Source organism: Bradyrhizobium sp. WYCCWR 12699, assembly GCF_032144035.1.
Classification (GTDB): Bacteria; Pseudomonadota; Alphaproteobacteria; order Rhizobiales; family Xanthobacteraceae; genus Bradyrhizobium.
This window is the reverse complement of sequence record NZ_JAVTJN010000030.1, coordinates 189517-244610: the sequence shown is the minus strand read 5'-3', so window position 1 is coordinate 244610 and position 55094 is coordinate 189517. Positions and strand designations below refer to the sequence as shown.

Sequence of the window (55094 nt, the reverse complement as noted above, 5' to 3'; positions counted from 1 at the left end):
GATGGCGGCATCGAGATCGGGAAGCCTGACGGCGAGAGTCTCGCCTCGGAGATAGAGCAGCCGGGCGACGACCGTCGGTTCGCCCTCGAGCAATTGTCTGCAGGCGAGTCCGTACAACGCCCGCTGCAGCTCGGATCCGCCGTCTATCACCATGCGTCCCGCGTTTCTGGGCGCCTCGCCGGTCTTGTAGTCCCAGACGCGGACGGCGCCCGAGCTGTTGAGATCCAGCCGATCGATCGAGCCGCCGAGCGTGACGGGCGTCCCGGGTATCGCGACCGGAATGGCCGGATCCCACGGCAGTTGCCGCTCCGTGGCGACTGCGTTCGGTTGGCCGAACGGCACTTCCGTCCAGCTTCGAGTGCCCGCATCCGCTATCTCCTTCCGCAGCAATCCCGCGAGAGCCAACGATGCCGCGAAATCCACGGTATTGCGCCATAGCAGCGCCGGCGGCGTCTGTCCCCGCCGCGGCCACGCGTCTCTGACGGTCGAGGCGGCGTTCGCGAGAGCGGTTTCGATCTCCGTGTCCGACGCGCGTGCATATCCGGGCACCGGCTCGAGCGCATCCACCGCGCGCCGAAGAAGCTCGTGGACCAGTTTGCCGAACTCGTCGGGAGCGATCGTCAGCGGCTGTTCGCGATCGCGAGGCGCATTCCAGCCTAGCGCATAGCGCCACACGAAACCGAGCGGATCCGTCAGCATCCTTCGCAGGGATGTTGCCGACTGCACCCGTTCGATCGATCTCACGACGACCGGATGGTCGGCGTCGAACTTGCCGTCGTGCGGCGTGAACAGTTCGAGATGCCAATCGTGCCAGCAGGCGCCGGCCGATCGGACACGCTCGATCTGAGCCGCGTCTTGCGGGCGGGCCATGATGCGATCGGCTTCGTTCCAGGCGTGCTCCGGAACGCGCGCTCTCGAGAGTTGCTTTTCCGGCCGGCCCTCCAGTAGCGGGCTTCGGCCCACGCGGCTTCCCTGCGCGCTCCGGCGGCTGCGGGAGAGCACGGCTCCGGCCGACGCCGCGTCGACGACGATGCGGAAATGCCGACGGTCGGCTTCGGCGACCGGATCGACATCGACGATCGCGCTCGAAAGGACGTGATCAGGAACAATGGAGTCGTTACCCTGCCGGCGGGGCCAGTGCCGGTCCGTCAGCCCGAGAAGTCGGACATGCGGGCGCGGCGCGGTGGCGAGCTCCCGTGCCGAGCACCATACCACCGAATCGGCCGGGTCGTGATCGGATTCGAAACGCGACGACCGCAAGGAGAGCTCGATGGCTTCCGGAGGGGCGCTGCGCAACGCACCCTGCCATAGTTGCAGCGCCCTACCGTGCAGAACGAAGATTGCGGCTTCGGCCGCCGCCGAGATGCCCCGCGCGAGCATATCCACGATAGGCAATGCGCCCAGCGCGCCCGCCAGCGACGGATCGCTCGCCACGGCCGGCGAGATCGCGCGTCGCCACTCTTCCGGGCGCGACAAGGTCGCGCCACGTGGCAGCGCGGCGAGCCAATTCGCGGGCAGGCCTTCGAATGCGCTGCGCTCGCCTCGGCAAAGGGAAACGAGACGTCGCAAGCGTTGCTGGTTCAGACCGTGTTGGAGCACGTCCGCGAGTGCGGCGCACCGTTGACCGTCGCGGGTCGAAAGCGCGGGAATCCCGTGCGGGAAGGCCAATCGGAATCCGGCGTCCGGCGCGAGGGCGCGGAAGTGATCGTCCCACGGCGTCGTTCCCGCAGACACGATCGCGATTTGGTCAGGCCGAGCGATGCCGGTGGAGATCAAATGGCGCGCCCACCGCAGACTTTCGATCGCCTCGTGGTGCGGATCCGCGCAGGACAGGGCGGCGGGGGCTGGACCGTCGACCTCCGGCGGCCGCAGGATCCTTCCCGCGAACCAAGCGGTTTCCGCGTGCGGCGACGCGATCCATTCGACCGGGACCTCTTTCGCCAAGGCATCGATCAGGGGCCGCCAAAGCGGGGCAATCCAGGAAAGGCGATCTATGGTCAGCGGTCCGATCGTACGGGCCGCGTGCCGTATTCTCGACAGAGCCTCGTCGCGCAGATCGATCGGAAGCGCCGTCGCGAGCGGCAACTCGCGCCGAACGCGGTCCTCCATCAAAGCCAGATCGGCGAGGCGTGCATTCGTCGCGTCCGTCCTATGAACAGAGACGTCGGCATCCCAGACCTTGCGCAGCGCGCGGGAGACCGCCCGCGTCATGCCCGGAAGATGCCGCACCTTCTCGATGTCGCGGAAGCCGCCTGCCGCGAGAGCTTGCTGGATCGCGCGATCCAGATGCTCCGAAGGTACGGGCGCCCTGAAGCCTCCGGCGAGGCGCGCCGCTAAATTGGGAAGCGTGAGGATCTGCAGGCCATTTTCGCGGGATCGGGCTGCGGCCGCACGGCGCATCCGGAACGCCAGCGCGCTGCCGACTATCGAGGTTCGCAGTTGCACCATCGCCTGCCGCGCCGCCTTTCATGATTCGCCGCCGCCGGTCATCGTATCATCCCGCCGCGGACGCGCCGCCGAAATGGCGGCAGAAACTTTTTAATCGCAATCGCATGCCGTTGGGCCTGCTATCCAAGGGCATGGATCCTCTCTGGCTCAACCCGCCGTGATGGCTGTAGCGTGCCGGCGAATCCGTTGACGATCACCGCGCGTTCATGGGCATCGGTCCGAACGCTTGGACCGAATTCGGCGGTATCACGATGAGAGGGTATTCCAACAAGCGGGCAATGTGCCTGTGACTTCGGTTGCGTAATGCGTCCGCGGCGATCGATTAGGTGCGGGTCCGCCGCTGACCCGGCCTGCTTAGAAGCTCCACGACGGTTGTCTTCAAGGCCGCCGCGAGACGCTCGATTGTGAGCAGAGTCGGGTTGGCGCGCTTGAGCTCGATCAGTGCGATCACCGACTGGTCGGAACCGATCGCCTTGGCGAGATCGGCCTGGCTGAGCTCGAGTCCGGTCCGAAACCGTTTGACGTTCCCGCCGAGGATATCGGCGGTCGACAGCCGGCCCTCTTTGAATCTTTCCGCGAACGGCTTGTTGGTCTTCTCGCCGCCCCCGGCCTTCGGCTCCGCGCTGGTCTTCGCGCCCGGTCCGCGGCTGGGTCCTGCCTTGCGCTTGGCGGCCGTCTGGGTCGGCTTCTTCGTCAAGGGTCTGAATCCTTTCGTCCGGGCGCGTCGCGTCCGGACGGAGCGGACTGGCCCGCCGAACTTACCATCCATCGCCAAGGATTCGATATTCACCGAGAAGATTTCCACCGCCGCGCAGGAAAGTAAGGGGGACGGTGGCGCGGACCGCAGCCGCGCCTTCTAGATACTGCGTTCAATTCGGTAATCTGCGAGGGAGAGAGATCCCTGCGAACGAAGGATTCCTCGGAACAACCCTTTCTCCCTAGGGTCAAGTCTCCGCACGCTTCTCCACCGGTCCGCGCACCCTCGGGAGCATGACACTTCAGTGGCGCCGGTGCTCAAAAAGGGCTGCTTTTGCCGGGACATTCGAGTAGAAGCGGGCCATGGCAACTTCAACGGCGCTTGCTGAAGATCTCGCGACGGCCCTGGGAATCCCGGCTCCGACCGTGATGCACGTGATGCGCGGGTTGAGGGCCGCCGGCCTGATCGCCTCACTCGGCCGCGGCGTAAGCGCATCGTCGATGTCCAGGGATGACGCCATCGCTCTTCTGATCGGACTGGCTTCGGGAGCTCCAGCGGCTCATCTGGAGCCGGACGTTCGGATGCTTATGGGAATGAAGCTCCGTCGTGCAGATCGGCCTCCGGGGTTTTCGGGACTGCGCCATGCCGTAGGCAACCGTTTTTTTTCCTTGCGGAAGGATCACACGTTCTTAGACGGCCTGATCGTTCTTTTCGAAAAGGAATGGGGTGGACCGGTATTGGAAGAGGAGGGATATGAAGAGAGGCGGGGTCCTCTCGATAGGCTAGACACCCTAGGCATAACCATCGGCATGGACGGCGGGCGGAGCGGAGGCTTCGCGATCATCCGCGGCGGATCCCCGGACGGCATCATTCGCAACATTTACAGCACCTGGAAGGTCAATCAGACCGAGGGGGAGGGGCTTACGCAGCTGTTCGATACCGATGCCGACGCTTTCCACATGATGTACATCGGCGGCAAGGTTCTGCGCGCGGCGCTCGATTCCATAAAACGGCCGGCAAACCGGGAGCGGGTCCGCACCCGGCGCAACCTGCGCTTCTCACGGACGCCGCAGAAATCCGTGTGAACGTCCGCTCCTCTACCGTCCCGCCCGAAGCGAGATGAAGCCGTCGACATGACTGAACCTGCTGTCTTTGCGGACCAGGCTCAGCAGCGCCTCGCTGAAGCATTGGAAATCCGAGCTCGGCGAAACGGCATCGTAGAGTTCGCGGATGGCGGCGCGGCCGTCCCGCTCGACGATGAGAAGTGCGAGCTGTTCGTCGCTTGCCTTCTTGGTGCCCGCCGCGGCTGGGGTGCAAGCCGATCCGGCCGCCCAGAGGACGCGCGCATCGACGGTCCAGCGTCGGTCAGAACGTTGACGGAGCCTGACAGCGATCTTCGTGAGGGTGCGGTTTATGTGGTCTTTGTCGAACCGCATCTGGAGGATCGGCGGTAATTTGTCGTGGAGCTCGGCTCCAAACATCGCTCGGCGCTCGGAGACGAGAATTCTGACGCATTCCTCGTCCAGCTCGGGGCATTCCAGTCTAACCCCCATAGTTCTGCTCCCGCCGGACGAACAGCGCCGCCGTCGGATCGGCATGCCAAATACCGCCGACGACCTGCAGAGCCGGGTAGAAGTCCGCGGCTCGGCTCAAGATCTCGTCAAGAGCGGTCAGATGGCGAAGGTGGCGCGGCAGCAGCTTTCTGATCTCGGCCGATGTGGAGGGCCCGCGCATTCGCAACACCTCAATGGCCGCGAGCGCGCATTCGTCCTCGATGCTGAGGTGGCGCGGCCGCGTCTCCTTGAGGTTGGAGAGGAACCACAGTCCCGGGCCCTTTCTGCAGATTTGAGGGAAGCGCTCCGCCGCGCGTTCCAGGAAATAAGAGAAGTGAGGACGCAGGCGCGACAAGGTGGTTTGCATGTCGGACGATAGGCGCTGGCGGATCTCCACGGCGGTCATGGGAGCGCCTCTGGCCGTGAAGATCTGGACAACCTCCCTGCCTAGGGCCACGTAGTTGACGCCGCCGAAACGCCGCGGCGAATGCTTGGTCTTCGGCGTCGCAGGGACGTCGTCGCGCTCTGCGTGCCACCAGCGGCCGTCGGGCAGCTTTCGCAGTTCGGGCGGGCTCGCCGATGTCAGGATCGCCGCTGAATTCTCCTTCTTGAAGTCGAAGGCTCGACCCCGCTGCTGGCCGGCGACGTAGATCTCGGCAGGACCTGCGGGACGGTCGGTCGCGGTGATCAGCTCGACCGCAAAGCGACCGAAATCGAGGCGTCGTGCGGCCGCTTTGTCGGCGTTCCGCTGCTGCCGCGTCGGCTCGCCGGTGTCGGTCGTCGACCTCGTCGACTTGCGCGAATGGTAGTGCCGCGGGGGCAGGTAGGATTCGGGCACGGCGACTCCCGGAATCCAGAAGGCTCCGTTCTCAAGCTGTTCGAGCTTCGTGGATTCCCGCAGGACCTCGCGTGCCTGCTTCCTGCAGAACTGCGGCAGGTATTCGTTGTCCAGCGCCGCGTCGAATATTTCGGCGGAGGTCGCCGGCCGGCGCATCTCCCACAGATAGGTGAAGGCGAATCCTTGGAAGGCCTGCCCATCGAGCGCATGGAGTTCGCCGCGCCGCTCGGAGCTGAGCGGCAGCGGCTGCAGACGGATCACGTAGTCCGTCGTCACCGGCGGCACTCGCGATGCCTCTACGGCGCGCAGGGCCGCCTCGCGCAGACGGGCGCCGGTGCTGCGGCTCGCAGCGCGAGCTTCAAACGAGGCGATCGACGACAATGCCGTCGGCGGCTCGACGCCGGACTGACCGCTGACGTTGGTCTCGGCGAGTAGGGTTCTCACCCCCGCCTTCCAGAATTTCACCATGGGCGCGACCCCGTTCTGACCCCGCCCCAGCGCCTTCCTGACCTTGGGAACGGAGACTAAGTCGGGGTTAAAGGCACCTTTGCTGGATGCCAATGCGTGCATCACGACGTGGGCCTGCTTGTCGATTTCCACAGGCTTGTCGTCCGAGGAGTAAAGGCCTTTACTGGCCGCCGTAGTAATGATTTCGAGCGTGAAAAACTGCGGATTCCATCCCGCCATATCCCCGAGAACACTGGGAAAACCGCAGTCGTCTTTTGGGGTCTGATGGCGGGATGGAATCGCGATTTCGTTGCAGATCAATAGGTTAGCGGTATCCGGGAATCGATTCGATTCCTCTCCCGGCGCTTCGCTACCTTCTTGATTCTTCTTGGGCTTTTCGCCTGTCCCGCCAGTCATCTGCAATTCCATCCCGCCATCGTTCGCTAGACCGGTAAAGCCGAAAGATGATTACCGACGCGTCGTGACTCTGCATTTTTACGTATATTTGTCAAAATATAATTTGTACTAAGATAAAATGCCCTTCTTGCCGACACGGGTCGGCGTGCTGAGCGGAGAACGTAGGATGCCCGAAGTCGTTTTGCCTCTTGAAGATCATACGCGAGCCCACTGGTCGGCCCGGCGTCGGCGCTTTTACTACCGTCACGAAATGCGCCGGCCGCCGAAAGGGTTCGTGCTCACCAAGGCCGAGCGTCGGCTCGGCACGAATTACGAAGTGGCGATGCAGCGCGCCCGCGAGATCAACGCCAGGATCGAGCGTTACCGGGCCGAACAAGCCTCGACCGTGATGATCGACGGGCCGGCGGCCGGAACGATTGCGGAGCTCTTCCAGCGTTGGAAGAAGCACCCGACGTACCGGGGGTCGTTGATCACCGACGCCACGCGCGGGTACTACGACGGCATCATGTCCCGGGCGGAGCGCCACGAATTGCGCTGCAGCGGATTCGCCGGCATGAAGTTCGCTGACGTTCCGATCCGGAAAATCGACGTTCTCGCGGTGCGGCAGATCGTGTTCGACTATGCTGACCTGGGATTGAACGTCAGCCGGGCCGACGCTGCCAACAGATTCCGCGATACGATGCGGACCATCTGGAACGCGATGGCCGGCGAGTTTCCCGGCATCGCCGAGCATAATCCCTGGCCCAAGGCTCGGAAGCTGAAGCACGTGAAGAAGAAGACGCGCCGCGCGGATCTGGTCGAACTGGCCTATTTGTACCGCGGCTCGAAGCTCAAGGATTCGAATCTCGGGGTCGCGGCATGGGCCATGCACGAGTTTCAGATCCGCTCCGGAGCGATTCTTTCGTCCTGGCTATGCCAGCACTGGAAGCCGGCTGACCGGCCGTTCCAGGTCTACGTGATCAGGCCCAAAACGGAGAACTCCCGCTGGATCGATCTGCGGGACGAGAACGGCGAGCCGCTGTATCCGGGTCTCGAAGCCGAGATCGATCGCATCAAGGGCACGCGCTCCGAAGGCATCCTCATCCCGCGAGACGGCACGTACGACACGCCTTGGGCGTTGCCGGGAAAGAAGATGCCGGGCGAATTCTACGTGCGGTTCGGGGAGGTCAGGCAGGCGGGCGGCCTCGGCGACGACATCAAGTGGACATCGTACCGGCACGGCGGCATCTCGGAAAGCGCCGAAGCCGGTTGCACCGAGCAGGAGCTGATGGCCATCAGCGGCCATCTCGATCCGCGCACGGCGCAGCGGTATATCCACGAAACGCAACTAATCGTCACCACGTCTCAGAGGAAGCGGCTCGCGCACCGGGCCCGAATCCTGCAGCTCCTGCTGGCCAATGGCCGGCTCGAGTCCTTCCGCGAGGATCCGCAGGTGCAGGTTCTGTTCGCGGCCCTGACGCCGTACCTCACTCAGGAGACCGAGATCTACCGCGGGGCGTGACGACGCGAGGCGAACTCCCGGATCGCGTCCGCGAGCCAAACCGCCTCGGGGCGACCCGAGACGGTGCGGCACGCGGTCGGCGGCGCGGCATCCCCTTTCTGAATCGCCTTGCAGAGCTCCCGCGTCGTCGCATAGTCGAGGAACGCCGCGGCCGTCTCTGCCCTCATCTCGATCGGCCAGATCGGCGGAAACTTGGCCGGCCGATTGGGTACGTGGACGCGCGTGGCCCGCAACGGCGTCCTGACCATCTGCGGTGATTGGGTTGCGACCGTCTCGGATATAGGGGTCCGCGCAGGAGCGCGCGGTCGCCGCACGAAACGCACCCGGTCCGGCGGAAGATCGTTTGCATTGCCGCCAGGCGCCTGAGCGGCGACGTCGCCAGGACTCTGGCCCACGTCAGGCGCTCAAGCCGGGGCATGTCGGGTACATCTCGCCCAGAGCGGAAAAGTCGATCTGGAAATGGTCCGAAATCGCTGACGTGGGAACATCATCAACCTGGTCCGGGTTCGCCGGCCGGTCGATGATCCCGACGACCACGGCGCGAAAGTCCCGGCGGAGGAAGCGCGCGAGATGTTCGCTCAGCATGAAATCGGCTGCCCGGAGGTCCTCCTTGACGCGACGCCGCGCCATCGGCGGCTGCGCGCGTTGGTGACAGAAAGCGTACGAACCGGCCCAGGAGTTCCGCGTATCGAGGACGACTGTTTCGCATGGCCCTTCGACCGCAAGCGAGAGACCGAGCACCCGCTTGACCGAATGTCGCGATTTTTCGGCCACCGAGATCCGCAGATTCGCGGTCGCCTGGTAACTGCCGGATGCCTGAGGCGCGGCGATGACCGCCCGGCGCGCCACATTTTTGTGCCGGCCCGCCGCAGGCGTCGGCCGGCTCCCCCGCGCCCCTGGCAGTAAGAGCAGCTTCGGTGCTTTCTTTCTTGTTACCATTTTCCTTCTCAGTCTCCGTTCGACTTGGGACGCCGGCTCGCGCTCAAGGATCGCGCGGGGGGATTGGACACGGCCGGCCGATCGATCCCGTCAGCAGTTAGCCGCCCTGAAAATCCGAAGGATTCGAGATCGGGAAGAAGATATCGAAGCGGTCGGAGATCTCGCTCGGCGCGATGGTGATATCGTCGCTATCGTCCGGGTCGGCGGCATGGTCGATGATGCCGACGGTCACCGTCTTGACCGGCACGCCGAGCGAGGCGGCGAGATGCGAGCAGAGAAGCAGCTCGGCAGCGCGAAGGTCGGCCGCGATCTTGCGCCGGGCCAGCGTCGAGTGCGCGCCGCGGCCGCAGAACGCGAAGGCTCCGGCCCAGCCGTTTGCAGCGTCGACGACTAGATCGACGGTCACGGTCTCGCGCGCTCCGTCCACGGGGAACGAGGCGGAAACGTAGGCGCCGTTCGCGCGCCGGACGGCCGCGCGCGCGGCGTCCGAAATCGGAATGCGCGCGTTGGCGAAGACCGCATAGCGTCCGGACGCGCGAAGTGCGGCGAGCACGCCGCGGCGCAGGATGTCGTTGCAGCGGCCCGGATGCCGCGCGGAGCCGGTCTTGCGGCGTGCGGGAGGCAAGCGGGGCAGGGATCGTGCCTTCGTCATGGTACATCCTTTCCGGTGAACGTCTTGGAATCTGCGATGCCACCGGCGGGCACGTGCGTGCCGTGCGCGGCGAGGACGGCGGCGACTGCTTTGCCCTCGATGCGGCCGTCGCGGACCAGGCGGGCGGCGATCTCGTCCAGCGCGCCGCGGTTGCCAGCGATCATCTTGGCGCAGGCGTCCTCGGCGCGGGCCAACAAGCCGATCACCTTTGTCCGCACTTCGGGAAAGGACAGCAGACGCTCGGTGCTGCTTGCGGGGCCGAGAAAAATCGGCGGACCGGCCAAACCGAACGATGCCGCCATGGCGCATGCTTCGCTGGTCGCTTGGTGCAGGTCAGATCCCAAGGAACCGCCTCCGCCGTCGCTTGGCGCGCCGTACGTCTCGGTCTCCCCTACGCGACCGGCGAGCAGGACCATGAGCCGGCGGAAGTGGTCGCCGAACGTGCCAGGCGCGTCGGCGTCCTGTAGCCGGAACGCGCCGGCGAGGCGGTCTCCAACGCTCGTCATCGTCGCGTACGCACCCTCGGGGCCGTGCAGCATGACGTCGACGAGGATGTGCGAGCCTTCGTGCACCGCGATGCGTTCGCGGCGCGCGGCGGACAGTTCTCGATCGCCGAACGCGCGCTTGAGATGCTCCAGCTCGAGCGGGACGTTGGCATGGCGCGCCAGACGCCGCGCGTCGTTCACCACGCGCTCGATGTCGGCGCCGGTGAATCCGGCCGCCATCAGCGCGAGATCCGTGAGATCCTCGTCCTCCAGATCGCGGTCGAGCCGCACGCGCATCATAGCTTCGAGTGCATCGGTGTCGGGCAGCGGAATCGTGATCACGCGGTTGAAACGGCCCGACCTCAGCACCGCTGGATCGCAACGACGGTAGTCATTGGTCGCGCCCATCAGCACGATCCGAGGCTTGCGATAGTCGCGGCCGTCGGCGAGTCCGGTATTGCCGTCGGCGCCGCCCAAACCATCGCAGCAGGCGATGAAGCCGTTGATCGTCGCCGTTTCGTACGACCGATGAGAATGGGTGAGCGACGCGCGATCGGAGAAGCTGTCCAATTCATCCACAAACAGTATTACGCATCCACTACCACTTCTGATAGACGCTACTTCTGAGCGTCTTTTCGCTTCCGCAAAATCAGCGGTCATCAGCCTCAAAAAGTGGCCCAAATGCCCGTCGGCATGCGACTGCCAGCGGGTATGTCCGGTGACAAGGAGCTCGCACTTCGTCTCGCGTGCCAGACAGCGAACCAGAGTTGTCTTGCCGACGCCGCTCGCGCCATTCCACACGACTCCGGCATCGGCGAGCCAGGGACCACCGTTCCTGAACGATTCGATATCGCGCACGAATCCGCGGGTCCATTCGATCGCTTCTTTAGGCAATCCGTGGATCTGGTCGAGCGTCAGATCCCGGCTGTCGCTGTCGCGCACCTTCGCCGAGGCGAGGCGGCGCAGCCGCGAGACGCATTCGGCGGCCGAGCGGTCGAACCGCACTGCGATGCCGATCTCGGCGAGACCCGTGCGCGCGGCGACCTCGGGCTCGATCACCGTGCGGACCTTCTCGCCGGTCACGATCCTGATGGTCTCCGCGATTGTGCGCGGCGCAAGCGGTCCGAGCGTCAGCCGCGTCAAGCCGGCGCGCACCAGCGCGTCCGGAAGATGGGTCGCGGCGTCCGGCGAGAGCGCGATGATGGGGCGCGCCGCCGCGAGCGCCGCCAGCGCCTCCTTCTGGCGCGTGCTGCCGTAGGCTATCTTCGGCAATTCCTTGACGACAAGGTGGAAGCCCCGCGGGTCCTGTCGCGGGTAAGGGGTCTTCTTCGATCCCACCGACGCGGTCTTTCCGGCGTCTTCGCCGAAGATCACTTCCTGCCAGCACGCTTCGACCGTCTCAAGCTCGAACGGATCGGCGACGTCGAAGGCAACGACTGGCCCGCCGCAGCGCAGCTCAGAGGCCAAGCCCTCGCTGCCGTCGATCGCGGCCGCGAGCATCAGCCTGGCGGCGACGTCGTGGGCGCCGGCCATAATGCGCCGCCGGTCGAAGCGGTCCTGGTCGCCGTCGAAGGATTTGATGTCGATCGAGAACTCGCGTTCGTCGTCGGAGCGGAACGCCCGCGCCACTGCCGCGCCGAGAGCGCCGTTGCGGAAGCGGCGGCGCAGGGCCGCCCAGCGGTTAGTCTCCGCCTCCCTCTGCGCGCGTTCGAAGGGACCGACGGCATCCTCCAGCGTCTTCGCGGGCGGCGCGTATTTCTTCCCTGACTTCTTCGGCCGACGGGCTTCCCGCACCGTGCGGTCTTTAGCCATGTGACTCCTCCAGATCGAGCCATGAATCAGCGATGCGGACCTCCGCCTCGCCGCCGCCCGGCAGCAGGCGCAAGGACTTAGCCATAACCGTGCGCGCGGCGTCGCTGCCGTCGAACGCGCAGATGGCCAGCGCGGTCATCGCGGCGTCGAATGCCAGACGGTCCGTTTGCGCCTCTCGCATGCCGAAAGCGATGGCGATCGCGGCGGCTGCGTTGCCGGTTGCGGCGTCACGCCAGCCCTTCTCCGCCGGCAGGTCAATCTTGGCTAGATAGCGGCGCATACGGCGGATGGTGGGCAAGTCGTAGTCGTGCGCGAGATGGTGGCGCCAATAGCGCACCGGATGCCGGCGCACGGCGTCTTCCTGCGTCCATCCGATCATCATCGCCGTCTGCTGCCACGAATCCGTGCTGCGATCCGGGAGGCGCCGCTTCACGGCGGCGCCTCCCTCCTCGCCACGCCGGAGCGTGCCATGGCTCGCCGGAGCACACCCCACCCGCGAATCCTTCACGACATCACCTCGACCTCGAACGTGCCGTTGAGCGGACGCCAATCTCCAAGCCCGCACATGAAACCGGCGATACGGTAGAGCTCGACCACCTCGTCGCGGCCGAGCACGGTGGGCAGGTATCGCGCGGTGAAGCGCAGGCTCCAGTCGTCGAAGCGGGGCCTGGTTCTCATGGTTCTCGAGCCCTTGACCCGGACGGCCGTGCGCAGGCGGAACGCCGGGTTCAGCCACAACTGGTCCAGGTCCCGCGGGCCAGGATAGTCGAGCAGCGCGTTCTCGGTGACGACCAGGCCGGCGCGTGCGCGTGCTCCGTCGCCGCGCTTGCGCGTCCGGGCAGCACCCACGAAAGTTGCGATGAGCGCTTCCGCGGGGACGCAGGCACGGCCGCCCTCGAGCCAGAGGCTGCCGTTCCATTCGATGCGGCCGATTTCCAGATGATCGGCTTCCGTCTTGGCACTCTTACCGGTGAGACGTGCCAGCGCCTTGGTCGCGTCCGCCAGCGGATCCGCAAGCTGCCCATTGTGCATAAGCAACCTTTTCGTGCCGGTCAGGCGGAGGTCGATGGTTTCGCAATCCATAGTGATGGGCTCCTGCTCTAGCGGGTGGGGTCGACGAGCGGCCTTCGGAAGTCGTGCACGCGGACGACGTCGCGGCGCAAGGGAACGCGCCTTGCGTAGCGGCGCCGGCGCAGAAAGGTTTCGACGTCGCGGTGGCAGCAGCTGCAGAGCGCGATCAGATCTACACGGCGTTCGCGGCCCAGTCGGCGGTAAGTCGCATGGTGCACCTCGATACGCCAGCCACGCGAGGCCCGCGCCGAGCAGAGCCGGCAGCGTCCCCGCGATGCGGCCAGCTCGGCCAGTCTGGCCGGGTTCGAACGCCAGGCGTCGCTCTCGATATACTTTCGGTACCGCAACCGTCCTCCGCAAAAATTCTGTATATGTGATAAATCACATTAAAAATTACATAGCACGGAACATTTTTGGGGAGGCCGAATCTGATTAAGATTCTTGGATGTCGTGAGAATATAAGGTCGCTGGGATCGGCTGCTCTGTGTCGGGACGCGCAGACGGGCCGAAGCGATCATAGGGCGGACCAGCCTCGGCCCGCCCTGCCGGACAGTAACAAGGACGACGTAGCCTTGACGGCAAAGAAATAAGCTCAGGCTGAGGGCGGCCCAGAGCGGAGATCGACTCAGGAAAACCCAAGAATCGCAAATTGTTTTGCGGGCCCTGAAATCACGTCCCATGTCGGTCGTTACCGCAGTGGCAGTTGTCATCGCCCGGTCGCTCTCCGGGAGTGGCCGTGCCCGGTGACCCCCGCCGCTGCTATCGTATATCACGCTGCGACGTTACACTCGCAGGGCGATTTCAGATTGAAAGGGAACGGCGCGACCGCTTTCCAAGACCCACCCTAGCGAAATCGTCGGCTGAAATTTCGTTGGGGACAATTCCCTATCGGCCCATCTTGAGAGCTTAGCTTCCCACTGCAGTTTGCCCGCCGCCTTTTATCCAGCCATTGTGATGATCGGCCGCCGACCAAATAAACCCGGCGGTCCTGAAATTGGATGTGCTCGCGGGAACAGCATGAAAGCGATCTTGATCGATCCAACTACGAAGTCGATCGCGAGAATCGACATCAGTCCGGAAGCGCGGCTGAGCGACTACTTCGGCGAGAGGCCGCGGGTGGTCGCCAAGTTTCCGAAGGGCGACGTATTGTTCGCGGGAGTCAGGGGGGACACGATGGCTTTCACCATCGGAGGATCTCGGCCGATTGCCGGACCTGGCCTGATCGTGGGCCGGCGCACCGGACCGGGGGAGCGCGGTCCGGCGCACGTTCGCCTCGCCCATGTGGTCACGATGGTTCGTTGGACGACCGTCGATCTGCCTCCCGAGCCGCCCGTCACCGTACGAGCGATCGTGATCGATCCGGAGCAGGGTCTCATTGAGGAAGTTGTGATCGTAGCGAACAGCCTTGCGTTGGTGGGCTTGTTAGGCGGCGAGATCGGCTCGTACATGCGCGTTCCGGGGAATGACCATGTTCTGTCGCCTGCGACCGGCCCGGAAACCTCGTGGTGCTGGCGAAAGGACGATCTGACTTTCGACTCCAGGAGCGTGATAGTCGGTCACGATTCTACGGTCGACCATTTTGCCGACGTCGTGACGTCCGTTGAGAACCTGCGGACCAGCGTCGAATTCCGGGCGCCCAACGAAAGTTGTTGGATGAGCTATGCCGACCGGAAGGCCCAGGCCAATCTGCCGCCCGCAGCGTAGGCCGCGCGGCCCGGCTCAAAGCACTCGCGGGCCCGGGCCCTTTTGGCAATGTAACACAGGGCCAGAGGTCGCCGCTTCACAAGGCGGCCGACAAAGTGAGTGAGGTGGCGACAAGATGTTTGTTGAGCTCAGAGGAGTAATAGATGGGTAAGCCGCGCACGTATTCGTGCTGGGACACATCAGTAAAGATCCAGGACGCAGGTCACGGGCTAGGCGTCTACGGGAACACCTACGAGGTCTTCCCGGGGGGCGGTTACAAGCGCACTGGCAACGCGATCATGATACATATGACGCCGGGCATCCGGTTCCTGATCAAAGAGGTCGATGCAGCGATTGCCGAGGCTGATCGCCGCTTAAACGAGCGGATCTGACGTCCGAATCGGAGCTTGCCGTTATCGCGAACCTAACGAGTGTTTGACGACCGAGCAGCGAAGTCCTGGTAGCAAAGCTGCAAGTTCTCGATGATGCCCGCAACACCTCGTGCATTGTGGGACATGATTCTGACGATGCCTGAGGAAGTCGAGATCTGGATGACCGCGCCCGTAGAGGAAGCATTGAAGCTGCAGCGCCCGCTTCCGGACGGGGCGCTCCGGATCGTCGCCCGTGGCGTGAAGGAAGACCCTGCGCCAGCGACGGCCGAAGTCCGCGCTTCTGGTCACCTGTAGCCCGTCGAAGCGCTTGACTCTTGGGGCGGTACTCGAACAAAAATAGAACAAACGATTCCTGCCGCGAAGGTCCGCTTGGCCAAACTGCCTCAACTGCCGGTCTACTATTATCTCGACCACTTCGGCGAAATGCTCGGGTTCGTGCAGCGGACGTACGCCCCCGTGCTTGGTCCGGAGCATCACGCCTTCATTGCGCGGTTCGAGGGCCTTCCGAGAGATGCGCGATGCCTGCTGGTCCGGATGATCAACAGGCGCGGTGCCATATTCAACCGATCCCTGTTCAGCTACCCCGAGATCGATGACGTCGAGCGGGCGGCATCCGATCTGATCGCGGCCAGTCACGCACGGGAGCTCGGCGAAGCGGACTATGCGGCCTTCGTGTCATGCCTGCCAAAGGACATCCTCGTCACCGGAGCGCAGGCGGCCGGGCGAGGAGACGTCCGCAAATCCTGGTCCAAGCCGAAGTTCATCGATTATTATCTACAGAGCATTCCTTTCTCCGTCGCCGCGCAGCACTGCGGCGCCCGCAACTTCATCGCGCTCGATGGCACGCGGCCGATCGAGTTCCTGCTCTACCTTTATTTCGGCAAGACTGAGGTAGACCTAAAAAACTTCGCGCTACGCGACTTGGGCATTCTCCGCACCAATCGCGAGACCTCGTTCAGCGCACGCTTCACCGATGCCGAGGAGGCGCTCGCATCGTTCCATTACAGCCGGGTGCTGGACAGCCTGGAAGAGGGATCGGAAGCCGTTCACAGACGGGCCGCCGTCGACGTGCTGGCGGGCCCTGCCTGCCCGACCGAGTTCGCCGCCGATCTCCGCAGCCGAGCCGCGCATCAGACGGGCCTTTTCTTCGAGAAAGCAAGCGAGAGCGATCTCGCCCGGCAGCTCTACCGTGCCGGGCCTTCTCCCGACTGCAATGAGCGCTTGGTTCGCCTGCTTTACAACACGGGCGACAAGGCCGATGCCGAAGCGTTGCTGCAGCGGATGATCGATGATCCCGCCAGCGATGAGGAGCACCTCTTCGCCACCGACTTCTACGCCCGAAAGTTCGGCGGACGGCGTACAGGTCTCTGTACTGAACTTCTGCGGTCCGGCCGAACGATCACCGTGGACGACACCCATCGTGGCAATCCCGAGGCAGGCGTCGCTGGCGTGCTCCGGCGCGAGGGCACGAAGGTTTTCTTCACCGAGAACGTGCTGTGGCACACCCTATTCGGCCTGCTGTTCTGGGAGGAGCTCTTCGAGAATACGCGGCTGCCCAGCGGGTTCGATTGGCTACCTCACTGCCTGAAGGATCGCAGCTTCCGTCGGCTTTTTGCCGCGACGATCGAGGAGAAACTGGCGGCCATCGCGTCCGGATCCGCCCTCCCGTTGATCCTCCGCACCGTCGCAGCAAGATGGGGCCGCCCGAACGGGATCTTCAGTTGGGATCACGTGCAAGTGGAGGCGCTGCGAGCCGTGCTCGAAGGAACCGATCCGGTCGGCATCGCGAGCATCGTCCGCAGCATGTGCGACGATTTCCGCGGGATGCGAGACGGCTTCCCCGATCTCATGCTGGTGCAAGCCGGCAAGGCGTCCTTCATGGAGGTCAAGGCGGAAGGCGATGTGATCCGCCGCAACCAACTGACCCGTCTCCGTCAGCTCGGCGAAGCCGGTATCGTGGCCGAGATCGGGCGGGTCGACTACCGCTTCGACCCCGACCAGGATTACGTGGTGGTCGACATTGAGACCACTGGCTCATGGTCGAACGGCGACCGTATCACAGAGATCGGCGCGGTGAAGGTGCGGAACCACCGCGTCGTGGACGAGTGGCACTCTCTCCTCAACCCGCAGCGTGCCATTCCGGCAAAGATCGTCCAGCTGACCGGCATCACGAACGAGATGGTTCGCGGCGCGCCTTTGTTCGCCGAAGTCGCGGATTCCTTCATGCAGTTCATGGCCGACGGCATCTTCGTCGCCCACAACGTCAGCTTCGACTACGGTTTCATCACCCACGAATTCGAGCGGATCGGGCGGCGCTTCAGATTTCCGAAGCTCTGCACGTGCGCCGGGATGCGGCGGCGCTATCCGGGACACAAGTCCTACGGACTAGGAAAGCTCTGCGAGATCTACGGCATATCGCTCGACAATCACCACCGCGCCCTATGCGACGCGCGGGCCTCGGCGCAGTTGTTGAACCTCATCAATCAAAAGCGAAGCGAGGAAGGAGATATCGGTCAAGCCGCGTAGCAGCTTCAGAGTTCCATCAGACCCCGAGAAGCAATTCCTCTAGATCAATTCCGATAATACGAATTTTTGCTTGTGCCGTCGGGCAAAACAGTGGTTCATAAGGCGCTGGTCCTCGCAGATACCGGAGCCGGCCCGATGGCAAATGACGTCGACACCTCCTCGGAACTGTCCAAGATTGCGAAACTGAACGGTGACTTCCGAAGGAACTACGGCACTCTCATCGGAGCGATTTTGTATCTCCGCACCGTGAGCGCCGCCCGCCGAAGCCCTTGGCTTTGGGCCGGCCTGGTTTCGATTGCTTTTTCGGCGATGCTGAACTGGTTGGGTCGGCACGGTTGGTTTTTGCCAGCGTTGCTTTGATGGCCGCGAACAGTGCCCCCCTTTCCCGGTAAAGCGCCCCGCGATGGCGACGAAGGGAGCCTGACGCGAGCCAGACGTAGCGTCCCGACCTCAACGAGGCAGGCAGTAGAGCGTAATCCTCGATCTCGCGATTTGCCGCATCCAACCGCATCACGGCAAGCAGGCCCGATGAAATCTGCCTTCGATAGGCCTTCCATTGCGCAGCGTGATCCTCTCCCCGTCGCGCCAGCCGTCGCGCGACGAGAAACGAAACTACCCGCCGGCCTTCGACATCGACGCCGATCCCGTCCGGAGCGAGCTCCGGCCGAAGTCCAAGGTCGTTTCGCAACACCTCCGCGAGCTCGGTTGCGTGCCTCGCCTGTTCGGAGGCCCAATGCTCTCGGGTGTCGATCCAATCGCAATCCCGCGGCGACTTGTATCCGATCAGCGCGTAGGCTTTCCGCAGCGAGCCGAAATGCTTCACGTACGACGAGACGTGATTGAGACCAAGCGTCGTGTTGATGATGTGCGAATTGAGCTTTCCACGGCGGCGTAGCGTGAGACGAAGGCGCACCAGCATCTCATCTTCTGGAATCTCCACACGCCGTTCGGCCAGCAGTTTCTGGGCTCGAGCGAAGATGCTAGGGTCCACGATAGGCTCGATAGCCGCTGCGCCTCGGACCCATGCGTGATCCGGATTCTTGACGAGCTTCTGTCCCAGACGTCGCGAGGTGCTATTGTAGATGGTCTTGCCGATGTAGTTCTCGTTCGCGAGGATGGTCGGGATCATGCCGTCGGTCCACGGCCGACCGTTGTGATTGGCGATGCCGGCATCGTTCAGTTGGCGCCGGATGTCGCTGTAGGATTTCCGGTCGTTGACGAACTGATCAAAAATGATCCGGACCACGGCTGCCTCCTCACCGGAGCCGGGCTGTAGTCGAACGCGATCCGATTGCAAAGCCTTAAACTGGCCCTTTTCGAGGAAGCCCTTCGGATGCTCGCTCTCGTCGACCATCAGGCGCCGGAGGCCGTAGCCCACGGGAGCGCCGACGCGGTACCCCAGGCTTACGACTCGGCAGTGTCCAGCGTGCACCTTGACCGAGAGTTCCCGGCTCCACTCTGCGGCCATGCCGCGCTTCAGACTCTTGGCGATACCGGAAACGAAGGTGCGGTCGTTTTTGAAGAGCTCCGCGCAGTATTCGACTTGGACGCCGCTCCGCTTGCACAGGAATTCGTAATAGGCACTCTCGTCGACGTCCTGGAAGCGGCCCCAGCGACTGACGTCGTAGACGAGGATGTGGTCGAAGTCGGCTTGTCCCGACTGAACGTCGTCGATCAGCTCGATGAGACCAGGCCGCCCCTTGATCCGGAGACCGCTGCGGCCTTCGTCGGCATAAGTGCGGACGATCGTGAGAGTGTTCGCCTCATAGCTGGCAATGGCTGCGAGCTGGTTCTTGATCGAGTAGCGCTGAAGCTCCCTCGACATTCGGACGTACTGCGCTGCCCGGCGCGTTCGGGTCCGCCTCGCCAGGCTCGTCCCTTTGGGGACAATAAGCCAATTACCCATGCACCTCTCCCACGACTTAGAGGTACCCGTGTCAGCCAATACACCCTCTGCGTTCTGGATGGCAATCCCGGTCCGAACTGCCGAGAGCCGGCACCCTGGGGCAGCCGCTGCACCCGGTTGTGCACAGCGCCGCGGGAACACGCGGACAAATGCCCAGCTCTGCCGATTGCGAATCCCTGACCCGTGCTAACCGCCCGGAACGAGCGGGCGGGCGGAAGGATTCGTACCGGCAGGAGCTATCTCGATGCTGATGACGAAGGAAAGACGGCCGGCGATCCGGACGCTGCGCGGCTGGGCGATCCACGTGCTGCAGGAAGCCGGTGCCATCCATGAATGCGAGGAGCACGGCTGGGCGAAGGAGCGGGCCGACCCGCATGCGCGGGAAATCGCCTTCGACATCGCAAAGCAGGATCCGCCGTTCGGCCTGTCCGCGGACGAAGCGGTCGCAGAGATCAGGGAGGTGCTCGCCTCGGTCGGCGACACTTGCCCGGAATGTCTGCCCGGGGTCGGCTGACCAGCGCGTCGCCGACTACAAGACCCGCATCCGGAACGATCGGGCCGGAGGGCTAACCGCCGGAACTTTTTCGCGGCTCGCCAATTCGCTGGTTTTGGATCCTTGAAAGCCCAATCGGCCAAGTGTCGTCTCGGCCGATGTAGCGCAGGGGAGGGTAGTGCCGTGCAGAAAAGGCGTCGTTTCAAGCAGTCTACATCTTTGCAGGATCGGCTCGCATCTTTCGCCAAACAGGTCAGCGACCAGGCATCAAATCTCCCGCCCGGTCCCGATCGGGAGGTCCTGCTAAGGAAGGCACGTCAGGCCGAAAATGCTTCTCGGCTGGACGGTTTGGTTGCGGCAAGCAATAGCCAAGAGGACCGGGGTCCCGCAGTCGCGCCGCCCAAGGATGGACGGGATGAGCTATGACCCAGATCGACGAGCGAACCATGGCGAATCTTGACGTCGTGCTGGAGGAGATCTGCCGCTCGCTGCCTCATGGCGGCGATCATGAACTGCGGAAGGCCACAGCTCAGAAACTTCTCGACAGCGCGCTGCAGGGAAACAGGACTCTCGGCGAGTTGACCGACGTCGCGAGGGCCGCTCTGGCAGAGATGACAAAGAGGTCCGCTTAGCAGTCGACCCGTGGGCGAACGAGCGTGCGGCAACCCCGACGGCCGCAGGTCTCGGATCGCATCGCATGGAACCATGGAACTCCAATCGCGTTTGGGGAGGGGGCCGGGGGCGTTCATATGCGTGGTTTAAGAATTTCAGGCCATGCGACATCGATCGCATGAAGGGATATTTGCCTAGCTTTGCGGTCCGCCCGCAACGGATCCGAACCTATCTCGGACTGTTCGCGCTTGCGCTGGTCCTGCCGCTGCTCCTCGTCGCGTTCATCGGTTTGAACCGGATGGCCGCAATCGAGCAGGCTCAGATCGAGCGCAGGGTCATGCAAGTCGCCCAAAACCTCCGGTTCGTCGTGGACCGAGAGCTCGATCGCTCGCTCATCACTCTGGAGACCCTGGTGACCTCTTCCGAGCTTCGAAGCGGTGATCTCGACGCGTTCCACCGCCAGGCGGTACTGGCGTTGAAGCCTACGAAAGCCGCGATCGTCCTGATCGACACGTCCTATCGGCAGCTTGTCGACACGCTCAAGGATTACGGGGCGGACCTTCCGCCGACGTCGGATCCAGTGACCGCGCAACGGGTGATCGACAGCGGGAAGGCGCAGATATCGAATTTGTTCAAAGGGTCCGTGAACGGCCTGCCGGTGTTTAATGTGGAAGTCCCGGTCTTCGGCGGCGACAACCGCGTGCGCTACGTCCTCATCATGTCGTTTCAGGCCGCCTACATCGCCGATGTATTGAAAGAGGTTCGGCTCGACCCGGCTTGGCTTGCCGGCGTCACCGACACGAATGGCGTCGTCCTTGCACGTTCGCGGCAGCAGGACGAGTACGTCGGCAAACCACTGCCGCCGGATCTGTTCGAGCAGACCAAACGTGCGGACGGCGTCTACCCCGCAGTAAACATCGCCGGACAAAGTATCTTGCGCGCGACGGTGAGGTCGGAGCGTGCGGGCTGGTTCATATCCGCCACGGTCCCCCGGTCGCATGCAGAGGAGCCCTACGACCGAAGCGCTTTCTTTGCCGCTGTTCTTGTCGGTCTGGCTCTCATTCTCGGAGGAGGGCTCGCCTATCTGTTCGCAAGACTCATGGCGCTTCCCTTGGACCTGGCCACGCGTGCTGCCGCGTCGGTCGGTCGCGGAGAGGACGTACACGCGGCACGGACGTCGCTCCGCGAGGCGAACGTTTTGACGGAAACTCTGTCGAAGGCGTCCAAGGATTTGAACGAGCGCGCACGGCACGCGGATTTCCTGATGCGCGAACTCGCCCACCGCGCGAAGAACCAGCTTGCGGTGGTGAAGGGGATGGCTCTTCAGACCGCACGTCAGAGCGCGACGGTCGACGACTTCATCGGCCAGTTCGACCGCCGTATCCAAGGACTTGCGCAATCGCAGGACCTCCTTCTCCGGCAGAATTGGCGCGGCGCGTGGATGAACGAGCTCGTCCATGCCCATCTGGAAACGTTCGGCGCCGAGGCGCGCGCCCAGATCAGCGGGCCAGCCGCTTTCCTCGACACATCGGCAGTGCAGAACGTGGGATTCGCTCTCCACGAGCTGGCGACAAACGCCTCGAAGTACGGGGCCCTGTCGACAGACCGAGGTCGGATCGTCGTCGCGTGGAGTCTGCTTGCGGACGGCGGGGTTCGACTCGAGTGGAGTGAGCACGATGGTCCGCCGTCCGAGCGGCAGCGCGAAGGATTTGGCCACCGCGTGATCACCGAACTCGTTCCCCGCGCGCTGAACGGAGTTTCCAAGCTCGACTTTACGCCGCACGGCATCCACTGGGAGCTTACGATACCCGCCGCCCATATCGTCCGCAATTCCGGCAAACCGATTCAGGAGTGAATGTGGACGCCAAAAAATTGAAGGTGTTGATCGTCGAGGACGAGTTTTTCATCGCTCTCGACGCGGAGGACCAAGTCAGATCGTTGGGGCACACCGTGGTCGGAACGGCAGTTTCGGCCGAACAGGCGATCCAGATCGCGGGCGAGGCGCGGCCGGACATAGTGCTGATGGACATCAGGCTCCTAGGCGCCGTTGATGGGATCGCCGCGGCGCTCGAGATTCGATCTCGTTACGGCATCGAAGCCATCTTCGTAACGGCGAATACCGATCCATCGACATTGGCGAGAGCCGAAGCCATCCGACCGGTCGCAGTGCTGCAGAAGCCCTTGACCCGAGCCAGGCTTGCCGCGCACCTGGCCAAGCTGCTGACACGATGACCAATCTGGTCCGGAGCGCGCTTGCCGGCGCAATTCCCTTGAACGCCGCAGCGCGTCCTCGAGTTTTCCCTCTCGCTCTCCCACCGCGCCTCCTCGGCCTCCGTCCTCTTGTCGAGATCGAGGCGCGGGTGCGAGCCGTGGCGGATTTCTGCGAAGTCCTCGGTTCGATCGGCGGCGCGTGCCCGGAATTCCGGACTGAGGTTGCTGAACTGCACCGGTCGCTATATCGCGGTTATGCATGGATCGGACGTTCATCCTGACAGCCGAGTTGGACGAAACCAGCTTCGTCTGGTTGGACGGACTTCGCCGCGAGCATTTTCCTCCGGAGCGGAACGTCCTGCCGGCTCACCTCACGCTGTTTCACCGTCTGTCGTCGGCGCAGACAGGGCGCCTGCAGGTCATGGAGCTTCCGGCCGCTCCCGTGCCCATCGTGTTCGACGCTACCTTCCTGCTCGGGTTCGGCGTCGCCGTCCGGATCAAATCTTCGGAGCTCGACCGGTTAAGGGCGAGAGCTCGCGACGTCATGGGCGGCGCATTCTCGCGGCAAGACAGCCAGTCCTGGCGGCCACATGTCACGATACAGAACAAGGTGGCCCCGGATGCTGCGCGCCAGCTGCATCGAGCACTCGAACGCGAGTTTGCTCCGCGCCCGGGTTCGGTCACGGGCCTGCTTATCTGGGAGTATCTCGGTGGCCCATGGAAACCGGTCCGGCGGCTGCCTCTGGCCTGATTGGAACCAGAACGTCCTTCGGGAATTATGACGGCGTTGCAGTACGATCCAATTATATTCCGAGCATCATCTTACCGGTAAATCGCAATGGGGGCGGCTCCTCTCCGACCGATCGGTTTTCCCGACACGCCTCTGGGCGACCATTATCGGGACGCGGTCTGGGCGACATCACCCCTGGGGCCGCCTCACTGCTGGTCCCCGAGCCTCGCGACCACCGTAGCCATGATGCTGGGGGCGGACGCGCAGATCGTCCTGTTCTGGGGTCCGGAATTCGTCGCCCTCTACAACGACGCGTACGCGCCCACCATCGGTGACAAACACCCGAAGGCGCTGGGGCGCCCCGCTCGGGAGAACTGGGCGGAGCTCTGGGACGATCTGGAGCCGCTGCTGCGGGGGGTCCGGGAGACCGGCAAGACCTTTTCGGCCAAGGACCGACCCTTCTACATCGAGCGTCGCGGCTTCGGAGAGACGGTGTATTTCGACGTTTCCTATTCTGCCGTGCCCGAGGCGGATGGCGGCGTCGGGGGCGTGCTCTGCATCGTTTCCGAGACCACCGAGCGCGTGCGCGCGGAAGCAGCCCTGCGCGAACTCAACGGGACCCTCGAGCAGAAAGTCGCCGAACGTACTCGCGAGCTCGAGGTCGTCCACGCAGCCTTACGCCAAGCGCAGAAGATGGAAGCGGTCGGGCGACTGACCGGGGGGATCGCGCACGACTTTAACAATCTCCTGCAAGGCATCACCGGTAGTCTCGATCTCATCAGCCGGAAGCCGGACGACCCTGGCCGCGTGAGCCGCTGGGCAGGCGCAGGCCTGAAGGCCGCAGAGAGGGGAGCCCGGCTCGCAAGCCAGTTGCTCTCCTTCTCGCGGACCCAGAAGCTGGAGATCGCACCGATCGACATCTCGAAGGCGGTCGACGGATTCGTGGACATGCTGCGCCGAAGCATCGGGCCGACCATTCAAATCCGCACCGATCTCAAGACCGATGGACTGCGCGTCGAGGGCGACCAGGTCCAACTCGAAATGGCGGTGCTGAACCTCGCCTTGAACGCCAGAGACGCGATGCCGAACGGCGGTGAAATTCTCATCACCACCAGGCTGCGCCCTCTGCAAGGCGATGCCGAGCTTCCGGACGGTGACTACGTGGAGCTGGCGGTCAAGGACTTCGGCACCGGCATGACGCCCGAAGTCGCCGAGCGGGCCTTCGAACCCTTCTTCACCACCAAGGAGACCGGCAAAGGCACGGGCCTCGGGCTGAGTCAGGTATACGGCACGCTGCACCAGTCCGGCGGCACAGTACGGATCGACAGCACCCCAGGCGCCGGCACGACGGTCCGGCTCTATCTCCGCAGGACCGACGGACGATCCCGCGACGAGCAACAACCGAGACTCCCGGCGGCCGGCGAGGCCCCGCAGGCGACGGTTCTCGTCGTGGACGACGATCCCGACGTCCGCGCCTTCCTGAAGGACTCGCTGGATAGTCTGGGGTACGAACCGATCGTCGCCGATGACGGCGCTGCCGCGCTCCGGACATTGGAGAGGGTCATTCCCGATGTCTTGATCCTGGACTTTGCGATGCCCGGAATGAACGGAGCGGAAGTGGCCAGGCAGGCCCGCGAGCGTCTGCCTGAACTGCCGATCATCTTCGCGAGCGGCTATTCCGAAAGCGCCGCCGTCAGTTCGGTCCAGGGGGAGCGGTCGCGGATCCTACACAAGCCGTTCAGAGTGGCCGACCTGCAGGCGGCCATCGCCGAACTCTTGAAGAGTGCCGCCGGACGGTCATAATGCTTTGCCGTGAGCCGCCGCAAACCACGCTAGACCGCCATGCAGGATATCCAGCTGCATCTCGAAAAGCTTCGAATCCAGCTTGTGGAGTGCGAGATGATCCGGGATCTCGCCACTGCCCCAAGAAGCGCGAGCTCTTTGGCCGTCTCGCCCAGCACTTCAAGGTACTGATAGGAGAGCTGGAGAAAGCCATGGCTTCAAATCCGCCAACCGACTAGCGTCCTCCCGGACCTCGGGTCGGCGGCAAAATTCAGAATTGCTCCATCTGCCGCTCGATCCCGGTACCAGTATTCCGCTGACGAGATTGTTCGGCTCTGCAAGTGAACTCGAAGACCACGCGTTTGCCGTCGCGGACTGTCCCTGCACCAGGTGCCTCCCGGCCAGAGCGAATGCTCGATGCTCAGGGTCTGCGATAACGCCTCCTGGCAGGCCGCAGCGTCGTCGGTCGGCTGCTCGCCCACCTCGTCCCGGACGAGGCGCCCTGATCGATCGGTCGCATCGAAAAAGAAGCGGGGCATGGCGCGCGGCGCATACGGTCAAGGCGGCGTTCATCGGTTCGTCAAACCTGTAGCGCGGCTGTGACAGGCCGGCGTTTGAACCGACGTTCGACCTGCACGCCGGAGGCGGTGCGCGACCGCAGCGGAGCCCGCATCGCCTTCCACTCTGCGACCTGCCGTTGTAGTTCGCGTGCGACATCCGGCTCGATGGCTTCAGGCTTGTCTTGCGACAGATCCGTCATCTGCATTTTCTCCCCTGTCTTAGGCAGCAGCGCGGTCGACCGGCCTCAGGCGCATAGGCTTGCCGCCGGGCGGATTGCGAGGACTACCGTCTAACGCACAAAGCGCCTCCAAGATCTCGTCGATCGTAACGGGGGCCCTCAAACCCTCGGGCGCCCGCAGCGACGGGCAGGACGCGATGGCGGAGGCGTCGGAGGCCCACGATGCCAGGATAGCCCTCTTCTCGGAGAAAGTGAGCGTGGGATGCGAGACCACGTCCCGCGGATGTTCGAATACCGTGCCTGGATGCAGGACGGCGTTGAGATCGATGACGTTGTCGTCGCGTGCGGTCGTCGGCCGCATGGCTGGCTCCATTTCTGAAGACGAGTTAGGAGGAGGCCGCGCGGGACAAACCGCGCGGCCGGCGACTCCAAGCGCCTGTGTCCGGTCAGGCGGCTTTAGATTCGATCTGAGTCACGTTGCTCGGCACGGCGCCGCCGATTGCGATGCGGCGGGGCTTCTTCGCTTCGGGAATCTCCCGCTGCAGGTCGATGACCAGCAGGCCGTTCTCGAACGCTGCGCCCTTGACCTCGACGTGGTCGGCGAGCGTGAACTGGCGCTTGAAGTTGCGGGCCGAGATGCCGCGATGCAGGAAGGTACGCTCTTCCCTGTCGTTCTTGCGGCTCTCCAGCGTAAGGATGTTCTGCTCGACCGTCAGATCGACTTCATCCGGTTTGAAACCGGCGAGCGCGACGGAGATCTGGAAGCGGTTCTCGTCGAGGCGTTCGATGTTGTAGGGGGGATAGCTTTCCTCGCCCACGCGCTGGGCGGCTTCGGCGAGATCGAAAAGACGGTCGAAGCCGATGGCCGACCGGAACAAGGGCGAAAAATCTACAGTGCGCATAGCCAGATCCTCCAAGGAGCAAAATGGTTGAGCGGCACCGGACACGACCGGTGCCCGTCTCGAGTGGCGGGACCCTGACGGCATCCCGGTCGCCATGATGGCGACGACGAAAAAATTACGAATCTCGAAAAAAGTTTCAAGGGGCCGACGCAAAAAATTCGCCCCAGGATTCGGGACGGTTAATGGGGAATTGCCGGCCTATTCCCGGGCGCGGTGCAGGGCGTCCCTGAGCTTCTCCCTTTCACCTTCCCATCGCGCATCCTCGGCCTCGACGCGCTTCTCGACGTCGCACCGCTCCGCTTCCAGATGTTCCGATCGTTCGTCGTGCTCCCGCTGCGCGGCGTCCAGCGCAGCCTGCGCCTTCGCGATCGCCTTCTCGCGCCTAGCCGCTCCTGCTCCCGGGCCGCCTCTTCCTTGCGGCGCTCAGCATCGCGCCGCCTCTGCTCCCGCTCGAACTGCGCGGCCGCCTTGCGCGGATCCTTGACGCTGATGTTGGGAGCGGTTCGTCGCCTCGGCTCCGGACGACGGCTTTTCTTCGGCTTGGTCGGTCCGGCAGGTCGGCGTGCTCGGCAAACGGCCCGCTCGATCCGGCCGGCCGCTTCAACACCACGCCGGGCTTCGCCATGGCCGCCGCGACGACGTCCGGATCGTCGGTCTCCTTGGCAAAGCCTTGGTGGAAAGAGATTGCTGCCGGCGCCCCACGCTTCCAGCGCGGCCTTCATGGACGGCGCCGCGATCGCGAGATCTAGAACCCGAGCGAGGTCTGGTAGGTCTTCAGCTTGCGCGCCATGGGCGTCTACTTTGCGAGGAGCGAACCCGCGAAGCAGGCCAGCAATGTTGCCGGCCCGGGGCGGACTTCGGCGCAACCGGCCTGCCACAGCGCTGCTTCGGTAAACCCGCCGCAAAGCACGCCGATCGTCCGGATGCCGGCTTTGCCCGCCGCCTCGGCATCGTAGGGGGTGTCGCCGACCGCGACGGCATCTGCGCCTCCGATCCCGAGCTTGCCCAGAGCGACCTCGAAGATGTCGGGGGCCGGCTTGGATCCCTTTGCATCATCCGAACTGGTGGTGACATCGACCAGGTCGGCGATGCCGGCGATCTCCAGGTACTTTTCGAGCTCGTCCTTCTTGGCGGAGGACGCGACGGCGATGCGGAGCCCGGCATCGTGCACGCGCCGCAGCAGATCCGGTACCGCGGAGAAGGGACGCACCAGCGGCAGGTATTCGCTCTTGAAGCGCTTGCCGCGCCATTCCTCCATCTCGCTGCCGTGGTCGCGCTGCGCCTCGGCCGTGAGGAAATGCGGAATCAGCTTATCGCCGCCCTGGCCGATCTGGCTTCTCGCCTGCTCGAAGCTGACGTCGTGACCGAACTTCACCATGGCTTCGTGCCAGGCGAGAGCGTGGAGATCGACGGAGTCGAGAAGGGTCCCGTCCACGTCGAAGATGGCGGCTCTGGGCATTCAGGATCCTCCCGGGCGGGACCGCCCTGTCTTCGCGTACCAGTCGGCGTAGATCGTATTCTTCGCCATGTGGCGGTTGAGGTCGGGCGAACCATCGCCCGACCAGACGGGGCCCCGCTCGCCGAGCGCCGTCTTGGCATCGTTCACGGCATGATGGGCGACCGCTTCGGCCTTCGGATCTTGCTGCGCCTTGGCGTCCCGGACAGCCCGCCTGGCTGTCATGAGTCGCTTTGTCAGCTTCGATCTCTGCGCCTCATCAAGGCCCGGGTTGGCCATCCGCCAAAGCCGGCCGCGGACGACGAAGTAGCGGCCGTCCGGTGTCACCGGATACTTCACGCCGACTTTCGCCGGGCCCCTGTGGCCGGCTTCTTCGCGGCCGCTTCCTTCGCGGGCTTCTTGCCCGCGATCGGCATCAGCATTTCTTTCTGGCCAGCCGCCGCCTTCTTCGATTTCTTGGCCGGTTTCTTCGAAGCCGGCGGCGAGGCTGCAGCACCACCGACGCTCTTGCGCAGCGCGTCCATCAGGTCGACGACGTTCTCGCCGCGCGGACGTTCCTTCGGCGTAATCGGTTTGCCTGCGCGCTTCTGGTTGATGAGATCGACCAGGGCGGTTTCGTACTGATCCTCGAATTTGTCAGGTTCGAAATTGCCGGCCTTCTGCTCGACGATGTGCCGAGCGAGATCGAGCATGTCCTTGGTGACTTTGACGTCATCGATCTCGTCGAAATACTGCTTCGGGTCGCGCACTTCGTAGGGGTAGCGCAGCAGCGTCCCCATCAGGCCTTTCTCCAGGGGCTCAAGCGCGATGATGTGCTCGCGGTTGGTCAGGACGACCCGTCCGATCGCGACCTTGTCCATCTCCCGAATGGTCTCGCGGATCACCGCGAAGGCGTCGTGACCGACCTTGCCGTCCGGACGCAGATAGTAGGGGCGGATGAGGTAGCGCGGATCGATGTCGGTCTTGTCGACGAACTCGTCGATCTCGATGGTGCGAGTGGATTCCAGGGCGACGTTTTCGAGTTCTTCTTTGGTGACCTCGATGAAGGTGTCGGTGTCGACCTTGTAGCCCTTCACGATGTCCTCGTTCGGGACCTCGTCGCCGGTGTCGGCGTCCACTTTGAGATACTTGATCCGGTGGCCGGTCGCGCGGTTTAGCTGGTTGAACGAGATCTTCTCGCTCTCCGAGGTCGCCGGATACAGCGCCACCGGGCAAGTGACGAGCGAGAGGCGCAGGAAGCCTTTCCAATTGGCGCGGGGGGCCATGAACGCGATACTCCGGAGGGACGGTGCTGGATTCAAGACGAACGGAGCCTACCGGTTCCGACATGCTCGGGGTTCGCCAACAGGAAAATTGGCCATCTGCCCGCAGCGCCCCCGGGCACGTTCGAAAACGTCGTGAATCGCTTGTTTTCCAGGTACCTCGTGGAGCTTTTGGCCGGTATTGTGCACCCATGGACGCCCTGACCCAGCCCCTCAGATGCGGGCAAACTCTGAACCCGGCGGACTTGGCCGCAATGGCCGACGCGTTGGCTCAATCGACCGATTACAGGGTCCTTCGACGCCTGATCCCCCGGTCTCCCTACACGCCGGACGCCGGGCAGGAGGTCAGGACCGGCATTCTGCTCGATACGGAGACAACCGGCCTCGACCACGTGAAAGACGAGATCATCGAGCTCGGGATGGTCAAGTTCGACTACACGCCGGAGGGGCGGATCGTCGGCGTCAGAGACACGTTCTCCGCTTTCAACGAACCGAGTGCGCCGATCACCGCGGAAGTGACGGCACTGACCGGGATCACCAACGAAGTGGTTGCCGGTCAAAAATTCGACGATGGCGCCGTCACGACCTTCGCCGAAAGCGGGGTCATTACGATCGCGCATAACAGCTCTTTCGACAGAAGGTTCGTCGAGCGCTAATGGCCCGTGTTCGAGCACAAGGCCTGGGGCTGCAGCATGAGCGAGATCGACTGGCGCAAACACGGCTTCGCGGGAGCGCAACTCGGCTATCTGCTGAACGGTGCCGGTTTCTTCCATCAGGCGCACCGGGCAGTCGACGATTGCCACGCCTTGCTGGAGGTTCTCGCTCTCGAATTGCCGCCGACTGGCTCGTCCGCACTGGCGCTCCTGCTGGAGACCGCCCGCAAGCCGACGATGCGGGTCTGGGCGGAGCAGACCGCGTTCGAGCTCAAGGACTCGCTGAAACGCAGGGGCTATCGCTGGAACGACGGCAGCGACGGCAGGGCAAAGTCCTGGTTCAGAGACGTCGACGAGAGCGCGCTCGACGATGAGATCGCGTTCCTCCGGACCGAGATCTACATGCAGGACGTCGAGCCCAACGTGCAAAGGCTGACCGCCTTCACCCGGTTCTCCAGCCGCATCTAACGACCGTTCCGGCTGACGAGAGCTCAGTCCGCCGGTGGCTTCAGCGGGCTATCCACCCACTTGCGAGCGGCAGGGTCGTGCAAAGGATCGTTGTCGCAAACCGGACAGACATAGCGCTCCCTGCCGGGGTCCGCATCGTTCTTGACGACCTTCATGGGCCTTCCGCAGGCCGGACACGCCTTCCGGATCGGGTGCAGCACAGTCATGTCGAATTTTCCTGCCGCCGGCAGCTTAGGCCTGCCTGAGGCGTCGGTACAAGGCGTGTTGGAAAGTTTTCAGACCTCCGCGCCTACGCCGCTTGACTCCCCGAGTGCAGGCCACTCAAATTTGACGAGTGATGTCGTGGGGAGCGCCATGGAGCAGGAATTCTATCGGGGTCTCGCGCACCGGGTCCGGACCATTGCCGAAAGAGCCGACCCATTCACCCGGCGACGCCTCCTCGACCTGGCGAAGCGGTATGATGCGAAGGGCGGCCAGGCATTGCGATCCTCCCCGCCCGAGCGCCCGCTTCCCCTGCCTCGCACGACGCCTCCAACCTCAATCTTCTCCGGGCCCGGCGAGGCCTGACACGCGAACAGCGGAGCGGCCGGTCAGGACCTACCGCCCGAGACGCTTCTCGACCCGCTTGCGGCTGTTGCCGACCTTCTTGACGGCCTTCTTCACGGCCGATGCGGAGCGGCCGGTCTTCTTCGCTTCGTAGCGGACTTCGTAGTCCTGTCCCTTCGCGACGCGTGCCCGGTCCTGCTTGCGTCCACGTGCGGTCTTCTTCTTCGCTGCCGCCATCGGCTCCTCCTCTTGCGAATGTTCGATGAGGTGCAACGCCGCAAGGAATCGCGAGTTCCCAGCCGGCTTCGCTGCGACGCTTCAGTGACTGCAAGGATGGCTCGGAACGATGGGCGCCCACCCGTTAAGCAAAAGGCCGTCCCAGGAAATGACGCCTTCATCCCATTTCGACGCGTGCTCGTGGTACATCGAAGCCCACTGAGCGCTCCATTCGATGATCTGGTCGTTCAGACCATCGCGAACGCGGCACGGCATATCGGGATCGAACGTGTCCATCGGGTTCATGCCGGATGTCCTGGATCGACGTCCCTTCACCGACCGAGATCTTCGCTCTGGACGTCGTCCGGGGATCGTCTCACTCCATCCGAGCCTTGTCTTTCAGATCGCGGATCCGGATTTCGGCTTCTTCCTTCGAAGTCACGATCTCCGATTCGTCCGGCACGCGGGCGATTGCACTGAGCCGCTTGAGCTCGTCGAGTTGTTCTGTTGTGGGCTTTTCCATCTTCGAATCCTTGAGGGCCTGCACGACAGTTTCGTCGTCGAGCACACTGAGCAGCTTGTTTATGGTTTGCTCGCAATCTCTGGGGCCGGGCTCGACATACCGGGCCAAGATGCCTTGTGCGTCTTCCAAGGCCTTCGCAACTCGCCTTTCCGGATCCATGCCGGTACTCCACATACTCCGCAGGAAAACGCGGCTATGATCGGCGCGTTCCTTTGCTCAGCCCTTTGAACGAGCTGGCCCGCAGCAGACCTTCGGTGGTGATGTCGCGGTACTCGATATCGGCATAGAACTTGGGTTCGACCCAAGTGGCCTTCGGCTTTCTGATGGCCTTGGTCAGCTTTTGCTTCGGGCTTACCACGGTGTCGAGCGCCTTGCGGATCTGCGCCGAGGTGGTTCGGCTCCATCCGGTCCCGACCTTTCCCATGTAGACCAGATCCTTGCCTTCCTTCTTGCCCAAATAAAGCGCGGCCACACCGGATGGGTCCTTGATGAAGCCGACTACGGGAAACTTGCCCTTCTGAATGACTTTGATCTTCTGCCAAGCCTCGACCCGATCCGATCGGTATGGTGCGTCCACCCGCTTGGAGACGATGCCTTCGTAATTCAGCTTGGTCGCTGCGGCGAACAGTGCCTGGCCGTCCCCTTCGTGGTGCTCGCTATAGAGGACGGGCTCTCTGAGGTCGTGCTCCTCGATCAGATCCTTGAGCAGCCTCTTCCGCTCGATCTGCGGCTCCTTGCGCAGATCTCTGCCATCCAGCCACAGCAAATCGAAAGCGAAGTAGACCAGTCGATCCTGATCGCCTCTGCCGAGGTCTGCCTGCAGCTCGGAGAAGTTCGTGCGCCCATCATGGATAACGACAACCTCGCCGTCGACGATGGCCTGTCCTTCGATATCGAAGGCACCCGCAATCCTTGAGAACTTGCTGATCCAGTTGTAGCCGTTACGGGTGTAGGCCCGCCGGTCGTCACCGTCGATCCGGAGCTGGATCCGGTAGCCGTCGTATTTGACTTCGTGAATCCATTGGGATCCCGAAGGTGCCTTGATCTTCAGGGTCGCCAACTGGGGTCCGATGAACCCCGGCATGGGAGGGACCTCCGGCACTTCGGCCCGAGGCGCCTTTGTACGCTTTGCCACGCTACTCAACTCACAAAAAACCCGCCGCCGGGTTGGGGCCGACGGCGGGCAGTCTACCTACCTCAATCAACGAGTCTCGCAACTTCGAAGGCGGCGAGGAGTTCCAGGGACAGCACTTTTCGCGTGTTTGCGCAAAGCTGCGACGGGCGATCAAGTCCTCGCAGCGTCCATCGAACTCCCGGCGAGAGCCCGCGTTTACTGACATCATGTCAGACGCATTCGACTATTTCCGCGCCTACGCCGTCCGGGCTCTCTGCAGAGCGAGATCCATGCCGCGGGGCAAGATGAAGCATCTGCAACTGGTGGCCGGCCGGATCTACAATCTCCTCAAGAAGGAGGCTGCCTACGGCCCCAATGTCCAACACCTTGATGACTTTCGTGCAGCCCAGAAGCTCGAGGCCTCTCTCGATCGGCGGCCAAGTGGCCGCTCCGGCGGCCGTCCAGCTCCGGCGGCATCGCAAAGCCCCGGTCGGGAGGCTGGCTGAATGCCTCCGCTCGATGCGCGCGGGGTGGCAACTCTTCTGCGGGAGTACGCGCAGCGCACTGCCTTGCGAGGCGGCAATCCCTATCGGGCGAAAGCCTACTCTCGGGCCGCCGACAGCCTCGCGGCCCTGGCCGTTCCTTTGAACGTGCTCGTCGCCGAAGATCGCCTTACCGAGATCCCGGGCGTCGGCGATGCGATTGCCGACATCATCACCAAGGTTCAGAAGACGGGCAGTCATCCTAGCCTCGAAAAGCTACGGAAGGAGATTCCTGCGGGCGTGCTCGAGATGCTCGCTGTGCCCGGCCTTCGTCCGGAGAAGGTGCTGCGCCTATACAAGGATCTCGGCATCGGCTCGCTATCGGAGTTGGAGGCCGCTGCCAAGGATGACCGCATCAAGAAGGCAAAAGGACTCGGCGCCGCCCTGCAGGCCAAGATCCTGCAGAACCTGGCGATCGCCAAAAGCGGAGAAGGCCGCCTCCACCTGCACCGCGCTGCCGCGCTGCTCGCGCATGCGAAGGATTTCATCCGCAAGTCCCGCCCCGAACTCAAGCGGGTGACGATCGCCGGCGATTTCCGCCGCGGCTGCGAACTCATCGGCGACCTCGCGATTGTTGCCGAGGCTGCCAAGCCGGACAAGACATCGACGCCATCGGCCGACGGGCTGCAAATCCGAGTATCCGACCGCAAGCACTTCGGCGCCGCCCTTCTCTTCGCCACCGGGTCCGCCGGCCACATCGAGCAGCTCCAAGCCCGGGCCGCCGAGAAGGGCATGCGGTTTGACGCTGACGGCCTGCACAAGGGCCGCATGCTGATCGCCGGCGAGGAGGCTGAGATCTACCGCGCCCTCGGTCTGCCCTTCATCGACCCTGAGCTCCGGGAGGGGCGCGGCGAGATCGAGGCGGCTCTGAAAGGCAAGCTCCCGAAGCTCGTCACCGACCAGGACCTCCGCGGCATTCTTCACTGCCACACTGATGCCTCCGACGGCACCGAGACACTGGAGACCATGGCCAAGGCCACGCGCCAGCGGGGCTTCGAGTATTTCGGCGTGGCGGACCATTCCAAGTCCGCCCACTATGCCGGCGGTCTCTCCGTTGAGGAGATCGCGCAGCAGCACCGGGAAGCTGATCGACTGAACAAGCGCTACGGAAAGAACTTCCGGATCCTCAAGGGCATCGAGTCCGACATCCTGGCGGACGGGTCGCTCGACTACGACGACGAGGTGCTGGAGCGCTTCGACTTCGTGGTGGCCAGCATCCACGGGCGCTTCAAGCTGAATCGCAAGGCGCAGACGCAGCGCCTGCTTCGGGCTATTTCCGACCCTCACACCACCATCATCGGCCACATGACGGGGCGACAACTCCAGCGGCGGCCGGGCTACGAAATCGACGTCGAGAAGGTGCTGCGGGCCTGCGCCAAGCACGACGTTGTCGTCGAGATCAACGCTCACCCATGGCGGCTCGACCTGGACTGGCGCTGGCACCAGGCTGCGCTCGAGTTCGGCTGCATGCTGAGCATCAATCCGGACGCGCACTCGATTCCCGAGCTCGACCACATGCGCTGGGGCGTCCTGATGGCCCGCAAGGGCAGTGTCCCTGCCGAGCGGGTCCTGAACGCGATGCCGCTCTTAGAAATCACGCGCTACCTACGCCAGAAGCGGCGCTCGCTCGCCCGCGCCGCCTGATGTCGGAGGGGCACGATCTGGCGCTCGAGGGCAGGGTCGTGGCGGTCGCCGCCGATCGCGGGCACCACTTCAGCAAACTAACTCAGGAGCGCATAATCCTGGTGCAAGGCCACGGCGTCGAAGGCGACGCCCACGCCGGCCCTTTCGTCCGGCACCGCTATTTGGCGCGCCGCCGGCCCCGCCTGCCCAATCTCCGGCAAGTCCACTTGATCCCGTCCGAACTCTTCCCGTCCCTCCTAGAAGCTGGCTTCGACGTTGGCGCAGGCGACCTCGGCGAGAACGTCACCACCGCCGGATTGGACCTGGAACGGATGCCGCTCGGGACTCTAATCGAGCTCGGCCCGTCCGCGGTCGTCGAGCTGACGGGCCTCCGGACGCCCTGTGTCCTCATCGACCGCTTCCGGGCCGGCCTGAAGCGACAGGTGCTCTCGTCGGCGGAAACGGGCCCTGCGTTCAAATCTGGAGTGCTGGGCGTGGTCCGGGCCGGGGGACCGGTCGTAGCCGGCGACAGCGCGCGGGTTCGCCTTCCATCCTCCTCGTTTCGGCCTTTGCCGGCCCTGTAGAGAGCCCCTGCCATGGCCCGAAAATCGACCTTGCCTCTTCGCCTGCAGCCCATGCTGGCCACGCTGACGGATGCGCCGTTCGACGATCCCGACTGGGTCTTCGAGGACAAATTCGATGGTTTTCGCATGGTGGCCGAAATCCGGCGTGGTCGGGTCGCGCTCTACAGCCGCAACGGGAAAATCATCAGCCACTCCTATGTCGAGGTTGCGAAATCGCTAGAGGGCGTGAAGGCGGATGCCGTGATCGATGGCGAGCTCGTCGCGATCGGCAAGGACGGCGCATCGCATTTCCAATTGCTCCAGAACGCCCTGCGCCATGAGGCCAAGCTTCTGTACTGCGCGTTCGACCTCATGTTCGCGGACGGAGAGGACCTACGCACGCTGCCGCTGCTCGAGCGCAAGCAGCGGCTCAAGGCCCTCCTGCCGCGCCACAAGCTCATCGCCTTCAGCAAGCACCGCAAAGGCAGTGGCACAAAGTTCTTCGCAGAAGCCGAGCGGAGACATCTCGAAGGTATCATGGCCAAGCGCGCCGACAGCCCGTATGCGTCCGGACGCCGGACAGCCGATTGGCTGAAGGTGAAGACCGCGCAGCGGCAGGAGGTCGTCATCGCCGGGTTCACGGCGCCGAGGCGGACCCGGCCCTTCTTCGGTGCCCTTGTGCTGGCGGTACGCGAAGGCGAAGCCTGGCGGTACATTGGCCACGTCGGCACCGGCTTCAGCCACCAGGTTCTCGGAGAGCTTCACGGCAAGCTCCTGAAGCTCAAGACGCCCAAGTCGCCCTTTCCCGCCAGGGTAAAGGATGAGCAGGTCACGACCTGGGTCCGTCCTTCACTGGTCGCAGAGGTGAAGTTCGCGGAGTGGACCAGCAAGGGAGAGCTGCGCCAGCCAGTCTATCTTGGCCTGCGGTCAGACAAAAAGGCTGAGGACGTCGTTCGCGAGAAGAGTTGGTCGCGAAGATAGCGCCGCCGTGAAGAGATGTCCGACTCGGTCAACCGCCGGCGCGCTCAGATGCAGAAGGCCACGGCGGCAGGGGCGGCAACCCGAGAGCCTTGCGAATGGGTCCGAACGACCTCCGGTGAGCTGCGCATGCACCAAGCCTGGCGAGAGCTTCGTAATGAGCCGGCACCGGGTAGCCTTTGTGATCCGCGAAGCCGTAGCCGGGGTGGCGGGCGTCGAGCGTCCGCATGACCCTGTCGCGCTCGACTTTCGCCAAGATCGACGCAGCAGCGATGCTCGCGGACTTGGCGTCGCCCTTGATGATGGCCTGCTGAGGAATGTCGACTTCCTTCAACCGCTTTGCATCGATCAGCAAGTGCTGCGGCGTCGATCCTAGTCCCCTGACCGCGCGCTGCATGGCCTGGATGCCCGCCCAGTAGATATTGATCGTGTCGATCTCCTCTACCTCCACGAACGCCACACACCAACTCTCCGCCTTTGCCTTGATCTCCTTCGCCAGCTCCTCGCGAGCCGCGGCGTCGAGTTTCTTCGAGTCGTCGATTCCAACAATCCGCGTGCCAGGCTTCAGGATCACCGCGCCCGCGGACACTGGCCCCGCAAGAGGGCTCATTCCGGCCTCGTCCACACCTGCAACAACAAGACGGCCGCTTTCCCAAAGAGAGGTCTCGAAGCGGAGCATCTTGCGGAGGCGCTGTCCTTCGGACCTGTTTTCGAAGCGCCTCTTATCGATCGAAGCTAGGATGGCGCGAGCTCCCGCGCGGGTGTCGGCCCGCAAGATTTGCTCGACATTGGCCTCAAGCGGTCTTTTCTCGACGACATAGCGCTGGCGCAGCACGTCGAGCGAATATTGGGACATAGCGGCCTTCGCACAGACTAATTGGGAAAGCGTGTCCGTAAACTTTGTGGCGATTGTCTGAAGCTCGGCCTTGCAGCCATCGTCGGCCTGCGCAGCGGACCGTCGAAAGGAACCGCCGGCTTCAGATAGGGCAAGTATCTTGCGCGGCCACTGATCTGATCTACGAACCGCCGATCTCACGAACGGAACCAACCGCTGTCTCCGTTCCTTTAGAAAGGAGTGGAGCCTCGATCCCTGGGTGCTTCCGAGGGAACAGGCCCATGCTCCGAGAGACTCGCAACGAAGAACAGGTTCTGGACCGCACCGCCGAGGTCGCAGCAGCCATTGCGGAAGAAGGTCTTCGCTATGTCAGCGACTCCGCGCCCGGCTACACCCGCAAGCGGACGGGGACTACCTTCAGCTACTACGACAAGGACGGCAAGCGCATCACCGATGCCGCCGTCATCCGGCGCATCAAGTCCATCGGTATCCCGCCGGCCTATGAATCCGTTTGGATCTGCCCCTCGGCGAACGGCCACATCCAGGCGACCGGGCTCGATGCGCGGGGCCGCAAGCAGTACCGCTACCACGCGAAATGGCGCGAGCTGCGCGACCAGAACAAGTACGAACACATCGTCCAGTTCGCAGCCGCGTTGCCCGCGCTGCGCGACCGTGTCGCGGCCGACATGAAGCTGGAAGGACTACCTCGCGAGAAGGTTCTTGCCACGATCGTCAGCCTTCTGGAGAAGACTTTGATCCGGGTCGGCAACGCCGAGTATGCCGAGAAAAACAAATCCTACGGGCTCACCACCATGCGACGGAAGCACGTTGCGGTGGGTCGCGGCGTCCTTCGGTTCGACTTCACGGGCAAGTCGGGCAAACAGTGGAAACTTCGGGTCGAGGACAAGCGGATTGCCGCCATCGTGAAGCGCTGCGCGGAAATCCCCGGACATGAGCTCTTCAAGTACCTGGACGACGACGGGCAGCCGCGTACGGTCGATTCCGGCGACGTCAATGCTTACATCAAGGAGATCACGGGCGAGGACTTCAGCGCCAAGGATTTCCGCACTTGGGCGGGGACGGTTCTGGCGGCGTTGGCGCTGACCGAGTTCAAGAAGTACGACAGCCAGGCCGAGGCGAAGCGCAACGTCGTCGCCGCGATCGAAAGCGTCTCCAAGCAGCTCGGGAATACGCCGGCCATTTGCCGCAAGTGCTACGTGCACCCGGAAGTCCTGAACGCCTACATGTCCGGTGATCTTGTCAAGATGATCGAAGCCAAGATCGCTCGGAAGTTCAAGCGACAGTATGCCAAGCTCACGTCGGATGAAGTCATGGTGTTCGCGTTTCTCCGCAAACGCCTCGATTCTTTGAAGGCCCCCGACTAGTGCCTCCTGCGACGCTTACCACGCTGGCGGCGCCGCGAAGGACGGCCTACCCTATCTTCATGCCTGGACTCGCCAAGCGCACCGGCCGGCCTCGGTCAAATAACTGTTGTTAGTCACTTAGACGCGCTTTCCACCGGCCTGAGAAGATTCTTGACGACGTACTTGCCGATCTCATACCCCATCTCACGACCGACCCTTGTCGAGAACCGATAGTGAAAGCCTGCCCAAACCCGGGCTTCGGACACCGCGTTGATGAATGATTTAAGGTCTGTCCAGCGGCGCTCAGCCCCCGGCGCAGTGGTGCTCGTCATGCTGATCTCAGAGAACGTGGTCGTACCCAATGCGGCTTCGAGAACCGCACACATAGCAGACGCCTGCACACAGTGAGCGCATGGGTATTCTGGGTGCATCGGAGTATCCGCGATCGGACGCCACAATGGGTCCCTCTCTGTTTCGGCGTTGTCATCCCTGTCGCCATTGCGGATCGCCGTAATCGGCCGCCAGAAATTGTAGTGGTACTTGGCGTCGAACACTGCAATCAGGCTGTCTGCCCGAGCGACGGCGATCAAGGCAAAGATGCGGGAATTATCGGTTTGGTCTAGCTTCTTGGCGGCTATCAGAGCGCGTGCGAGCGGATAGAACACGTCGCCGCCGATCGAGATCCAGAACTTGGCCGCTTCGGTCTGATCCGCGGTGCGGGACTTGCTGTCGAAGCGGCCGACTTTGGAAATCTCGTTGAAGTCGTGCGCCCATTCCGAGCTGGAGAGCGCAACGGGCGGCTCCGGTCGGAATTGGTCAGCCTTATTCATCGCGAAGGGTCGAACGCCCGGCCACTGTGCGACGACCAGGCTGGGCGTCGGAACGTAGACGCCCGGAGTGGTGATGGGCCGATGGCCGTCGGGCGCGGCGGACCCGTCGTCCTTTCTGTTCGTCAGGATTTTCGCGGCCACCGTTTCGCCAACTCTAATGCCTTCTTCCTTCGCTGGGCCGTCGGGGACGCGCTGAAGGTCGTTGCTGAGCGCTTGTTTGAGCTCGGGCGCGTTTGCCTCCGGGCTGCTCGCGAGTAGTACGGTTGCGGCAGCAACGCCTGCCGCTACTTCTTTGGAGACTTCGCGGCTGATGTGAAGCTTGGTGAGGAACGGTGCGTATCTCGGCTCCACTGAGTTGGTTGCATCGAACATCGCGAGGTGCATCATCGCCAGCACGCGCTCTGCCGCCGGCGGTCCCAGCTTTTGGGCCAGCAGCAAAGTGACGGCTCGCTCATTCCAGTCTGAAATGACATCCGCAAAGGCAGAAGTGACAGGGAGCGACAACATCAGTCCGGCGAGAATGCTGCGGCGCAGGGGTGCTCGGTTCATGTAGGCCTCCGTTTGCTGCGACCGACCAGGCGTGAGAGCCGGGCGCGCCGAGGCAAACATCGCTACCGGTTCCGCTCAAGTCTGTTTTTCGAACTAGGGCGCGGACTCATAACGAGCGGCGAGCCATAGCCGGATAGATGCAAGTTGGATGAAGGCAAGGTAGTTTCCAGCAAGCCTGTCGTAGCGCGTCGCCACCCGACGGCATTGTTTGATCCTGTTGAAGAACCGCTCGACGCGGTTGCGGGCGCGGTAGAGATACGGGCTGAAGCAGATCGGATCGGTCCGATTGCTTTTCGGCGGGATATTGGCCCATGCGCCCTTTTTCATGGCAAGCTCCCTGATCCAGTCAGCGTCGTAGCCGCGGTCGGCGAGCAGCATTGATCCGGATCTCAAACGAGAGAGCAGTTTACCGGCAAGTCGAACGTCGTGCGCCTCGCCAGGACTCAACGCAAGTTGTACCGGTAGACCATTGCTGTCGACCACCGCGTGGATTTTGCTCGTCAGACCGCCGCGTGACCTTCCCATCGATTGACGCCAGTTTCTTGTGATGCAGGCCCCATGTTGATGTACGCGAACAATGGAAGTGTCGATCATCTGCACGGCAGCATCATGGGCGCCGGCCAGTGCGCTCATGAGCTTGGCCCACACGCCGGCCCGTCGCCAGCGAACGAATCGATTGTAGCAAGTGGTGTACGGACCGAAGTTTTCTGGCAGGTCGCGCCATGGCGCTCCGGATCGCAAGACCCAGAAGATGCCGTTGAGGACACGACGGTCATTCACCCGCGGCACGCCGCGCGACTTATTCGGCAACATCGGCTTAATGACGGACCACTCATAGTCCGTGAGTTCGTAGCGCATGATTCGGCCCCTTCCGTTGTGTGGCTTGAATCATGGCTCGGCTGTCGGGCTCAACTGGTCGCTATGCACTCGAAAGCCGACCGATTATGCTCACCTTGAGTTTTGTCGTTCCTGACCCAAAGCAGATCTGAGGCGTTGCGCCGAGCCCCGCGAAGTAGCCAACGTGGTGATCTTTCTCGATAGGACGGCGCCAGCGCGATGGCTGGGCCGTCCTGACGGCTGATGCGGGGACCATCAATCGGCTAACCGGCGGTATCGAAGACAGCTGCCGGTCCTTCATGATGAAGGTCCGTCAAACGTGTGCTACGCAGTGGTTTGCACAGAAGAGCGACGCAAGCCGGTGCTCCATAGCCAAACGGCCGAAACCATAAAGTAGAAGGCACCGAACGCGGCGTAGCCGGCAACGTCACTAATCCCGACATTGGTAACAACCCCCGCCCGGTAGACGAAGAAGCACCCCGCCAGCGCCGACTGTGCGCCGCTGAGGATCATCGCCCATTGTGCGCCGGCCGATCCCCAGCGGCCCACGCCGGTCGCAAGCTGAAGAAGCCCCGCGACGACCGCCCATGCCCCGAAGATCAAAAGCACGGCATTCATGCTCCGCGTCAGCGCGATGGTGACCGCTATTGCAGTAATAATGCTAATGATGACATTGACCATCTGGCTCTTGCTCGAAGCAAGCCCACTGCTGCGTTGCGCGTCGAGATAGTTGGCGAGGGCATCCCACAAGGGATAGGCAACCAGCAGGATGGCCGCGAGATGGGAACGGTCTCTGGCGATCGTCAAGGCCGCAACCGCCCATAGAGCCGCGACGGCAGAGCGAATGAAATAGTAGCGCTTGAGCCAGGCATTGGCTTTCGGAGAAGGACGTGTAGTGCTGAGCGTCATGTGGTCTCTTCCTGGATGGCAGTTACCCGTCCGCCTGGTCATTATGTTTTCACGCCACGGCGTAGCAGAGGGGAAGCATCATGATTGTCGTTTCGCCTCCTTTGCGAGGCGGCGTCGGACAGGATGTAACCAACTACGAGGCGATGCCGGGAGCCGTTACTGAGGCCGAACGAAAATTTTGGACGGTCCCCACAGCCTGAGCAACGCAGGCCTGCATATAAATCGACTATTGCAATTAGGAACCGTTTGGTTTATATTGCCCGTATGATGACCATCAATACCAAACTTCCTGTGGGACGCCCCCGTGAATTCGATCTCGACGAGGCGGTGAGGCGAGCGATGCAAATCTTTTGGGATCGTGGGTTTCACGACGCATCGTTGCCTGATCTGCTTGCCGGAATGCAGCTTTCGAAGGGCAGCTTCTACAAGGCTTTCGGTGACAAGAAATCTGTCTTCCTGCGCGCCCTCGAGTTCTACACGGACGATGGCGTACGAAACGTCCAGGAGGTTTTGCGATCAGACCCCTCGCCGAAGGCGGCAATCCGCAACGCGTTGGTGCGGTATGCGGATTTGTCGTCTGGGAAAAAAGGGGTGCGCGGTTGTTTCGGTGTGTTGACGGCTGCCGAGATGTTGCCGGGAGATCCCGACATCGCAGAGGTGATCAAGCGTCTTTTCTCCAGGCTTCAAGCCCTGTTCGCTGCAACGATCGCGAAAGGACAGGCCGCCGGCGAAATCGCCAATAGGTCCGATCCTGAAGTCATCGCGCACTTTATCGTCTCACATGCACAAGGCATGCGGGTGCTTGGTAAAGTTGGATCACGCCGCGACGAGATGCTGAAAGATGCCGATCTCCTGATGGAGATGCTTTTTTAAAAGCAAAATTAGGAACCAATTGGTTCCTATTGCAGTTGTGCCGATGGCACGCTTGGCTTTCCTGGGAGCTTCAATGTTCGGATATCAGCAACAGAGTCACCGATTGGACTGCGGCGAAGGTTACGGTTCGATATGAGGAACTCAGATGCCAGGCGCTCTGTGCGGTTCTCGGTATTCGGTGCAATGGCGATCGTTCTCTCGGGTTGTGCCAGTCGCAGCGGCCTCGTCGAGGCCGATATCATCAGCACGCCGAGTGAGTACGCGCAACTCGTCGACGGAGTTTACACCTTACCAGCCGTCGACATATCCCGCGTCGATCCGGCGATGTTGCGCCAGCGCGTGGACTATACGACGAATGAGCCTGTCGGGACGATTGTCATCGATACGGCTGCTCATCAGCTCTATCTTGTCGAGGGCGACGGAAAGGCCATGCGCTACGGCATTGGCGTTGGCAAGGATGGTCTCGCTTTCGCAGGCACCGCGACCATTAGGCGAAAGGCGGAATGGCCGCATTGGACTCCGACCAAGAACATGATGAATCGGGAGCCTGCGCGCTATGGCCATCTCGCCAGCGGAATGGCCGGCGGGCTTGGCAATCCCCTCGGACCACGCGCGCTGTACCTCTTTCAGGGCGAACGGGACACGATGTTCCGCATTCATGGGACGACCGAGCCGGAGACAATCGGTCGCGCCGTTTCGAGCGGATGCATTCGACTCATCAACCAAGACATCATCGATCTCTATAGCCGGGTCAAGATCGGCAGCCGCGTCGTCGTCATCCAGGGCGGCCGAGCGGTGAGTTCTTGAGCATGGCCTCTGATCGCAGAGAGTCGGTCGGCCTTGGCCGATATCACGGGTCGCAATAGCGGCGAACGATTTGCATCGTCTGATAACAACTCGGAGAAGAAAGCATGAAGACTTGGCTCATCACAGGCTGCTCAAGCGGCTTCGGCCAGCGGCTCGCGCTCGCGGCGGCGGAGCGCGGCGATCAGGTCGTCGCGACGGCCCGCAGTGTCAAGACGATCGAGGATATGGCCGAGCCTTTCGACGGCCGCATGATCACCGTGCCACTGGACGTGACCGATGCGGCGGCAGCCAAGGCCGCGGTCGCAAAAGCGGTCGAGACCTTCGGCGGGTTCGACGTGCTCGTCAACAATGCCGGATACGGACTGCATGGCGCGATTGAGGAGGGGACGTCTGACGAATACCGGCCGATGTTCGAGGTAAACCTCTTCGGTTTGATCGAAACCACCAGAGCCGCCCTGCCCGTCATGCGGCGCTCGGGCGGAGCGATCGTCAATATGTCGTCCGTCGCCGGCATCTCGGGCGGCGGAGGCGGCGGTTACTACAACGCCGCCAAGTTCGCCGTGGAAGGGATTTCCGAAGCGCTCGCCAGCGAGTTGAAGCCGTTCGGCATCCGAGTGCTGATCGTGGAGCCTGGGCCGTTTCGCACCGATTTCCTCGGCCGTTCGATCACAGTCGCCGCCAACGAGATGCCGGAATATGCCGGGACCTCGCGCAGGCACTATCGCGAAACCAATAACGGCAATCAGGCGGGCGACCCCGACAAGGCGATCGCAGTGATCCTGCGCGCCGTCGACGACGACGACGCCCCGCTTCACCTGCCGCTCGGCCCGGTCGCGCATGCTGCCGCCGAGCGAAAGCTGGCTGCCTTCCGCAGCGATATCGACGCCTGGCACGACATCACGATCGCTACCGATTTCGACCCGCCCGGAACGCGGGTCGCGAGCTCCGATCGAACGTCAACATCGACGGGACAGCGACCATGATCGCGACTCTGAAGGGTTTTGCCCAACAGCTGGTGCCGGTGAACGGCATCAAGATCAACGCCGTCACGGGCGGCTCAGGCCCGTCGATTCTTCTGCTGCATGGCTGGCCGGAAACATGGTGGGAATGGCACCATGTGATGCCGCAACTGGCCGCGCATTTCAGCGTGGTCGCGATCGATCTGCGCGGCGCCGGCTTTTCCGACTGTCCGCTCGGCGGCTACGACAAGGCGACAATGGCGCGCGACGCGCACGAAGTGATGGCTGCCCTTGGCCATCAACGCTACGCAGTGTGCGGCCATGATATCGGCGGAATGGTGGCCTTGCCGCTGGCTGCTGTCTATCGAGAGGCCGTAACCCACCTGGCCGTTCTGGACGTTCCGCTTCCCGGCTGGAGCGGATGGGAGGCGACGATCGCAACGCTCTGGCACTTTGGTTTCCACATGAGCCGGGATCTCCCCGAGCGCCTGATCCATGGCCGTGAATACGACTATGTTTCGAGCTTCATGGCCGAGCGGTTCTACGATCACAGCAGCTTCGATCCGGCGGATGTCGAGATCTACGCCAAAGCAATGGCGCTCCCCGGCCGCACCCGCGGCGGCATGGAATGGTATCGCACCCTCGCCGCCGACCACGCAGCGGCGCTTGAGTACAAGAAGCAACCGCTCGAGATCCCGGTGCTGGCTCTCGGCGGGGATCATCGCTTTGGTCCGCATATGGTGCCGATGGTCGAGGAATTCGCCAGCAACGTAACGGGCGGCTCGATCGCCCGCTGTAGCCACTATGTCGCGGACGAGCGGCCGGATGCAGTCGCAGCCGCTCTGATCGAGTTCATCGGAGCCCATTGAAACTCGGCGCCCGTGTCGTTGTGGGCCGGAGAAATCGCGACACTGCGGCAACAGAGCCCCGCACTCATCACGATCGATCAATTCAATCAGAAAGGACAACCCGTCATGACCACACCTATCATCCGCGGCGTCAACCATATCGGCATCACGGTGCCCGACATAGAAGCCGCGAAATCGTTCCTGGTGCAAGCTTTCGGCGGCCAGGTGATCTATCAGTCCTTCGGGCCGCAGGATCCGCCGCGGCAAGGCCCCGAATTCGAGCGGGCCGTCGGAGCGTTCCCGGGAACGGTCGTGCGTGGACAGGCGATGGTCAAGATCGGCACCGGACCCGACATCGAGCTGTTCGAAATGCACGGCCCCCAACAAGCCCAGCCGATCCGAGCGAGCGACTTCGGCATCACGCATTTCGGTGTCTACACCGACGACATCGACGCCTCGGTCACGCGCTTCGAAAAGGCCGGAGGCACACGCCTCACCGCGCCGCGCGCGATTCCTTACGCAACCGAGAAAGGTCTTGGAAACAAGGTCTGTTACTGCCGAATGCCATGGGGCACCACGATGGAATTCATCACCACGCCAGATCGCATGCCTTACCACGACCAGACGGCCTTGCGGAGGTGGCAAGACGAGGATTGAGATGAGCGGGACGGCGCCGGCTCGCGCCGTCGACATGCAGGTTGCACGGCACCGGCTGGGCGCTCGGTCCTCCGCGCGTCTTTTCGAAACAGAGTCCAAGCCGCCGTCTCATCCTCGATATGTGCCCGAATCGGCGGGGCAGCGCGATGCCGGACGATTCACACGGTTCGCGTAAACCGGGCAAGGGCCGTCCGGCGGCCGACATACATATCGATCGCAATCATAAACAGCGGACGCGCGCTGAATGCGAAGGTTCTGTAGAAAGTCGTCTGATGGCAAATGCAACAATGGTCGTGACCTGCAGCGGCGGCACATACTTCGATCGCGACTATTATGTCGACGTGCATCTACCGTTGGCGCTCGCATGCTGGCAGAAGCATGGCCTCGAAAGCGCCGCCGCCTTCTTCCCTCGAGACGTCAATTCGGTAGATGTTTCCGTCGGGTTTTATCGGTTTCGCGATGAGGCTTCGCTTCACGCTGCGCTTGCATCCGCCGACACCGACGCAATTATGGACGATGTCCCCCGATTTACTGACGCCAACGTTACCCGAATGATCGGAGCCCCGCTCTGACGGGCGGATGTCGCGATGCATCCCGTTAACTCGTCAATTCCGACTGGCAGGATCATACGCCTTACCAGTGGACGAAATTCCTGACATTGACGCCGGTCGCGGCCAAGCGTCGACCCATCTCGGAAGTCCGACAATGTCCGCTTTCGCGCCGTTGTTGGGGGACAAGCGGACATAGGTGCGCCTACTCTCAGCGGCAGAGTTTATGAGTACGCACCCTAGCGAAGCAAAGCCTTCGGTGGTTCAATCGCGATCATGCAAGACGGCTATGACCAATTTTGCCCCATCGCTAAAACGGCTGAGGTACTGGCGATGCGTTGGACGCCGCTGATCCTGCGCGAATTGATGGCTGACAACCGAACATTCAACGATGTTCATCGTGGCGTGCCGCTTATCTCGAGAGCGGTCCTTGTGACACGACTTCGCGAATTGGAAGATCAAGGAATCATCGAAAGGCGCGCGCGGTCCAACGGGACTGGACACGAATATTGGCTTACCCCCGCTGGCGAGGCACTCCGGCCGATCGTCAGCGAGATGGGACATTGGGGTCTGGTACACGCGCGGGATGCGATCAAGCCGACGGACCTTGATCCCTTCTTCCTTGTATGGGGTTTCCGAAAGAGGGCGGTTCGGGACGCCATTGATAAGAAAGTCGTCGCTCGCTTCGAATTCGCCGGCGTGCCGGCCAACCGAACGAAGTACAGCATTCTGTGGCTGGTCCTCGATCCGCAGGGCGTAGACGTCTGCGCCAAGGATCCCGGCTTCGCAGTCGACGTTACTTTCCGCGGCAAAATCGCCGATTTCGTTGCGGTGTACTTGGGATATCTGCCGTGGCGGCAGGTCGAAGGCAAAGAGATCATCGTGGAAGGGACAGATCGTCGCCTGATCAAGGAGGTGCCGACGTGGATCCGGCTCGATAAAATCGTCGGGCGCGACTTTCCTGTCGTGAAGGGAGTTGTCCGCGAGCGCACCACCGGAGCGATTTAATCGGCCGCCCCATCGGCGGCGTCTTCCGCGGTGTGTCGCAGGCCGCCACGGGGTCGGATCGGCCGGGGTGTCGAAGGCGACGCCCAGCCGGCCCCTCGTCACCATCGCTATATCACCGTCCGCGGGCCAGCTTCCCAACCTGCAGCAGGTTCACCTCATCGCGTCCGGGCTCTTTTAGACCCCTACAGAGCCGAGTTCGCAGTCGCAGCGGAAGACTTGGGCGACATCATCACCACCACTGGACATCTGTGCCCCTAGGGATGTTCATTGATCCCATGCCACGGCGGCCATTGAGCGCCCGTGCGCCCTCCTTGTGTCCTGATCGCTGCCGGACCGGCTGAAACGGCAGGTGCTCTCGTCGGCGGAAACGGGCCCTCCGTTCGAATCCGGTGTGCTGGACATGGTACGGGCCGGGGGCGTTCGCAGCTGGTGATGCCGCGCGGGTTCGCCTTCCGTCCTCCTCGTTGGACCTCTGCCGGCTTTGTAGGAGCCGGTGCACAACTCGGCTCGCCGATCGCCGAATCGAAGCTCGTCCGGTAGGTCGGACTGGCATGGCCGCAAACAAGGTAACGGCGGTACGCTTGGGGCTGGGGAAGTAACCGGCAGTCCGGCACTATCCAAGCCGCCGCGCGTACCGGCGGCTTTTTCTTGGCCTGATCCTACTTAGGAAGCGTTGGCCCTAGCCCTTTCGCGCGCCTCGCGGCGCCGTTCCCGACGTTCGCGGCGGCGCTTGGCCCGGTCGGCCGGCTGCCGCAGCGGAGGAACCAGTGTCGGCGAAGCGACGACCGTCTGCTCAACCGAAGGCACCGGAATGGGCTCCGGCGCAGCAGGGCGAGCTTCCATGAACTCGAGCACAGCCCGTCCCTTTACAGTGATCTTCCAGCCGCCGCTGATGCGTTCGACCAGCCCTTGTGACCAGATGTCGAGATCCGGAACCCGTGCCGCGAGCCGCCTGGTCCGGTCCGCCCAATCGCGGCCACTGGTCGCCAGAATTGCCATGTCCCGCTTGAGGTCCTCCATGACGGCAAACCCGTCCGGATATGCCGCCAAAATCTTCAAAACGGTGACCTGGAAGTTCACGCCCGCGTCCCGGTTTTCAGTTAGCGCCACATGGTGGGCGCGTGCGAAAGGGCCTTGCGGCCGACCTGTCTGAGGTCCTCGGGACAGAGCTCGCCGCCATTGGCGGCCTCCAGGATCTTCGAAGCCACATGCGTCCGCGCGCCGATCTCGCGCTGCGGAAGACCCTCGCACACTTCGTCGAAAACCGCGCGCAAAAGCGCCGTGGTTGCCATGTCGAACATGAAATGCCCCCAACAAGGGAAAGTAGCATCTTAGCCGAGTTTTCCCGATCTTACGATTGAGGCATGCTAAGTTTGCGGATTTGTGCTCGGGGATTAGGGAGCGACGCTGACGTGCCGAAATGCGAGCTTCGAGGTAGCGCCGAGTTATAAACCTAACGCGATCTCGGCCCACTTCAACATGCGATCGCTGTTGAGGAATGCCAGCACCGCTGGCTCCAGTGAGCCGGGTACGCCCCGTCCAACCAAGGCCGTTGCAGCCACCATGTCGCAGCGCTGATTGAAAGCGAACGAAAGCGCTGCGTTACCATTTCCCTCGACCCGATACGCGCGGCTGCGGCCTTGCATGGGCCCAACGACAATCTCCCGACCGGCACCGATCGGCGTTGTCTTACCAATCAGCGCCAAGTCGCCCATTTGCTCGAGGTCAGTATCGTCGGCGACGCCGGTGGTGCAATTGCAAAAGCCGAGCTTGGCGCGAACGTAAAGCTGGACCTCACCGCCGCAATCGTTGGCATTGCAGCGAAACGCCTTGCCTTTCCCCCAAGGATCTACCCCGAAGGGCCACTCGGTTTCCGTCCACACCGGGCGGATCTGCCCGGTTGCCGCTGTTGCACGTGTCAGGTCGCCGGATCGCAGCATCCAGACCGCAGCGACCGCACAGAACAGTGCCGCGGCTGCGCCGATCGCGGTGAATTTGCTGGTCAGACGCATAGCACCTGCCGCCGAACTCTCTCTAATTCTGAGCCATGAACTTTCGTGCGGCCGCCAGATCTTCCCGCGAGGAGTCGCCATCCCGTGCCATGTCGACCACCTTCGCATAGTACTGGCGTGCCTTCACGGCATCCCCTGCTTTCTCGGCGGCGTGAGCCGCGCCGATCATCGCGCCGAACCGGTTGGGCTCCTTGCGCATCGTGCTTTCGAACGCGACCAATGCCTCCGTCGCCATGCCGCGTTCGAGCAGCATGGTCCCATAAAGCTCGCGTGCCGGAGCAAGCGGTCCAGGCGTGACGATGGATTTCTCGGTCTTGTCTTCGGCATCGGCCGCAAGGCGCATCGCTTCCAACGCGTCCGCCGGTTTCCCCCAGGCGTTGAGCTGCCAGGCTGTGGCGACCTGCCGCTGGATCTCGACGATTTCGGCCCAATAGGCGTCCTTGTCCTGCTGCAGCTTGTCCCGCAACTCCGCCAGCTTGGCGATGTCCGCCGTCGCTGCGTCGGCATTGCCGGAGCGCGCGGCGCCGAGGGCGCGGGCGAAGTAGGTGATCGCATCGACATAGGCAAACCGGCTCGGCTCGACCTTCAGTGCGGCAGCCCTCGGCCAATCACCTCGCTCGACCATGTAGCGCGCTTGGCTCGCCGCTATCGCGTAGGGGCCGGCGCGAACGGCCGGCGCATAGCCCGTGGTCGCAAGCATGTCCGCGATGACGTCGCGGGCTCGGCTGTCCTGTGCAAGCTGGAGCAGGGCGTAGACCATGTAGTCGTCGGCGTGGAGCTGCTCGCTAGGGTCCTTGCCCTCCTTGGCAGCCTTGGCGGAACGGCTATTGGCATCGATGGATTCGTTCCAGTAGCCGACGCGCGTGAAGATGTGTGACGGCATGTGCAAGGCGTGCGGCGCCGCCGGCGCGATCTCGGAATAGCGCTTGGCAGCGTCGAGGCCTTGCTCCGCTATCGCCGGATAGTCATAGAGGTGGATCAGGTAATGCGCGACGCCGGGGTGCCGCGGCTGCCGCTTGAAGATCGGCTCCAGGATGGCCGCGCCCTTGAGCTGGTTAGCATACGTCTTATCGTTTGGTGAGGCCGTGACATTCAGGGTGATGGCGTAGGCGATCTGCGCCTCGTCATCATTGGGATAGCGCTCCGCGACGGCCTCGGTTGCCTTGAGATAGGCCTGTGCCCGCTGGCCAAACGTCGTCTTCTCGTCCCCCGAGTAGAAGGCCAGCAGTGCGTCGACATAGTCTCGTTCGCGGTCGCTCTTGGCGCCGAGTGCCTTGGCTTTTTGCAGCGCGGCGAGGCCCTCGGCGAGATTTTCCTTCGGTGCGGGAAAATGAGGATTGTAGAGCAGGCTCAGTGCAATGCCCCAAAAGGCGATCGCGCATTCCGGATCGGCTTGCAACGTCTCCTTGAAAATCTCCTTCGCAGGCCGGTACCAGAACGAGTGCTGGTAGCGCATGCCGCGATCAAAGCGGCGTTGCGCGACCTCGTTGCAAGTGGTCTGGAAGTGCACCTTGCCAAACTGCTCGTCGGTCGCATCCTGTGCGCGGGCGCAGGCCGTGGCGCAGATCGAAGCAAGAGTGGCGAGGAGAAGAGAGACGCTTTTTAAAGCGAGCGCGCGCATGGGCCCCTCCGCTTTCGGTTAGAAGCAAATGGATTCAGAAGGCGCCAAAGAAAGGCCTTAGCGCCGAAATTTATCGTGCTGAAAATTCGCTTTGGAAAGGATTTGCCCATTTGCGGCAGGTGTCAATAGGAGGGAATGATGTGGTTAGGGAAGAACGCCTGTCAGAATTCATCCTTCTGCAAGCGGAATATCCGGAGGGGAAGCGGTCGCATGCAATGCCGCTAAAATGCAAAACCGATGGCGCGATGTAAGAAGGTTGTAGTGAGGGCTTTTGTCCTCAGGCGAAGGAGGAAAGTCGAGCTCAGCATGGCAGCAATTGAGGCGACACCGGACGTGCGGAGAACGCGGTCAGATCGACGCGAATGACCCGGAGCGGACGTCGACCGTGGGCGAGCCTCATATGCAGCCCATCGAACGACTCTCCACGTTGCCGCAGTCACTCGGGCAGTTCATGAAGCTGGCGGTATCGGCGAGATGCGAGCTGGAAATTCCATTTCTGTCGCTAAGTGCGACAGCTTGTCCGGGTTTTTGACGATGTAGATCGCGGTGATACCGTCCTCGCGGATGTCGAGCGCAGTCGTCTGCAGAACGCCGCGTCCATCGAGGCTAACGTAGCCTGGCAGGCCGTCGATGGTGACGACACGAAGCAGCTTCGGCGGTACGACGTATTTGCGTCGCTGCCTAGCAAATAGGCGCAGGGCCCGCTCGACCCCCCGAATGACATTGCGGAAAGCAAGGACTTTGCCGCCGCCATCGGTATGGATCTCGACATTCCTTGCCAGCAGCGCCGAAAGCGCCGCCACGTCCCCGTCGCGTGCTGCGGCGAAGAAAGCACGGGTGATCCGATCCGCATCCGCGGGTTCGACATCAAAGCGGGGACGTGCGGTCTGCACGTGCTTGCGGGCGCGCGCCGCGAGCTGACGAACAGCTGCCGGCTGGCGGCCGAGCGTGATGGCCACTTCGGTCAGCGGCACGTCAAAGACGTCGTGGAGAAGGAAAGCGGCCCGCTCAAGAGGCGACAGGCGCTCAAGGGCCAGCATCAACGTGACCGTGACGTCGTCGGCGACCGTCTCGTTCGGCTCCACGGAACCGACGAGAGGATCTGGCAGCCAGGGTCCGACGTAGGTTTCCCGGCGCGCCCGCGCGGAGCGGCGTCGGTCGAGGCACAGGCGTGTGACAATGCGGGTCAGATAGCCGGGAGGCGAATCGACGCCACCCTCCACCCCGACCCACCGTAGCCATGCGTCCTGAACGACGTCCTCCGCCTCGGTGAGCGAGCCCATCATCCGATAGGCCAAGCGTGTCAGGCGCCTGCGCTCCGCTTCGAACTCGGTGGTCCGCTGATCGTCCATCGCCTCCATCCGCCCAATTTCCTCGCAGATCATATCCGCTGTCACCGTCGCTCGCGCATCCCGAACCCGAGAATAAGACGATCGGACCTGCGTGGATGTGACATCGGCCGCTTTGAATGGAACCGCCGAGTGTCATGTCACACCCTGACCGCTTGGCCCGTCATCGCTCCGAGCGTCGAATCTCCGGCGTTCCGAACAACGAGGCACGTCATGAGCGAGAACAAGCGGCTGGTCTGGAACGAAGTGGCACCCCACGGTGCAAAGGCGCTCTTCAGCATCCACCACTACATCACCACGGGTACCGACCTGCCCCACGAACTGATCCACCTCGTCTTCCTGCGGGTTTCGCAGATCAACGGCTGCGCGCACTGCATTGACCTGCACACCCGGGACCTCTTGGCCACGATGTCATTTGAAAAAGTCGCCCTCGTTCCAGTCTGGGCCGAGGTGCCCCACCTGTTTCCCGACAAGTACCGGGCTGCCCTCGCGTGGGCGGAGGAAGTTACGCTCGTCAGCGAGACGCACGCCTCCGACGAGGCCTATGCGGCCGCAAGCGCGGCTTTCGCCCCAAAGGATCTCGTGGACCTCACGATCACGATTGCGGCCATGAACGCGTTCAACCGGTTGGGGGCGCCCTTTCGGCTCCCGGTCAAGGCCAAGGCCTGATCCGCTTCTTCGCATCGATTCGGAATGGCCCAAGGGCCGTTCCGAAGCGGAGCCGCGGGTGCCGGCCTATGAACAGGAGCGGAAGTTGCGCCCGCGGGGCGGCCGATGAAACGACTAAGGCATTCCTTGGGGGACGTCGGCAATCCTAGCTGTCCAAATTGCCGTGTAACAATGAAATGGTTTCGGTCCGAACTCGTCCGGGACAATCCCACGACGATGATCGCGCACCTCTTCGTCTGCCCAAATTGCAAGGGCGCGCAAGGACAGGACACGGATTTCGAGCCGGTTGTCGTGCCGCCAAACAGGCTGGCCGGACCGCGATTTCAGGTCATCAAGGGGGGCAAGCAGACCACCTGAAAGCGGTTCCATCATGGCTTCCAGACCGGGAAAAGTGGAATTTCTGCCGCGTCCGCCTCGTTAGCAATAGCCACTTTACAACTGCTTGAGGAGAACTCCATGAAGAAGCTGGTCGTGTGCGGCGCGCTCGCCGCTTTCGCTCTCGGCACCCAGGCCGCCAGTGCCGCCGAGTTCTACATCGTCCGCGATGCGACGACCAAGAAATGCACCGTCGTCGACACCAAGCCGACGACCACCACCACGACAGTGGTGGGCAACGGCGTCTACAAGACCAAGACGGAGGCCGAGTCCGCCGTAAAGACCACCAAGGTTTGCACAGCACTGATCGCAGGCCGATTTAACGAGCGGCTCGTCCGGTACGCCGGGCGGGCCGCTTTGTTTCGGCCGAACGATTCCTTCGGAGGCGCTACCTGCCAGCGACCAGCTCGCGATATCGTTCTTCGTATTCCTTCGCCATTCGGCTCGCGACGAAGCGCTCCTCGAAGCGGGCGCGGACCCTTCGTCGGTCCAAGCGGATGACCTTCTCGACTGCTTCGATCGCCTCCTGCTCGCCGTCCACGATGAATCCGGTGACGCCGTCCTCCACGACCTCCGGCACCGATCCGGAGCGATAGGCGATCACCGGCGTCCCGCATGCCATCGCCTCGATCATCACCAGGCCGAAGGGCTCGGGCCAATCGATCGGAAACAGCAAGGCGGAGGCGCCGGCGAGGAACGGCTGCTTCCGCAGTTCGTCCACCTCGCCGATGAGTTGGACCGTCTCTCCATCGATCTCGGGTTCGAGCTTCTTCTTGAAGTAGGCCGTTTCGGCCCGGGGTATCTTGGCGGCGATCCGGAGCGGCATCTGAACCGCCCGCGCGATGCGTATCGCTGCTTCAGGCCCCTTCTCCGCCGTCAGCCGCCCGAGGAAGGCCAGGTACGATCCGGCTTCGTAGGAGGGACGAAACAGATCCTTGGGCAGCCCGTGCGGAATCGTCGCGATCCAATTCGCGTCCGGGAGCGGACGCCGCTGGTTGTCCGAGATCGAGACAAAAGGAGCCTTCGGGAAAGTGCCGATCACATCGGGCAGCCCCGGAAGGTCGAGCCGCCCGTGCATGGTCGTCAGAAACGGAACTCCAGTGCGGCCCAGGACCGGCAGAGGCAACCAATCCACATGAGAATGAATCACGTCGAAATCGCGCGCGCGCTCGCCGATGGCCTCGATCAAGAGCGCGCAGGCGGCGTTCGGATCGACGCCTTTCCGCCCCAGGCGTAGCGCGCGCGGCCACACGGCATGGAGCTT

At 63.0% G+C, this 55094-nt stretch carries 57 protein-coding genes and 4 pseudogenes (1 of these 61 running past the window's edge); 28 read left to right on the top strand and 33 right to left on the bottom strand.

Annotated elements, in window-relative coordinates; translation table 11 throughout:
- Together RPS27_RS11985 and RPS27_RS11980 are read right to left on the bottom strand one after the other, a co-directional pair.
- Positions 1-2448: the 5' portion of a PD-(D/E)XK nuclease family protein gene (locus RPS27_RS11985; protein ID WP_313754032.1), read on the bottom strand. 195 nt of this gene lie to the left of the window's left edge; 2448 of the gene's 2643 nt are visible here — the first part of the coding sequence; it begins with the start codon at positions 2446-2448; the stop codon falls past the left edge of the window.
- Positions 2449-2770: 322 nt separating this feature from the next.
- Positions 2771-3145: a helix-turn-helix transcriptional regulator gene (locus tag RPS27_RS11980; RefSeq protein WP_313754031.1), complete on the bottom strand. Its 375-nt coding sequence runs from the start codon at positions 3143-3145 to the stop codon at positions 2771-2773.
- A gap of 362 nt (positions 3146-3507) precedes the next feature.
- Here RPS27_RS11980 and RPS27_RS11975 point away from each other — a divergent pair, with 362 nt between their 5' ends.
- Positions 3508-4230 carry a hypothetical protein gene (locus tag RPS27_RS11975; RefSeq protein ID WP_313754030.1) on the top strand — a complete coding sequence of 241 codons (723 nt, stop codon included), beginning with the start codon at positions 3508-3510 and terminating at the stop codon, positions 4228-4230.
- Positions 4231-4242: 12 nt separating this feature from the next.
- Here the strand turns inward: RPS27_RS11975 and RPS27_RS11970 are convergent, their stop codons facing one another.
- Together RPS27_RS11970 and RPS27_RS11965 are read right to left on the bottom strand one after the other, a co-directional pair.
- The gene (locus RPS27_RS11970) at positions 4243-4626 is read right to left on the bottom strand and encodes a hypothetical protein (RefSeq protein WP_313754029.1); all 384 of its coding nucleotides are present in this window, start codon (positions 4624-4626) and stop codon (positions 4243-4245) included.
- A gap of 61 nt (positions 4627-4687) precedes the next feature.
- Entirely contained in the window at positions 4688-6412 is a 1725-nt protein-coding gene (locus RPS27_RS11965) for a hypothetical protein (protein ID WP_313754028.1), read from the bottom strand.
- A gap of 154 nt (positions 6413-6566) precedes the next feature.
- On the opposite strand from RPS27_RS11965, the gene RPS27_RS11960 reads away from it, so the two are divergent.
- Complete coding sequence (locus RPS27_RS11960; protein WP_313754027.1) at positions 6567-7901, top strand: hypothetical protein; 1335 nt, start codon at positions 6567-6569, stop codon at positions 7899-7901.
- Between the two features lie 396 nt (positions 7902-8297).
- Here RPS27_RS11960 and RPS27_RS11955 read toward each other — a convergent pair whose 3' ends face one another.
- The 6 genes from RPS27_RS11955 to RPS27_RS11930 all read right to left on the bottom strand — a co-directional run bounded on the left by RPS27_RS11955 (position 8298) and on the right by RPS27_RS11930 (position 13207).
- On the bottom strand, positions 8298-8840 hold the full coding sequence (locus RPS27_RS11955) for a hypothetical protein (RefSeq protein ID WP_313754026.1): 543 nt from the start codon (positions 8838-8840) through the stop codon (positions 8298-8300).
- 97 nt (positions 8841-8937) lie between these two features.
- Entirely contained in the window at positions 8938-9492 is a 555-nt protein-coding gene (locus RPS27_RS11950; RefSeq protein ID WP_313754025.1) for a hypothetical protein, read from the bottom strand.
- On the bottom strand, positions 9489-11789 hold the full coding sequence (locus RPS27_RS11945; RefSeq protein WP_313754024.1) for an AAA family ATPase: 2301 nt from the start codon (positions 11787-11789) through the stop codon (positions 9489-9491). Before RPS27_RS11945 ends, RPS27_RS11950 begins: the two co-directional genes overlap by 4 nt.
- On the bottom strand, positions 11782-12222 hold the full coding sequence (locus RPS27_RS11940; protein ID WP_313754023.1) for a hypothetical protein: 441 nt from the start codon (positions 12220-12222) through the stop codon (positions 11782-11784). Before RPS27_RS11940 ends, RPS27_RS11945 begins: the two co-directional genes overlap by 8 nt.
- A gap of 71 nt (positions 12223-12293) precedes the next feature.
- Entirely contained in the window at positions 12294-12872 is a 579-nt protein-coding gene (locus RPS27_RS11935) for a hypothetical protein (protein WP_313754022.1), read from the bottom strand.
- A 17-nt stretch (positions 12873-12889) separates the two neighbouring features.
- Complete coding sequence (locus RPS27_RS11930) at positions 12890-13207, bottom strand: hypothetical protein (RefSeq protein WP_313754021.1); 318 nt, start codon at positions 13205-13207, stop codon at positions 12890-12892.
- Between the two features lie 670 nt (positions 13208-13877).
- Here RPS27_RS11930 and RPS27_RS11925 point away from each other — a divergent pair.
- The 4 genes and pseudogenes from RPS27_RS11925 to RPS27_RS11910 all read left to right on the top strand — a co-directional run bounded on the left by RPS27_RS11925 (position 13878) and on the right by RPS27_RS11910 (position 17461).
- Positions 13878-14564 (top strand): hypothetical protein, encoded by a 687-nt coding sequence (locus RPS27_RS11925; RefSeq protein WP_313754020.1) that lies wholly within the window; start codon positions 13878-13880, stop codon positions 14562-14564.
- A gap of 143 nt (positions 14565-14707) precedes the next feature.
- The gene (locus tag RPS27_RS11920; protein ID WP_313754019.1) at positions 14708-14935 is read left to right on the top strand and encodes a hypothetical protein; all 228 of its coding nucleotides are present in this window, start codon (positions 14708-14710) and stop codon (positions 14933-14935) included.
- A gap of 120 nt (positions 14936-15055) precedes the next feature.
- Positions 15056-15229: pseudogene (locus RPS27_RS11915) on the top strand (SOS response-associated peptidase); the annotation flags it as partial.
- 75 nt (positions 15230-15304) lie between these two features.
- Positions 15305-17461, top strand: coding sequence for an exonuclease domain-containing protein (locus RPS27_RS11910; RefSeq protein WP_313754018.1), 2157 nt, complete (start codon positions 15305-15307; stop codon positions 17459-17461).
- A 217-nt stretch (positions 17462-17678) separates the two neighbouring features.
- Here RPS27_RS11910 and RPS27_RS11905 read toward each other — a convergent pair whose 3' ends face one another.
- Entirely contained in the window at positions 17679-19367 is a 1689-nt protein-coding gene (locus RPS27_RS11905) for a recombinase family protein (RefSeq protein WP_313754017.1), read from the bottom strand.
- Between the two features lie 244 nt (positions 19368-19611).
- On the opposite strand from RPS27_RS11905, the gene RPS27_RS11900 reads away from it, so the two are divergent.
- From RPS27_RS11900 to RPS27_RS11875, 6 genes are all read left to right on the top strand, one after another.
- Positions 19612-19881, top strand: coding sequence for a hypothetical protein (locus RPS27_RS11900; protein ID WP_028141975.1), 270 nt, complete (start codon positions 19612-19614; stop codon positions 19879-19881).
- A gap of 401 nt (positions 19882-20282) precedes the next feature.
- Positions 20283-20492, top strand: a complete 210-nt coding sequence (locus RPS27_RS11895; protein WP_313754016.1) for a hypothetical protein — start codon at positions 20283-20285, stop codon at positions 20490-20492.
- Positions 20493-20650: 158 nt separating this feature from the next.
- Positions 20651-22327 (top strand): sensor histidine kinase, encoded by a 1677-nt coding sequence (locus RPS27_RS11890; RefSeq protein WP_028141974.1) that lies wholly within the window; start codon positions 20651-20653, stop codon positions 22325-22327.
- Positions 22328-22329: 2 nt separating this feature from the next.
- Positions 22330-22704 (top strand): response regulator, encoded by a 375-nt coding sequence (locus RPS27_RS11885; protein WP_049801905.1) that lies wholly within the window; start codon positions 22330-22332, stop codon positions 22702-22704.
- Positions 22705-22942: 238 nt separating this feature from the next.
- Positions 22943-23434: a 2'-5' RNA ligase family protein gene (locus RPS27_RS11880; RefSeq protein WP_049801904.1), complete on the top strand. Its 492-nt coding sequence runs from the start codon at positions 22943-22945 to the stop codon at positions 23432-23434.
- Positions 23435-23656: 222 nt separating this feature from the next.
- The gene (locus RPS27_RS11875; protein WP_049801903.1) at positions 23657-25216 is read left to right on the top strand and encodes a response regulator; all 1560 of its coding nucleotides are present in this window, start codon (positions 23657-23659) and stop codon (positions 25214-25216) included.
- A gap of 559 nt (positions 25217-25775) precedes the next feature.
- On the opposite strand, the gene RPS27_RS11870 is transcribed toward RPS27_RS11875, so the two are convergent.
- The 7 genes and pseudogenes from RPS27_RS11870 to RPS27_RS11840 form a co-directional block, all read right to left on the bottom strand.
- Positions 25776-25955 carry a hypothetical protein gene (locus RPS27_RS11870; protein ID WP_028141971.1) on the bottom strand — a complete coding sequence of 60 codons (180 nt, stop codon included), beginning with the start codon at positions 25953-25955 and terminating at the stop codon, positions 25776-25778.
- A gap of 19 nt (positions 25956-25974) precedes the next feature.
- Entirely contained in the window at positions 25975-26295 is a 321-nt protein-coding gene (locus RPS27_RS11865) for a hypothetical protein (RefSeq protein WP_028141970.1), read from the bottom strand.
- An 85-nt stretch (positions 26296-26380) separates the two neighbouring features.
- Positions 26381-26836 (bottom strand): Hsp20 family protein, encoded by a 456-nt coding sequence (locus tag RPS27_RS11860; RefSeq protein WP_028141969.1) that lies wholly within the window; start codon positions 26834-26836, stop codon positions 26381-26383.
- Between the two features lie 198 nt (positions 26837-27034).
- Positions 27035-27626: pseudogene (locus tag RPS27_RS11855) on the bottom strand (cell envelope biogenesis protein TolA).
- Positions 27627-27632: 6 nt separating this feature from the next.
- The gene (locus RPS27_RS11850; RefSeq protein ID WP_028141968.1) at positions 27633-28295 is read right to left on the bottom strand and encodes an HAD family hydrolase; all 663 of its coding nucleotides are present in this window, start codon (positions 28293-28295) and stop codon (positions 27633-27635) included.
- Entirely contained in the window at positions 28296-28631 is a 336-nt protein-coding gene (locus tag RPS27_RS11845; RefSeq protein ID WP_028141967.1) for a hypothetical protein, read from the bottom strand.
- Complete coding sequence (locus RPS27_RS11840) at positions 28628-29557, bottom strand: Ku protein (protein ID WP_028141966.1); 930 nt, start codon at positions 29555-29557, stop codon at positions 28628-28630. Before RPS27_RS11840 ends, RPS27_RS11845 begins: the two co-directional genes overlap by 4 nt.
- A gap of 251 nt (positions 29558-29808) precedes the next feature.
- Between RPS27_RS11840 and RPS27_RS11835 the strand changes: the two are divergent.
- Positions 29809-30675: pseudogene (locus RPS27_RS11835) on the top strand (3'-5' exonuclease).
- 23 nt (positions 30676-30698) lie between these two features.
- Here the strand turns inward: RPS27_RS11835 and RPS27_RS11830 are convergent.
- The gene (locus RPS27_RS11830) at positions 30699-30830 is read right to left on the bottom strand and encodes a hypothetical protein (protein ID WP_312017539.1); all 132 of its coding nucleotides are present in this window, start codon (positions 30828-30830) and stop codon (positions 30699-30701) included.
- Between the two features lie 199 nt (positions 30831-31029).
- Here RPS27_RS11830 and RPS27_RS11825 point away from each other — a divergent pair, with 199 nt between their 5' ends.
- Positions 31030-31242: a hypothetical protein gene (locus RPS27_RS11825; RefSeq protein WP_028141964.1), complete on the top strand. Its 213-nt coding sequence runs from the start codon at positions 31030-31032 to the stop codon at positions 31240-31242.
- 30 nt (positions 31243-31272) lie between these two features.
- Here the strand turns inward: RPS27_RS11825 and RPS27_RS11820 are convergent, their stop codons facing one another.
- From RPS27_RS11820 to ligD (RPS27_RS11805), 4 genes are all read right to left on the bottom strand, one after another.
- Positions 31273-31458, bottom strand: coding sequence for a DUF3606 domain-containing protein (locus tag RPS27_RS11820; protein ID WP_028133503.1), 186 nt, complete (start codon positions 31456-31458; stop codon positions 31273-31275).
- 81 nt (positions 31459-31539) lie between these two features.
- Entirely contained in the window at positions 31540-31743 is a 204-nt protein-coding gene (locus RPS27_RS11815) for a hypothetical protein (RefSeq protein ID WP_038974728.1), read from the bottom strand.
- A gap of 70 nt (positions 31744-31813) precedes the next feature.
- On the bottom strand, positions 31814-32119 hold the full coding sequence (locus RPS27_RS11810) for a hypothetical protein (RefSeq protein WP_049801902.1): 306 nt from the start codon (positions 32117-32119) through the stop codon (positions 31814-31816).
- A gap of 34 nt (positions 32120-32153) precedes the next feature.
- Positions 32154-33044: a non-homologous end-joining DNA ligase gene (ligD, locus tag RPS27_RS11805; RefSeq protein ID WP_049801901.1), complete on the bottom strand. Its 891-nt coding sequence runs from the start codon at positions 33042-33044 to the stop codon at positions 32154-32156.
- A gap of 536 nt (positions 33045-33580) precedes the next feature.
- On the opposite strand from ligD (RPS27_RS11805), the gene RPS27_RS11800 reads away from it, so the two are divergent.
- From RPS27_RS11800 to ligD (RPS27_RS11790), 3 genes are read left to right on the top strand one after another with little or no spacing between them, the layout of a single operon-like run.
- Complete coding sequence (locus RPS27_RS11800; protein ID WP_028141961.1) at positions 33581-35260, top strand: DNA polymerase/3'-5' exonuclease PolX; 1680 nt, start codon at positions 33581-33583, stop codon at positions 35258-35260.
- Positions 35260-35823, top strand: a complete 564-nt coding sequence (locus tag RPS27_RS11795; protein WP_313754015.1) for an MOSC domain-containing protein — start codon at positions 35260-35262, stop codon at positions 35821-35823. Before RPS27_RS11800 ends, RPS27_RS11795 begins: the two co-directional genes overlap by 1 nt.
- 12 nt (positions 35824-35835) lie before the next feature.
- Positions 35836-36783: a non-homologous end-joining DNA ligase gene (ligD, locus tag RPS27_RS11790; RefSeq protein ID WP_152103473.1), complete on the top strand. Its 948-nt coding sequence runs from the start codon at positions 35836-35838 to the stop codon at positions 36781-36783.
- Between the two features lie 28 nt (positions 36784-36811).
- On the opposite strand, the gene RPS27_RS11785 is transcribed toward ligD (RPS27_RS11790), so the two are convergent.
- Positions 36812-37636 carry a ribonuclease HII gene (locus RPS27_RS11785; RefSeq protein ID WP_028141958.1) on the bottom strand — a complete coding sequence of 275 codons (825 nt, stop codon included), beginning with the start codon at positions 37634-37636 and terminating at the stop codon, positions 36812-36814.
- Positions 37637-37896: 260 nt separating this feature from the next.
- Here RPS27_RS11785 and RPS27_RS11780 point away from each other — a divergent pair, with 260 nt between their 5' ends.
- Positions 37897-39000 (top strand): DNA topoisomerase IB, encoded by a 1104-nt coding sequence (locus RPS27_RS11780; RefSeq protein WP_028141957.1) that lies wholly within the window; start codon positions 37897-37899, stop codon positions 38998-39000.
- A 113-nt stretch (positions 39001-39113) separates the two neighbouring features.
- Here the strand turns inward: RPS27_RS11780 and RPS27_RS11775 are convergent, their stop codons facing one another.
- The 3 genes from RPS27_RS11775 to RPS27_RS11765 form a co-directional block, all read right to left on the bottom strand.
- The gene (locus RPS27_RS11775) at positions 39114-40358 is read right to left on the bottom strand and encodes a vanadium-dependent haloperoxidase (RefSeq protein ID WP_063615322.1); all 1245 of its coding nucleotides are present in this window, start codon (positions 40356-40358) and stop codon (positions 39114-39116) included.
- A 93-nt stretch (positions 40359-40451) separates the two neighbouring features.
- The gene (locus RPS27_RS11770) at positions 40452-41216 is read right to left on the bottom strand and encodes an IS5 family transposase (RefSeq protein ID WP_014498598.1); all 765 of its coding nucleotides are present in this window, start codon (positions 41214-41216) and stop codon (positions 40452-40454) included.
- A 303-nt stretch (positions 41217-41519) separates the two neighbouring features.
- Complete coding sequence (locus tag RPS27_RS11765; RefSeq protein ID WP_009734588.1) at positions 41520-42104, bottom strand: DUF308 domain-containing protein; 585 nt, start codon at positions 42102-42104, stop codon at positions 41520-41522.
- Positions 42105-42368: 264 nt separating this feature from the next.
- Here RPS27_RS11765 and RPS27_RS11760 point away from each other — a divergent pair, with 264 nt between their 5' ends.
- The 7 genes from RPS27_RS11760 (at position 42369) to RPS27_RS11730 (ending at position 47804) form a co-directional block, all read left to right on the top strand.
- Positions 42369-42977 (top strand): TetR/AcrR family transcriptional regulator, encoded by a 609-nt coding sequence (locus RPS27_RS11760; RefSeq protein WP_212452494.1) that lies wholly within the window; start codon positions 42369-42371, stop codon positions 42975-42977.
- Between the two features lie 132 nt (positions 42978-43109).
- A complete protein-coding gene (locus RPS27_RS11755) occupies positions 43110-43784 on the top strand; it encodes a L,D-transpeptidase (RefSeq protein WP_271609485.1) in 675 nt (224 codons plus the stop codon).
- 104 nt (positions 43785-43888) lie between these two features.
- Positions 43889-44767 carry an oxidoreductase gene (locus RPS27_RS11750; RefSeq protein ID WP_212452491.1) on the top strand — a complete coding sequence of 293 codons (879 nt, stop codon included), beginning with the start codon at positions 43889-43891 and terminating at the stop codon, positions 44765-44767.
- Positions 44764-45612: an alpha/beta fold hydrolase gene (locus tag RPS27_RS11745; protein WP_011090907.1), complete on the top strand. Its 849-nt coding sequence runs from the start codon at positions 44764-44766 to the stop codon at positions 45610-45612. Before RPS27_RS11750 ends, RPS27_RS11745 begins: the two co-directional genes overlap by 4 nt.
- 105 nt (positions 45613-45717) lie before the next feature.
- Positions 45718-46248, top strand: a complete 531-nt coding sequence (locus RPS27_RS11740; protein WP_026192141.1) for a VOC family protein — start codon at positions 45718-45720, stop codon at positions 46246-46248.
- A 146-nt stretch (positions 46249-46394) separates the two neighbouring features.
- Complete coding sequence (locus RPS27_RS11735) at positions 46395-46820, top strand: hypothetical protein (RefSeq protein WP_223153792.1); 426 nt, start codon at positions 46395-46397, stop codon at positions 46818-46820.
- A gap of 252 nt (positions 46821-47072) precedes the next feature.
- Positions 47073-47804: a helix-turn-helix domain-containing protein gene (locus tag RPS27_RS11730; RefSeq protein ID WP_313754014.1), complete on the top strand. Its 732-nt coding sequence runs from the start codon at positions 47073-47075 to the stop codon at positions 47802-47804.
- A 663-nt stretch (positions 47805-48467) separates the two neighbouring features.
- Here RPS27_RS11730 and RPS27_RS11725 read toward each other — a convergent pair.
- The 5 genes from RPS27_RS11725 to sigJ form a co-directional block, all read right to left on the bottom strand.
- Entirely contained in the window at positions 48468-48884 is a 417-nt protein-coding gene (locus RPS27_RS11725) for a hypothetical protein (protein WP_028141955.1), read from the bottom strand.
- A gap of 20 nt (positions 48885-48904) precedes the next feature.
- Positions 48905-49105: a hypothetical protein gene (locus RPS27_RS11720; RefSeq protein ID WP_028141954.1), complete on the bottom strand. Its 201-nt coding sequence runs from the start codon at positions 49103-49105 to the stop codon at positions 48905-48907.
- Positions 49106-49249: 144 nt separating this feature from the next.
- Positions 49250-49816 carry a hypothetical protein gene (locus tag RPS27_RS11715; RefSeq protein WP_028141953.1) on the bottom strand — a complete coding sequence of 189 codons (567 nt, stop codon included), beginning with the start codon at positions 49814-49816 and terminating at the stop codon, positions 49250-49252.
- Positions 49817-49838: 22 nt separating this feature from the next.
- The gene (locus RPS27_RS11710) at positions 49839-51437 is read right to left on the bottom strand and encodes a hypothetical protein (protein WP_028141952.1); all 1599 of its coding nucleotides are present in this window, start codon (positions 51435-51437) and stop codon (positions 49839-49841) included.
- Between the two features lie 449 nt (positions 51438-51886).
- A complete protein-coding gene (gene sigJ / locus RPS27_RS11705) occupies positions 51887-52822 on the bottom strand; it encodes an RNA polymerase sigma factor SigJ (protein ID WP_049801899.1) in 936 nt (311 codons plus the stop codon).
- A gap of 177 nt (positions 52823-52999) precedes the next feature.
- On the opposite strand from sigJ, the gene RPS27_RS11700 reads away from it, so the two are divergent.
- The 3 genes and pseudogenes from RPS27_RS11700 to RPS27_RS11690 all read left to right on the top strand — a co-directional run.
- Positions 53000-53455 (top strand): carboxymuconolactone decarboxylase family protein, encoded by a 456-nt coding sequence (locus RPS27_RS11700; RefSeq protein WP_028141951.1) that lies wholly within the window; start codon positions 53000-53002, stop codon positions 53453-53455.
- 216 nt (positions 53456-53671) lie between these two features.
- Positions 53672-53812: a hypothetical protein gene (locus RPS27_RS11695; protein WP_244439193.1), complete on the top strand. Its 141-nt coding sequence runs from the start codon at positions 53672-53674 to the stop codon at positions 53810-53812.
- Positions 53813-53911: 99 nt separating this feature from the next.
- Positions 53912-54130, top strand: a pseudogene (locus RPS27_RS11690) (hypothetical protein); the annotation flags it as partial.
- Positions 54131-54218: 88 nt separating this feature from the next.
- Here the strand turns inward: RPS27_RS11690 and RPS27_RS11685 are convergent.
- Positions 54219-55094, bottom strand: an 876-nt coding sequence (locus RPS27_RS11685) for a glycosyltransferase family 4 protein (RefSeq protein WP_313754013.1), incomplete at its 5' end; no start/stop codon positions are given.

What these genes read in the sequence shown, in the direction of transcription:
- RPS27_RS11775 (WP_063615322.1), bottom strand. Translation starts at nt 40,358, where the DNA reads ATGAACCGAGCACCCCTGCGCCGCAGCATTCTCGCCGGACTGATGTTG.
- RPS27_RS11900 (WP_028141975.1), top strand. Translation starts at nt 19,612, where the DNA reads ATGCTGATGACGAAGGAAAGACGGCCGGCGATCCGGACGCTGCGCGGC.
- RPS27_RS11795 (WP_313754015.1), top strand. Translation starts at nt 35,260, where the DNA reads ATGTCGGAGGGGCACGATCTGGCGCTCGAGGGCAGGGTCGTGGCGGTC.
- RPS27_RS11955 (WP_313754026.1), bottom strand. Translation starts at nt 8,840, where the DNA reads ATGGTAACAAGAAAGAAAGCACCGAAGCTGCTCTTACTGCCAGGGGCG.
- RPS27_RS11820 (WP_028133503.1), bottom strand. Translation starts at nt 31,458, where the DNA reads ATGGCGGCAGCGAAGAAGAAGACCGCACGTGGACGCAAGCAGGACCGG.
- sigJ (WP_049801899.1), bottom strand. Translation starts at nt 52,822, where the DNA reads ATGATCTGCGAGGAAATTGGGCGGATGGAGGCGATGGACGATCAGCGG.
- RPS27_RS11920 (WP_313754019.1), top strand. Translation starts at nt 14,708, where the DNA reads ATGGGTAAGCCGCGCACGTATTCGTGCTGGGACACATCAGTAAAGATC.
- RPS27_RS11850 (WP_028141968.1), bottom strand. Translation starts at nt 28,295, where the DNA reads ATGCCCAGAGCCGCCATCTTCGACGTGGACGGGACCCTTCTCGACTCC.
- RPS27_RS11875 (WP_049801903.1), top strand. Translation starts at nt 23,657, where the DNA reads ATGATGCTGGGGGCGGACGCGCAGATCGTCCTGTTCTGGGGTCCGGAA.
- RPS27_RS11710 (WP_028141952.1), bottom strand. Translation starts at nt 51,437, where the DNA reads ATGCGCGCGCTCGCTTTAAAAAGCGTCTCTCTTCTCCTCGCCACTCTT.
- RPS27_RS11730 (WP_313754014.1), top strand. Translation starts at nt 47,073, where the DNA reads ATGCAAGACGGCTATGACCAATTTTGCCCCATCGCTAAAACGGCTGAG.
- RPS27_RS11765 (WP_009734588.1), bottom strand. Translation starts at nt 42,104, where the DNA reads ATGACGCTCAGCACTACACGTCCTTCTCCGAAAGCCAATGCCTGGCTC.
- RPS27_RS11890 (WP_028141974.1), top strand. Translation starts at nt 20,651, where the DNA reads ATGAAGGGATATTTGCCTAGCTTTGCGGTCCGCCCGCAACGGATCCGA.
- RPS27_RS11960 (WP_313754027.1), top strand. Translation starts at nt 6,567, where the DNA reads ATGCCCGAAGTCGTTTTGCCTCTTGAAGATCATACGCGAGCCCACTGG.
- RPS27_RS11830 (WP_312017539.1), bottom strand. Translation starts at nt 30,830, where the DNA reads ATGAAGGTCGTCAAGAACGATGCGGACCCCGGCAGGGAGCGCTATGTC.
- RPS27_RS11735 (WP_223153792.1), top strand. Translation starts at nt 46,395, where the DNA reads ATGCCGGACGATTCACACGGTTCGCGTAAACCGGGCAAGGGCCGTCCG.
- RPS27_RS11700 (WP_028141951.1), top strand. Translation starts at nt 53,000, where the DNA reads ATGAGCGAGAACAAGCGGCTGGTCTGGAACGAAGTGGCACCCCACGGT.
- RPS27_RS11970 (WP_313754029.1), bottom strand. Translation starts at nt 4,626, where the DNA reads ATGTTTGGAGCCGAGCTCCACGACAAATTACCGCCGATCCTCCAGATG.
- RPS27_RS11745 (WP_011090907.1), top strand. Translation starts at nt 44,764, where the DNA reads ATGATCGCGACTCTGAAGGGTTTTGCCCAACAGCTGGTGCCGGTGAAC.
- RPS27_RS11760 (WP_212452494.1), top strand. Translation starts at nt 42,369, where the DNA reads ATGATGACCATCAATACCAAACTTCCTGTGGGACGCCCCCGTGAATTC.
- RPS27_RS11860 (WP_028141969.1), bottom strand. Translation starts at nt 26,836, where the DNA reads ATGCGCACTGTAGATTTTTCGCCCTTGTTCCGGTCGGCCATCGGCTTC.
- RPS27_RS11720 (WP_028141954.1), bottom strand. Translation starts at nt 49,105, where the DNA reads ATGTTCGACATGGCAACCACGGCGCTTTTGCGCGCGGTTTTCGACGAA.
- RPS27_RS11800 (WP_028141961.1), top strand. Translation starts at nt 33,581, where the DNA reads ATGCCTCCGCTCGATGCGCGCGGGGTGGCAACTCTTCTGCGGGAGTAC.
- RPS27_RS11975 (WP_313754030.1), top strand. Translation starts at nt 3,508, where the DNA reads ATGGCAACTTCAACGGCGCTTGCTGAAGATCTCGCGACGGCCCTGGGA.
- RPS27_RS11815 (WP_038974728.1), bottom strand. Translation starts at nt 31,743, where the DNA reads ATGAACCCGATGGACACGTTCGATCCCGATATGCCGTGCCGCGTTCGC.
- RPS27_RS11895 (WP_313754016.1), top strand. Translation starts at nt 20,283, where the DNA reads ATGACCCAGATCGACGAGCGAACCATGGCGAATCTTGACGTCGTGCTG.
- ligD (WP_049801901.1), bottom strand. Translation starts at nt 33,044, where the DNA reads ATGCCGGGGTTCATCGGACCCCAGTTGGCGACCCTGAAGATCAAGGCA.
- RPS27_RS11965 (WP_313754028.1), bottom strand. Translation starts at nt 6,412, where the DNA reads ATGGAATTGCAGATGACTGGCGGGACAGGCGAAAAGCCCAAGAAGAAT.
- RPS27_RS11750 (WP_212452491.1), top strand. Translation starts at nt 43,889, where the DNA reads ATGAAGACTTGGCTCATCACAGGCTGCTCAAGCGGCTTCGGCCAGCGG.
- RPS27_RS11905 (WP_313754017.1), bottom strand. Translation starts at nt 19,367, where the DNA reads ATGGGTAATTGGCTTATTGTCCCCAAAGGGACGAGCCTGGCGAGGCGG.
- ligD (WP_152103473.1), top strand. Translation starts at nt 35,836, where the DNA reads ATGGCCCGAAAATCGACCTTGCCTCTTCGCCTGCAGCCCATGCTGGCC.
- RPS27_RS11825 (WP_028141964.1), top strand. Translation starts at nt 31,030, where the DNA reads ATGGAGCAGGAATTCTATCGGGGTCTCGCGCACCGGGTCCGGACCATT.
- RPS27_RS11925 (WP_313754020.1), top strand. Translation starts at nt 13,878, where the DNA reads ATGAAAGCGATCTTGATCGATCCAACTACGAAGTCGATCGCGAGAATC.
- RPS27_RS11935 (WP_313754022.1), bottom strand. Translation starts at nt 12,872, where the DNA reads ATGGATTGCGAAACCATCGACCTCCGCCTGACCGGCACGAAAAGGTTG.
- RPS27_RS11950 (WP_313754025.1), bottom strand. Translation starts at nt 9,492, where the DNA reads ATGACGAAGGCACGATCCCTGCCCCGCTTGCCTCCCGCACGCCGCAAG.
- RPS27_RS11840 (WP_028141966.1), bottom strand. Translation starts at nt 29,557, where the DNA reads ATGGCCCCCCGCGCCAATTGGAAAGGCTTCCTGCGCCTCTCGCTCGTC.
- RPS27_RS11780 (WP_028141957.1), top strand. Translation starts at nt 37,897, where the DNA reads ATGCTCCGAGAGACTCGCAACGAAGAACAGGTTCTGGACCGCACCGCC.
- RPS27_RS11755 (WP_271609485.1), top strand. Translation starts at nt 43,110, where the DNA reads ATGAGGAACTCAGATGCCAGGCGCTCTGTGCGGTTCTCGGTATTCGGT.
- RPS27_RS11810 (WP_049801902.1), bottom strand. Translation starts at nt 32,119, where the DNA reads ATGGATCCGGAAAGGCGAGTTGCGAAGGCCTTGGAAGACGCACAAGGC.
- RPS27_RS11870 (WP_028141971.1), bottom strand. Translation starts at nt 25,955, where the DNA reads ATGACGGATCTGTCGCAAGACAAGCCTGAAGCCATCGAGCCGGATGTC.
- RPS27_RS11945 (WP_313754024.1), bottom strand. Translation starts at nt 11,789, where the DNA reads ATGGCTAAAGACCGCACGGTGCGGGAAGCCCGTCGGCCGAAGAAGTCA.
- RPS27_RS11785 (WP_028141958.1), bottom strand. Translation starts at nt 37,636, where the DNA reads ATGTCCCAATATTCGCTCGACGTGCTGCGCCAGCGCTATGTCGTCGAG.
- RPS27_RS11740 (WP_026192141.1), top strand. Translation starts at nt 45,718, where the DNA reads ATGACCACACCTATCATCCGCGGCGTCAACCATATCGGCATCACGGTG.
- RPS27_RS11865 (WP_028141970.1), bottom strand. Translation starts at nt 26,295, where the DNA reads ATGCGGCCGACGACCGCACGCGACGACAACGTCATCGATCTCAACGCC.
- RPS27_RS11880 (WP_049801904.1), top strand. Translation starts at nt 22,943, where the DNA reads ATGGATCGGACGTTCATCCTGACAGCCGAGTTGGACGAAACCAGCTTC.
- RPS27_RS11770 (WP_014498598.1), bottom strand. Translation starts at nt 41,216, where the DNA reads ATGCGCTACGAACTCACGGACTATGAGTGGTCCGTCATTAAGCCGATG.
- RPS27_RS11695 (WP_244439193.1), top strand. Translation starts at nt 53,672, where the DNA reads ATGATCGCGCACCTCTTCGTCTGCCCAAATTGCAAGGGCGCGCAAGGA.
- RPS27_RS11715 (WP_028141953.1), bottom strand. Translation starts at nt 49,816, where the DNA reads ATGCGTCTGACCAGCAAATTCACCGCGATCGGCGCAGCCGCGGCACTG.